Source organism: Streptomyces sp. NPDC043427 (assembly GCF_056436655.1).
Genome location: NZ_JBWKCC010000031.1, coordinates 55468 through 112989, shown reverse-complemented (window position 1 = coordinate 112989; position 57522 = coordinate 55468). Strand labels below are relative to the sequence as shown.

Annotated in this window: 58 protein-coding genes (2 of these 58 cut by a window edge); 30 read left to right on the top strand and 28 right to left on the bottom strand. The window is 68.8% G+C overall.

Annotated elements, in window-relative coordinates:
• Positions 1–3, top strand: partial view of a poly(A) polymerase gene (locus tag AC067M_RS36155; protein ID WP_478701267.1) — the 3' portion only. 2811 nt of this gene lie to the left of the window's left edge; the window shows 3 of its 2814 coding nt (coding positions 2812–2814); its start codon lies off the left edge, out of view; its stop codon occupies positions 1–3.
• A gap of 22 nt (positions 4–25) precedes the next feature.
• On the opposite strand, the gene AC067M_RS36150 is transcribed toward AC067M_RS36155, so the two are convergent.
• The 5 genes from AC067M_RS36150 to AC067M_RS36130 all read right to left on the bottom strand — a co-directional run bounded on the left by AC067M_RS36150 (position 26) and on the right by AC067M_RS36130 (position 3440).
• A complete protein-coding gene (locus AC067M_RS36150; protein WP_478701266.1) occupies positions 26–538 on the bottom strand; it encodes a hypothetical protein in 513 nt (170 codons plus the stop codon).
• A gap of 66 nt (positions 539–604) precedes the next feature.
• Positions 605–1102: a hypothetical protein gene (locus tag AC067M_RS36145; protein ID WP_478701265.1), complete on the bottom strand. Its 498-nt coding sequence runs from the start codon at positions 1100–1102 to the stop codon at positions 605–607.
• A 54-nt stretch (positions 1103–1156) separates the two neighbouring features.
• A complete protein-coding gene (locus tag AC067M_RS36140) occupies positions 1157–2449 on the bottom strand; it encodes a WXG100 family type VII secretion target (RefSeq protein ID WP_478701264.1) in 1293 nt (430 codons plus the stop codon).
• A 71-nt stretch (positions 2450–2520) separates the two neighbouring features.
• Positions 2521–2910 (bottom strand): hypothetical protein, encoded by a 390-nt coding sequence (locus AC067M_RS36135; protein WP_478701263.1) that lies wholly within the window; start codon positions 2908–2910, stop codon positions 2521–2523.
• A 179-nt stretch (positions 2911–3089) separates the two neighbouring features.
• Positions 3090–3440, bottom strand: coding sequence for a DUF4333 domain-containing protein (locus AC067M_RS36130; protein WP_478701262.1), 351 nt, complete (start codon positions 3438–3440; stop codon positions 3090–3092).
• A 1076-nt stretch (positions 3441–4516) separates the two neighbouring features.
• Between AC067M_RS36130 and AC067M_RS36125 the strand changes: the two genes are divergently transcribed.
• The 4 genes from AC067M_RS36125 to AC067M_RS36110 are packed head-to-tail and all read left to right on the top strand — an operon-like array spanning position 4517 to position 7849.
• Positions 4517–4843 carry a hypothetical protein gene (locus tag AC067M_RS36125; RefSeq protein WP_478701261.1) on the top strand — a complete coding sequence of 109 codons (327 nt, stop codon included), beginning with the start codon at positions 4517–4519 and terminating at the stop codon, positions 4841–4843.
• Between the two features lie 59 nt (positions 4844–4902).
• A complete protein-coding gene (locus AC067M_RS36120) occupies positions 4903–5598 on the top strand; it encodes a hypothetical protein (protein ID WP_478701260.1) in 696 nt (231 codons plus the stop codon).
• Between the two features lie 39 nt (positions 5599–5637).
• Positions 5638–7170 carry a putative T7SS-secreted protein gene (locus tag AC067M_RS36115; protein WP_478701259.1) on the top strand — a complete coding sequence of 511 codons (1533 nt, stop codon included), beginning with the start codon at positions 5638–5640 and terminating at the stop codon, positions 7168–7170.
• Positions 7171–7174: 4 nt separating this feature from the next.
• A complete protein-coding gene (locus tag AC067M_RS36110) occupies positions 7175–7849 on the top strand; it encodes a hypothetical protein (RefSeq protein ID WP_478701258.1) in 675 nt (224 codons plus the stop codon).
• A 79-nt stretch (positions 7850–7928) separates the two neighbouring features.
• On the opposite strand, the gene AC067M_RS36105 is transcribed toward AC067M_RS36110, so the two are convergent.
• The 3 genes from AC067M_RS36105 to AC067M_RS36095 all read right to left on the bottom strand — a co-directional run bounded on the left by AC067M_RS36105 (position 7929) and on the right by AC067M_RS36095 (position 10599).
• Positions 7929–9584, bottom strand: coding sequence for a multicopper oxidase family protein (locus tag AC067M_RS36105; RefSeq protein WP_478701257.1), 1656 nt, complete (start codon positions 9582–9584; stop codon positions 7929–7931).
• The gene (locus AC067M_RS36100; RefSeq protein ID WP_478701256.1) at positions 9577–9951 is read right to left on the bottom strand and encodes a hypothetical protein; all 375 of its coding nucleotides are present in this window, start codon (positions 9949–9951) and stop codon (positions 9577–9579) included. The genes AC067M_RS36105 and AC067M_RS36100 overlap by 8 nt, the downstream gene beginning before the upstream one ends.
• 207 nt (positions 9952–10158) lie before the next feature.
• The gene (locus tag AC067M_RS36095) at positions 10159–10599 is read right to left on the bottom strand and encodes a YybH family protein (RefSeq protein ID WP_478701255.1); all 441 of its coding nucleotides are present in this window, start codon (positions 10597–10599) and stop codon (positions 10159–10161) included.
• 117 nt (positions 10600–10716) lie between these two features.
• Here AC067M_RS36095 and AC067M_RS36090 point away from each other — a divergent pair, with 117 nt between their 5' ends.
• Entirely contained in the window at positions 10717–11616 is a 900-nt protein-coding gene (locus tag AC067M_RS36090; protein WP_478701254.1) for a LysR family transcriptional regulator, read from the top strand.
• Between the two features lie 220 nt (positions 11617–11836).
• Here the strand turns inward: AC067M_RS36090 and AC067M_RS36085 are convergent, their stop codons facing one another.
• A complete protein-coding gene (locus tag AC067M_RS36085; RefSeq protein ID WP_478701253.1) occupies positions 11837–12814 on the bottom strand; it encodes an NAD-dependent epimerase/dehydratase family protein in 978 nt (325 codons plus the stop codon).
• Between the two features lie 123 nt (positions 12815–12937).
• On the opposite strand from AC067M_RS36085, the gene AC067M_RS36080 reads away from it, so the two are divergent.
• Entirely contained in the window at positions 12938–14317 is a 1380-nt protein-coding gene (locus AC067M_RS36080) for a S41 family peptidase (RefSeq protein ID WP_478701279.1), read from the top strand.
• 29 nt (positions 14318–14346) lie between these two features.
• The gene (locus tag AC067M_RS36075) at positions 14347–15333 is read left to right on the top strand and encodes a hypothetical protein (protein WP_478701252.1); all 987 of its coding nucleotides are present in this window, start codon (positions 14347–14349) and stop codon (positions 15331–15333) included.
• Positions 15334–15378: 45 nt separating this feature from the next.
• On the opposite strand, the gene AC067M_RS36070 is transcribed toward AC067M_RS36075, so the two are convergent.
• From AC067M_RS36070 to AC067M_RS36055, 4 genes are all read right to left on the bottom strand, one after another.
• Positions 15379–15546, bottom strand: a complete 168-nt coding sequence (locus tag AC067M_RS36070; RefSeq protein WP_478701251.1) for a DUF397 domain-containing protein — start codon at positions 15544–15546, stop codon at positions 15379–15381.
• A 38-nt stretch (positions 15547–15584) separates the two neighbouring features.
• The gene (locus tag AC067M_RS36065) at positions 15585–18278 is read right to left on the bottom strand and encodes an RICIN domain-containing protein (RefSeq protein ID WP_478701250.1); all 2694 of its coding nucleotides are present in this window, start codon (positions 18276–18278) and stop codon (positions 15585–15587) included.
• A gap of 249 nt (positions 18279–18527) precedes the next feature.
• Positions 18528–19943 (bottom strand): RICIN domain-containing protein, encoded by a 1416-nt coding sequence (locus AC067M_RS36060; protein ID WP_478701249.1) that lies wholly within the window; start codon positions 19941–19943, stop codon positions 18528–18530.
• Between the two features lie 444 nt (positions 19944–20387).
• Positions 20388–21752 (bottom strand): poly(ethylene terephthalate) hydrolase family protein, encoded by a 1365-nt coding sequence (locus AC067M_RS36055; RefSeq protein WP_478701248.1) that lies wholly within the window; start codon positions 21750–21752, stop codon positions 20388–20390.
• Between the two features lie 682 nt (positions 21753–22434).
• Here AC067M_RS36055 and AC067M_RS36050 point away from each other — a divergent pair.
• Entirely contained in the window at positions 22435–22596 is a 162-nt protein-coding gene (locus tag AC067M_RS36050) for a hypothetical protein (protein ID WP_478701247.1), read from the top strand.
• 205 nt (positions 22597–22801) lie between these two features.
• Here AC067M_RS36050 and AC067M_RS36045 read toward each other — a convergent pair whose 3' ends face one another.
• Both AC067M_RS36045 and AC067M_RS36040 read right to left on the bottom strand, forming a co-directional pair.
• Positions 22802–23026: a hypothetical protein gene (locus tag AC067M_RS36045; protein ID WP_478701278.1), complete on the bottom strand. Its 225-nt coding sequence runs from the start codon at positions 23024–23026 to the stop codon at positions 22802–22804.
• 188 nt (positions 23027–23214) lie between these two features.
• On the bottom strand, positions 23215–23613 hold the full coding sequence (locus AC067M_RS36040; protein WP_164408749.1) for a VOC family protein: 399 nt from the start codon (positions 23611–23613) through the stop codon (positions 23215–23217).
• A 93-nt stretch (positions 23614–23706) separates the two neighbouring features.
• Here AC067M_RS36040 and AC067M_RS36035 point away from each other — a divergent pair, with 93 nt between their 5' ends.
• On the top strand, positions 23707–24696 hold the full coding sequence (locus tag AC067M_RS36035; RefSeq protein ID WP_478701246.1) for a helix-turn-helix transcriptional regulator: 990 nt from the start codon (positions 23707–23709) through the stop codon (positions 24694–24696).
• A gap of 152 nt (positions 24697–24848) precedes the next feature.
• Here AC067M_RS36035 and tuf read toward each other — a convergent pair whose 3' ends face one another.
• The 7 genes from tuf to AC067M_RS36000 form a co-directional block, all read right to left on the bottom strand.
• On the bottom strand, positions 24849–26042 hold the full coding sequence (gene tuf, locus AC067M_RS36030; RefSeq protein ID WP_037680438.1) for an elongation factor Tu: 1194 nt from the start codon (positions 26040–26042) through the stop codon (positions 24849–24851).
• A 155-nt stretch (positions 26043–26197) separates the two neighbouring features.
• A complete protein-coding gene (gene fusA / locus AC067M_RS36025; protein ID WP_478701245.1) occupies positions 26198–28324 on the bottom strand; it encodes an elongation factor G in 2127 nt (708 codons plus the stop codon).
• A gap of 39 nt (positions 28325–28363) precedes the next feature.
• Complete coding sequence (gene rpsG / locus AC067M_RS36020) at positions 28364–28834, bottom strand: 30S ribosomal protein S7 (RefSeq protein ID WP_003992340.1); 471 nt, start codon at positions 28832–28834, stop codon at positions 28364–28366.
• A 2-nt stretch (positions 28835–28836) separates the two neighbouring features.
• Positions 28837–29208 (bottom strand): 30S ribosomal protein S12, encoded by a 372-nt coding sequence (gene rpsL, locus AC067M_RS36015; RefSeq protein ID WP_003948652.1) that lies wholly within the window; start codon positions 29206–29208, stop codon positions 28837–28839.
• Between the two features lie 314 nt (positions 29209–29522).
• Complete coding sequence (locus AC067M_RS36010; protein WP_478701244.1) at positions 29523–29768, bottom strand: MerR family transcriptional regulator; 246 nt, start codon at positions 29766–29768, stop codon at positions 29523–29525.
• Positions 29765–30457, bottom strand: coding sequence for a hypothetical protein (locus tag AC067M_RS36005; protein WP_478701243.1), 693 nt, complete (start codon positions 30455–30457; stop codon positions 29765–29767). Before AC067M_RS36005 ends, AC067M_RS36010 begins: the two co-directional genes overlap by 4 nt.
• Positions 30450–30761 carry a WhiB family transcriptional regulator gene (locus AC067M_RS36000; RefSeq protein WP_478701242.1) on the bottom strand — a complete coding sequence of 104 codons (312 nt, stop codon included), beginning with the start codon at positions 30759–30761 and terminating at the stop codon, positions 30450–30452. The genes AC067M_RS36005 and AC067M_RS36000 overlap by 8 nt, the downstream gene beginning before the upstream one ends.
• 213 nt (positions 30762–30974) lie before the next feature.
• On the opposite strand from AC067M_RS36000, the gene AC067M_RS35995 reads away from it, so the two are divergent.
• From AC067M_RS35995 to AC067M_RS35975, 5 genes are all read left to right on the top strand, one after another.
• A complete protein-coding gene (locus AC067M_RS35995; protein WP_478701241.1) occupies positions 30975–31487 on the top strand; it encodes a helix-turn-helix domain-containing protein in 513 nt (170 codons plus the stop codon).
• 420 nt (positions 31488–31907) lie between these two features.
• Positions 31908–32321 (top strand): hypothetical protein, encoded by a 414-nt coding sequence (locus AC067M_RS35990; RefSeq protein ID WP_478701240.1) that lies wholly within the window; start codon positions 31908–31910, stop codon positions 32319–32321.
• Positions 32322–32470: 149 nt separating this feature from the next.
• Positions 32471–33070 carry a phage tail tube protein gene (locus tag AC067M_RS35985; protein WP_478701239.1) on the top strand — a complete coding sequence of 200 codons (600 nt, stop codon included), beginning with the start codon at positions 32471–32473 and terminating at the stop codon, positions 33068–33070.
• Between the two features lie 88 nt (positions 33071–33158).
• Positions 33159–33449 carry a hypothetical protein gene (locus AC067M_RS35980; protein WP_478701238.1) on the top strand — a complete coding sequence of 97 codons (291 nt, stop codon included), beginning with the start codon at positions 33159–33161 and terminating at the stop codon, positions 33447–33449.
• 65 nt (positions 33450–33514) lie between these two features.
• Positions 33515–33871: a hypothetical protein gene (locus AC067M_RS35975; RefSeq protein ID WP_478701277.1), complete on the top strand. Its 357-nt coding sequence runs from the start codon at positions 33515–33517 to the stop codon at positions 33869–33871.
• A gap of 72 nt (positions 33872–33943) precedes the next feature.
• Here AC067M_RS35975 and AC067M_RS35970 read toward each other — a convergent pair whose 3' ends face one another.
• Positions 33944–34981, bottom strand: a complete 1038-nt coding sequence (locus AC067M_RS35970) for a hypothetical protein (RefSeq protein ID WP_478701237.1) — start codon at positions 34979–34981, stop codon at positions 33944–33946.
• Positions 34982–35332: 351 nt separating this feature from the next.
• Here AC067M_RS35970 and AC067M_RS35965 point away from each other — a divergent pair, with 351 nt between their 5' ends.
• From AC067M_RS35965 to AC067M_RS35895, 15 genes are all read left to right on the top strand, one after another.
• Positions 35333–35527: a hypothetical protein gene (locus tag AC067M_RS35965; RefSeq protein WP_478701236.1), complete on the top strand. Its 195-nt coding sequence runs from the start codon at positions 35333–35335 to the stop codon at positions 35525–35527.
• Between the two features lie 122 nt (positions 35528–35649).
• Complete coding sequence (locus AC067M_RS35960) at positions 35650–36072, top strand: hypothetical protein (protein ID WP_478701235.1); 423 nt, start codon at positions 35650–35652, stop codon at positions 36070–36072.
• A gap of 101 nt (positions 36073–36173) precedes the next feature.
• A complete protein-coding gene (locus AC067M_RS35955) occupies positions 36174–36794 on the top strand; it encodes a hypothetical protein (RefSeq protein WP_478701234.1) in 621 nt (206 codons plus the stop codon).
• A gap of 66 nt (positions 36795–36860) precedes the next feature.
• A complete protein-coding gene (locus AC067M_RS35950; protein ID WP_478701233.1) occupies positions 36861–38057 on the top strand; it encodes a phage tail protein in 1197 nt (398 codons plus the stop codon).
• The gene (locus AC067M_RS35945) at positions 38054–39346 is read left to right on the top strand and encodes a phage tail family protein (protein ID WP_478701232.1); all 1293 of its coding nucleotides are present in this window, start codon (positions 38054–38056) and stop codon (positions 39344–39346) included. The genes AC067M_RS35950 and AC067M_RS35945 overlap by 4 nt, the downstream gene beginning before the upstream one ends.
• A 19-nt stretch (positions 39347–39365) precedes the next feature.
• On the top strand, positions 39366–40286 hold the full coding sequence (locus tag AC067M_RS35940) for a phage distal tail protein (RefSeq protein ID WP_478701231.1): 921 nt from the start codon (positions 39366–39368) through the stop codon (positions 40284–40286).
• A gap of 4 nt (positions 40287–40290) precedes the next feature.
• On the top strand, positions 40291–41364 hold the full coding sequence (locus AC067M_RS35935) for a hypothetical protein (protein WP_478701230.1): 1074 nt from the start codon (positions 40291–40293) through the stop codon (positions 41362–41364).
• Between the two features lie 48 nt (positions 41365–41412).
• Positions 41413–42630, top strand: coding sequence for a hypothetical protein (locus AC067M_RS35930; protein ID WP_478701229.1), 1218 nt, complete (start codon positions 41413–41415; stop codon positions 42628–42630).
• A gap of 60 nt (positions 42631–42690) precedes the next feature.
• The gene (locus AC067M_RS35925; RefSeq protein WP_478701228.1) at positions 42691–43713 is read left to right on the top strand and encodes a hypothetical protein; all 1023 of its coding nucleotides are present in this window, start codon (positions 42691–42693) and stop codon (positions 43711–43713) included.
• Positions 43714–43743: 30 nt separating this feature from the next.
• A complete protein-coding gene (locus tag AC067M_RS35920) occupies positions 43744–44847 on the top strand; it encodes a hypothetical protein (protein WP_478701227.1) in 1104 nt (367 codons plus the stop codon).
• The gene (locus AC067M_RS35915) at positions 44847–45569 is read left to right on the top strand and encodes a hypothetical protein (protein WP_478701226.1); all 723 of its coding nucleotides are present in this window, start codon (positions 44847–44849) and stop codon (positions 45567–45569) included. The genes AC067M_RS35920 and AC067M_RS35915 overlap by 1 nt, the downstream gene beginning before the upstream one ends.
• An 85-nt stretch (positions 45570–45654) precedes the next feature.
• Positions 45655–46068, top strand: a complete 414-nt coding sequence (locus AC067M_RS35910; RefSeq protein WP_478701225.1) for an ATP-binding protein — start codon at positions 45655–45657, stop codon at positions 46066–46068.
• 73 nt (positions 46069–46141) lie between these two features.
• Complete coding sequence (locus AC067M_RS35905) at positions 46142–47023, top strand: peptidoglycan-binding protein (protein ID WP_478701224.1); 882 nt, start codon at positions 46142–46144, stop codon at positions 47021–47023.
• 24 nt (positions 47024–47047) lie between these two features.
• On the top strand, positions 47048–47284 hold the full coding sequence (locus AC067M_RS35900; protein ID WP_478701223.1) for a hypothetical protein: 237 nt from the start codon (positions 47048–47050) through the stop codon (positions 47282–47284).
• The gene (locus AC067M_RS35895) at positions 47281–47535 is read left to right on the top strand and encodes a hypothetical protein (RefSeq protein ID WP_478701222.1); all 255 of its coding nucleotides are present in this window, start codon (positions 47281–47283) and stop codon (positions 47533–47535) included. Before AC067M_RS35900 ends, AC067M_RS35895 begins: the two co-directional genes overlap by 4 nt.
• 54 nt (positions 47536–47589) lie before the next feature.
• Here AC067M_RS35895 and AC067M_RS35890 read toward each other — a convergent pair whose 3' ends face one another.
• From AC067M_RS35890 to AC067M_RS35870, 5 genes are all read right to left on the bottom strand, one after another.
• Complete coding sequence (locus tag AC067M_RS35890) at positions 47590–51489, bottom strand: DNA-directed RNA polymerase subunit beta' (RefSeq protein ID WP_478701221.1); 3900 nt, start codon at positions 51487–51489, stop codon at positions 47590–47592.
• A 104-nt stretch (positions 51490–51593) separates the two neighbouring features.
• Positions 51594–55079, bottom strand: a complete 3486-nt coding sequence (gene rpoB, locus AC067M_RS35885) for a DNA-directed RNA polymerase subunit beta (RefSeq protein WP_478701220.1) — start codon at positions 55077–55079, stop codon at positions 51594–51596.
• Between the two features lie 540 nt (positions 55080–55619).
• Positions 55620–56000 (bottom strand): 50S ribosomal protein L7/L12, encoded by a 381-nt coding sequence (rplL, locus tag AC067M_RS35880; protein WP_478701276.1) that lies wholly within the window; start codon positions 55998–56000, stop codon positions 55620–55622.
• Between the two features lie 107 nt (positions 56001–56107).
• Entirely contained in the window at positions 56108–56638 is a 531-nt protein-coding gene (gene rplJ / locus AC067M_RS35875; protein WP_016434607.1) for a 50S ribosomal protein L10, read from the bottom strand.
• A gap of 294 nt (positions 56639–56932) precedes the next feature.
• Positions 56933–57522: the 3' portion of an SCO4651 family lipoprotein gene (locus AC067M_RS35870; protein WP_478701219.1), read on the bottom strand. 280 nt of this gene lie beyond the right edge of the window; 590 of the gene's 870 nt are visible here — the last part of the coding sequence; the start codon falls outside the window, past its right edge — the gene reads right to left on this strand; its stop codon occupies positions 56933–56935.

Here is a 57522-nt window from a genome sequence, read left to right as displayed (position 1 = left end):
TGATCATCGGGGCGTCGCCGCACCCTTACAGCTTGCCCAGGAGGAGCCCCCGCCAGGTCCAGCCGGAGTTGAGTACGGCGTTCCGCAGGGGATCGCGCAGGTCCGTGCCGTCGAAGCGGAAGGTCTCCGTCGCTTGGAGGCGGCCACTGCTTCCGCGTTCGATCGTCCAGGTGCGCGTGACGGTCCTGTCCGGCCCGCGTGAGTACTGCCTCGACATCGCCAGCCTCGGCGGATTTCCGACGCGGGTGACTTCCCACTGCTCCTCGACGGCGCGCACCTCATGGTCCTCCTGGACCAGACGCATCCGGATCCGCAGAGCATGGCTCAACTGGGACTGGACGAAGAAGTGCTGCCAGGTGGGCTCCGCCAACCGCCACTCCGCCACCAGGTCGGCGTCATCCGCACCGCCGTCGCGGATGACGTACGGAACATCCGGGCTGTTCAAGCTGAGCAGGGCTGCCCGCACCTCCTCGGCGGCGACTGGCACAACACCGTCTGCGGGGTGCTGAGTTCCCGTCAACTTGTCGAAGAGGCCCATGGGGCCAACCTACGAGCCGCCAGGACTTCCCTACAAGCTTCGCTGGGCTCCACAGCTCCGGACCTACTACGCCGACGCACCGCTGTCCAGGCGAACAGAACGGACGAAGTCCCGAAAGTCGTCCAGGACCGCGGAGTGCTGGGACGCGGTGGATGTGAGGACCAGGCGGATCACGACTCGCTTGCGCGGATCGGTGACGTCCTGCATGGCCAGGTACGCCTGCGACTGGACCAGGTCACGACTCACCCCGTCTACGACAGCCGGGAAAGCCAGGGTCTGCGTAAGGCCTGGCGCCTCCACGGAACCAACCTCGCGGCGCCCTCTGACCGTGACTGATGTGACGGATTGGTCCAGGCGCTGCACCGACTCGTCGGCAATCTGGGGCAGCGTCGCGTGGTCCGGACGGTACTCGCCGTCGATCGTGATGTTCGCGGTGAATCCGGCATCCGACGGCAGATGGATCGCGACGAACGCCGCGCCTGGCACTCCGACTTCGTCCGGTGGCGCGGCGCGCCAGCCTTCCGGCAGTTCGAACTCGATCGGGATCGGCAGGGTCGTGGCCATGTCGCTCCCTCCTTCCTGGAATAACCCAAGGCTGTGGATACGGGCGGGTTTGGATCAGAACAGGTCAGTGATGGCATCGCCGATGTCGCCAACGGTGTCGGCAACCTTCCCAGGGTCGACGGTGAACTCGAAGCCCACTTCTCCGCCGAGAGCGGGGGAGAGGCCCACTTTGGCGGTGACTCCCCATTTACCCTCGTTGTTCTTCCCGATGTCCCAACCTGCCTCGGCGCCAGGACCGGCCCACCCCTCGGCCGTGACGCCTGCCGAGATCCCTCCGATGTCGGCACCTACGGTACCGCCGCCCTTCGCGCCCGCGAATGCTCCAGCACCCAGGTTCACGCCCTCGCGGTTTACCCCAGCATTGGCACTCGCCTCGGCACCCGTCATGGCCTCGGCCCGCCCATAGACGCCGACCGGGCCCACATCGAAGCGGCCCTTGGCTGAGGCCTCGCCGCCGCCGAATGCACCCGCTTCGCCCTGGGGGCCCTCGTGGGTGATGCCGCCGCTGGCAGAGCCCTTGACACCCGCATACGCTTCAGCCTCGCCATCGAGCTTCATCGGCCCGTTGGTGAGCGAGCCCTCCGCGGTCGCGCGGCCGAGGTCGGCATGCGCCTCAGCCTCACCAAGCTTGCCGGCCCCTGTGTCGGGCCCCTTAGCCTCCGCCCCGACATCCGGGCCGGAAGCCTCGGCCTCGCCGTCGGAGACCCACCCGTCCTTCTTCTTGTCGCCCTTGTCGGCCTTCGCCGCGTCCACGTACGTCTTGATGTCGCCGTGCGCCTGCCCGTTGAAGCCGGTGAGCGTGCCGTCGTTGATGTCACCGTCGAGCACCACCCCCTGGAGGGCGGTCTCGATGCTGGTGTCGGCTTCACCGACATCCTTCACGAGTTGGTCGACGCGCGCCTGCCAGGAGGCGACAGCCGTACGCACGGACTGCTGATAGTCGGGGTCGTGGTGCAGGGCGGTGCGCTCGCCCTCGCTGAGCTTCGTGGTGTCGTACGAGACCACGCCACCCTCCGAGACCGCCATGCCGGCCTCGATGGCATCCGCCCGGGCCGATTCCAGCTTCTTGCGCAGATCGGTGAACTGCGTGTGCGCGTCCCGAAGCAGCGAGGCCACCGCCTTGGCCTCGACCTGGGCGTCCTGAAACTCCTTGAGCGTGACATCGAAGCGTCCACTGGCAGCGTCCGCGCTGAGCCCCGTCCAGGTATTGCCCATGGAGATGCCGTGCACATCCCGCTTGTAGCTCGTCTCCTGCTTGTGGAGTTCCTTCGCCATCCCGTCCCAGCGGTCCGCGGCCGTGGTGAGCGTGGACAGATCGGTAGTAATGATCTCGTGATACGTCGGCATAGGTTCCCCGTTGGCCGTATATGCCTGTCAGTCGGAACAGCGGGTCGCGGTGACCGGTCGCGACAGGCCGGTCAGTAACCGTCGATCACCGACACCGAGCGCGCACTCTGCCCAGCCTGGATGTCGGAGCTCTGCAACACGGTGTTGGCGCCCCGCAGCGCCGCCTTTTCCGACGCGAGACGGTTCATCAGGTTCTGCACCTGCTCGCCCCACGTCTCATGAGCCTTCTTCAAAGCCCCGGACGTCCGCCATCCGTCCCGGAACTCCTTGACGGCCGCGTTCGTCTCCGTGTCGGCCCAGTCGCCGGACTTGCGGGTATCGGGCTCGATGTGATCCTCGATGGCCTTTGCCGCAGCCTTCTTCTCAGCTGGCGAGGAGGCGAGATCTTTCTTCCCTCCGGCCAGGCCTGCGGTGCCAGACGTCCCTCCGACATCGGCGGGCAGCTGGTTCAGCCGCATCATGACGGGCTGTGCCGCTACGTCAGTTCCTGTATGTCTCGGATCCGGCACTGCCATGACTCCGCCTCTCCCCGTATGCCGCCCTGCGACACAGGCGTTCGCTGACCCAGTCGTACAGTAACGCCCAGCCCCATACGCCTCATGGCTTTCTGCTTCGACAGTCGCCTTGGCGACAGCGAAGGTCAGCTTGCCGGGGACGCCTTGTCGTCGGCCTGGAAGTCGAAGTTGATTTGACCACCCTTGACGGAAGTAACGGTGACCGTCACGCCCAAAGTGCTGCCGTCGTTCGCCGTGAGCGTGCAACGGGTGGTGGTACCGACCTTCCCGGCGAGGTCCTCGGGGCAGGTGATCTTCGGCTTGGGCTGGCCCGTCTGTGCGGCGAGCTTTTCGGAGAGCGTGGTGGCCAGCTTGTCCGCAGACAACTTCGGCGTGTCCTTCTCACCCTTGACCGAGGCCGAACAGCCGACGAGCAGCACGCCAACAGCCACAGCCGAGAGGCTCCAAGCCGCTACGGACGGGCGGGCTGTAGTCATGGTGAGCTCCACATTCGGCTGATCAGGACAGAGGGGGACGCCGAAAGAGCATACTGGCCGGGCCGCTTCTGGGAAGGGGAAGCGGTACCGGCACGGCCAACACCTTCGGCGCCCTGCTCATCCAGCCACGACCACGCACACTTCCAGGGCGGAGAAGGGCACCAGCTACATCGCGCTGATCACGATCCCGACCTTCCGCTGATCTTGTACGTCTACCGATGCCCCGAGCGGCCGGCGCTGGTGGACTGATGCCATGACGACGACGCAGGACCACGCGACTCGGCCACCCGCCCCTCACCAGACCTGGTGAAAGGGCGCCCCTCATGGCCTCCGCACCCGGCCTGCCGCTCCTCGCAGCGGAGTACAGCGTGGTTCGGGCTCATGACAGCATGGAACAGTGCGGAGCCCTGATCTACTGGGCCCTGACTCTGTTCACGCTCGCTGGGTCCTGCCGCACCACTGGTCCATGCGGACGTACCGCATCGTGGCGGCATCGCTGGCTCGGTTTGGTGCTCCTACCTGTGCTAACCCTCTCACTGTTGGGGTCGGCGCTGGCCTGAAGCTGAGGGCATCGGGCATGCGCCGACGGCCGTCGGGACCCTTCTCATACGTCCACCGCTTGGACACCGTGGCCGTCGGCCCACGGCCGTACCGCCTACCCGAGTGCTCACGAGAAGGCTCCCACCGCTCCTCGAGAACCCGCACCTCCCGTTTGTCCGGCACGAAGCGCATCCGCGTCTTGAGGATGATGTCCAACTCCCGCACCCGCCGCTCCACCACGAGGTCGGCCCTCTCCTTGGGAAGGGGGTTGGGAATACGGAATGGCACGGCGGGCCCGTTGAGGGCGAGCGCGGAGCTGGGCCGCGAGCAGCGCGAAGATGTCTCTGTCCGGGTATTTGGTGCCGATGTACTTGCCTCTTGGATGGCCCATCATCACCGGTGGTTCTACAACACCTCGTGGAGAGCTCGGGAAGCTTCCGTGCATACCTGTGCCGACAGGCGCAGGAGCCCCACGTGCCGGGCGTTCGCCGTGCGATGATCACGCCGATCAGCGACTTTGCGGGGACGCGACAGGTATGACCGGGTACTACAAGGTCGAGTTCGAGGCAATGGCCCGGCTCGTCGTCGATCTCGCCGAATGTGCGGACACCATGCGGTCGGCGATGAGACAGCTGAAGGACATCGGGCCCAAGGGCGCCGGCTCCAGCGAGCTCGAGGAGGCCTGCGACGACTTCCAGGAGAAGTGGGGTTACGGCATCGAGCTGATCGCCGACGCAACGAGCGGCATCACGGAGAAGGTCGCGCTGTCGGGCCGGCTCTTCCAGCAGTTGGAGGGCGACGTCCACGGACTCATGCAGTCCGTGAAGGTCGCCGACAAGTCCATGAAGGCTGCCGACCAGTGAGGCCCGGCTCCGGCTCCGACTCCACTGAACAGGACGCGCCCTCGGCGTTCCGTTTCCAGGTGCCGTCGGAGTTTCACGCCGTCCCGCTGGGCCTGGGCGCCGACGCGGACGCCTTCGACTCGCAGGTGCGGCAGTTCGCCCGCGACTACTGGGGCGAGCGCGAGGACCTGGAGCCCCTGCGCAAGCTGACCACGGCCATGTACGCGGCGAACGCGCAGAACCTGGTCGAGGGCGGCACCGTGTACAACGCGCTCGGCATCTTCCCGATCGGCGGCAGCGCGGACGGTTCCACGCCGCCCGAGCGCATCAGCCGCGCCACGCTCACCGTCAGCGTGCGCGAGCTGGACAACCCCGACCCGCACTTCACCGCCGCCGGCATCGCGGAGGCGCTGGACAAGGCGGGCCAGGGCGGCGAGGTCCAGCTCGTCTCCCTGCCCGTCGGCCCCGCGGTCGTACACGTCGCCGGGTCCCGCGCCGTATGGGAGTTGCCGGAGGGAGAAGCGGGCGAACCGGGTGAGCAGGAACGGTTCTTCGTACGGATCGAGGTCTGGGTGCCGTTCCCCGGCGAGGACCGGCTTCTGCTGCTCTGCCTGAGCACGGCCGATGTCGAGGACCTCTTCCACTATCAGGCGGTCCTCGCGGACATCGCCGACACCGTCACCTTCGCCGAGGCCGAGGCCGAGGGCGAAGCCGAAGCACCCGCGGCCGCGGTCGCGAAAGAGGCCGCCCCGCCCTCCCCCTTCGGCTCCTACTGATCGCGTCGAGGAGATCGTCCCCATGAACCAGCAGACGACATGAACCCGCAGACGACAGAGACATACGACGCCCTCGGCTTCAACCCCGCCCCCGGCATACCCGCCTCCGTGCACCAACTCGTCACCGTGCTCACCAGCGCAGGCAAGCAGCTCCACGACGCGCACGGAACCCTGACCCGGCTGGGGAAGGCGGACGGCGCATGGGTGGGCCAAGCCGCGTCCGCCTTCGCCGAGAAGACGGGCGTACTGCCGAAGTACCTGGACAACGGGCACGACTCACTGATCGACGCCGCGCACGCGCTGCGCACCTGGGAGTCGCAGCTGGCGGATTTCCAGACCAAGGCACGCCACTACGAGCACGACGCCGCGACGGCCAAGGAGACGCTGGCGCAGGCGCAGAGCAACCCGGACCTGAAGCTCGCGGGCCGGACGTTCGACACGGACGGGGAACTGCAGGACGCACAGCGGCGCCTGGACCACGCGACGAAGCGGGTGAACGAGGCTAGCGACGACCTGGACGCGATCATCAAGAAGGCGCGGGAGCTGCAGCACGATCACCAGGAAGCGGCCCGCCTCGCCGCCCAGTTGATCCGCAGGGCGGCCGAGGCCGCGCCGGTCGAGTCCCTCCTCGACAAGCTCGTCGACGCGATCGCGGGCCTGGGCGACCGGATCAAGGATCTCGCGGGCGACCTCTGGGGATGGATCAAGAAACACGCGGACACGATCTACGAGATCGGGGACTGGCTCGGCTACGCCAGTGCCGCCTGCGACGTCCTCGCGGTCGTCTTCTCCGAGACCATCATCGGCGCCGTAGTCTTCGAGGGCATCGGCATGGTGCTCAACGCCGGCGCCCTGCTCTTCCACGGCGTCGGCTGGGCGGCCGGGGCGAAGAAGGGCAACTGGCTGGACATCGGCCTGGACGTGGTGGGATTCGTCCCGTTCGGGGATCTCCTGCGGCTGGGGAAGGTCGGCAAGGGCATGTTCAAGGGCGTCAAGATCCCGATGAACGTCCTGGACTTCGGAGCGAAGGCCTCCGACGCCTGGAAACGCGCGGACGACATCATCGAGCACGTCGGCGGGACCGCGAAGCTGGGCGACGACGCCGAGGAATGGGTGATGCGCAACGTCAGCGCCCTCGGCAGCAAGGCACACGCGATCCACATCACCGCGGACACGATGGCGGACCGCTTCAAGGTGGCCGTTGCCAAGGAGTTCGGTGACTTCAACCTGTACAAGGCCGGCGCGGGGATCACGGACGTCGCCTTCCAGAGGGTGATGCCCCAGCTGATCGAGAACACCCCGCTGGGGCGTATCCCCGCGCTCGCGGACTCCGTCAAACCGATCGTCGACAACGCCGGCGAGACCGTCGGCCGCTACATCGACCCCCGTTCCTGGACGGCACGCGGCTACGAGGCGGCGCTCGGCGCGAAGAACCTCTACAAGGAAGGCGTACGGATCGCCACCGAGCCGGTCCAATACGGCTCGGAGAAGATCCACGAGGGCATCGACCGGGCCCGCGACACTGCAGGAGATGTCATCGGCCGCCTGGCCGACGCCAACCCGTTTGGATGACCCCGTGGACAACAGCCCGTACATGTTCCTGGTCTCCGGGAACAACCCCGTTCCGGTGTCCGATCCGCAGTCACTGGGACTGCCGCCCGACGCCGACGTGCGCTCGACGATCCGGTTGACGACCGCCCGCCGCCCGCAGGACACCCCGCTGGCCCGGGTCATCGCGCCCCGCTCCGCGGAACGGTGGACCCGCAAGGCGCCCACACCGTTCTCGATCCACGACGGACCGAGCGGCAGCCCCTGGTTCTCCGTCAACCCGACCACGCCCGACACCTACGACGTCCACGCCGCCGACGGCACCCCGCTGGCAAGGATCACCCGCCGCCCCGGCCGGCTCCTGCCCTGGCCCCGCCGCGTCCGCTGGTCCGCGCAGGTCACCGGCGCACCGCGACCGGTCACTGGCAAGCAGGGCACCTGGTACGCCTGGCTCCTCTACGTGGTGACGGCGCCCGTCTGGTTCCTGTTCGCGCTCTGCGCGCTCCTGTACGCCTTCTTCGACGGAACCACGGACGACTACACGTTCGGCAGACCGATCCGCACCCGCTGGCGGACCCAGGGCCCCGGCACGGCCCTGGACTACCGGGGCGTCAACAAGGTCTACCGCTTCGATCCCCAGCGCCTGGACATCCGGGTCGCCTACGCCCTGGCCGTCCTCCAGACCTGGCAGCGCCGGAGCTGAACCGTCCGAGCCGGTCAGCGCACCCGCGGCCGGTACCACTCGGCGGCCTCGGCGAGGCGGTGTTGTCGCCGACGAGAGGTCAGATGATGTCGAGGTTGGCCATCATCCCCATGTCCTCGTGCTCGGCGTTGTGGCAGTGGAAGAGGTAGCGGCCGCGGTAGCCGTCGAACCGGGTGATGATCTCCGCCGCTTCGCCCGGGCGGAGCGAGACGGTGTCCTTGAGGCCCGCGTCGTGGGGGAGCGGCTTCTTTCCGCTGCGCGACAGCACCCGGAAACCGACCAGGTGAAGGTGGACGGGGTGGTGGACGTCCGCGATCAGCCGCCACACCTCGACGTCACCGAGCCGGGTGGTGACGTCGGAGCGGGCCGGGTCGAACGGGAGTCCGCCGATCAGCCAGCCGTGGCCGCCGTGCATGCGTCCGGCGCGGAAGGAGAAGTCGCGGGTTCGCGTGGCGTCCGACCGGCGCCAGGTCGGCAGGTCGTGGGAGAGGACGCGGGGGATGCGGCTGTGGTCGGCGGCCTTGCGTGCGACCCGGAAGGCCATGACGTCCCGGGTGCGGCCGGAGCCCAGCCGGTTGACGATCCGGACGCGGCCGCCGACCGGGGCCTTCGCGAAGTCGACGACCACGTCGTAGCGTTCGGCCGGGGCGATCGGCAGGGTGCGGTGGGTGACTGGCGCGGCAAGCAGGCCCTGGTCGGCGCCGACCTGGACGAGGTCGAGGCGGCGTCCGTCGACGGTGACCGCTTCGAGGTCGTAGTGACGGGCGTTGGAGGCGTTCAGGATGCGCAGCCGGTAGCGGGCGGCGTCGACCTCGTGCACGGGCCAGGGAGCGCCGTTGACCAGGATCACATCGCCGAGGACTCCGGCGAGGTAGGCCTCCTCGACACCTGGCTGTTTGCGCAGGGTCGGATCGAGGGAGGGGTAGTGCAGGTTGCCGTGGTCGTCGAACGCGCGGTCGGCGATCATGAGCGGCAGTTCACGCGGCCCGGAGGGCAGGCCGAGCGAGTCCTCGGCGTCGTCGCGGATGATGTGCAGCCCGGCAAGGCCGCGCCAGATCGCGGGGGCGGTGAAGTCCATCCGGTGGTCGTGGTACCAGAGCAGCGTCGGCCGCTGGTCCATCGGGAACGTGTAGTCCCGCGTCAGCCTGGTCACCACGGCCTTCGGATCCTGCATGCCCGGCATGCTCTGCACGCCCTCCATGTCCTCCATGTCGCCAATGCCGTCCATGTCATCCATGTCCTGCGCGCCGGGCATCATGTGGGACGCGGGCTCCCGCCAGTTCTTCGGCAGGACGAGGTCGGTCGGGTAGCCGTCGGAAGCGGCTGGGGTCCGTCCGCCATGCAGGTGCACGACCGTCGGCACGGGCAGCTCGTTGTGATGCGTCACAGTGACCGGGCGGCCGCGGCGCGCCTCGATCGTCGGACCTGGGAACGTTCCACCGTAGGTCCACATCGGCGTCTTGACGCCGGGCAGGACCTCCAGGGTCGCCTCGCGCTGGGTGATCTCGTAGCGGTCGACGCCGCCCGAGGTGCTGACCGGCTTCAGGACGGACGGCAGCGGCAACGGCACCTGGAACGCGGGCGGCAGCGGCACACCGCTGCGTAACTGGTCGCCGGTGGAGGCCGGGTGGCGCGCCAAGCCCGCCGCGGCGGTCAGCCCGGTGACGCCCATCAGCCCGAGCGCCCCGCCGATGCCGAGGAGCTGGCGCCTGCCGATTCCACGAGTTTCAGCCACTGGCTTCCTCCTTGCGCGGGGCCGATGCCGTGCACGGAGCCGGCCGCGGGACAGGCTGCCGCCATACGGCGATGAACAGCACGGCGAGCCCGACGATGGTCAGCACGCCCAGGGGAAGGTGCAGCCACAGCGCGCCGTCCATCCCGGCGAAGTACTGCACCGTCTCCGCCGCCACCAACACCAGCGTGGCGACGAACGGCCAAGCCTGACGCAGCCGCACCCAGACCACGATGGCCACGATCAACTGCACGTAGCCGATGGAGGTGACGATGTCGGCGCCGGCCGTGTGCCAGCGCAGTGCGTCGTAGTCGCCGCTCAGATAGACGCCGGCGAACACGGGCTGACCGAAGATCGCAACGGTGTGCACGCTGACGACCGCCCGTATGCCCCACCCACAGGACCACCTCCGATGCGCGGCATCGGATCGAGCCGACACGGCCCGACGGAATCTGTCGATTGTGACCATGAGTCGCCCTTCTCACGTGCCGCAAGCGACCTGTACGCCGACGACCTCGACGAACCGGCGCCTGCCAGGGGGAAGTCGGAATGTGCCACGCGATGACGCGGCGGGGGATCAGGGCTCGAGGTCCACCACTCCGGTGCCGCTCAGGATGTCGAGCGGCACCGAGACCTGGTCGTGCACGATCAACCAAGTGCCGTCGGTCTTCCTGAGGCCGTACGTGACCCTGACCCACATACCGCTGATCGCCCTCTCGTCCCTGAGCGTGCCGCTGAGACGAGCGAAGGCGTGCCCGAACGCCACGTCGTCGCCCACGGTGAGCGTCAGGTCGCGAACCTCGTACGTGACAGTCTCGAAGGACGTGAAGACGGGCGCCCAGTTCTTGAGTTTGGCCTCGACCCCCACATGCTGGAGCGGCGGCTGGACGTCGAAGGACACGATGTCCGTTGCGTAGAGCCGCCTCAGGCCATCGAGATCCTTGCTCTGGAGTGCTTCGACGAGCTTGTGGATGTGCTGGCGGATCTTGGCTTCGTCTACCTCGTGTTGTGTAGTCATCGCTCCCCCGACTCGTCCCTTCGCGGTGGAATCTTGGCTTCTCGCGAATCCGACGTTATGACTCGGGAGTTATCTTGTCCAAGAGGAATATTGCTATGGCGTTATGTATCCGGAGGCATGATGGAGCTGAACTCGCTCAGGCAGTTCCTGGTGGTGGCGCGGCTGGAGCACCTCAGCCGGGCCGCCGACGAGCTGCACATCGCGCAACCGTCCCTGAGCCGGACCATCGCCCGTTTGGAGAGCGAACTAGGCGTACCGCTGTTCGATCGGGGCGGCCGGCTCCGGCTGAACGACAGCGGCAAGCTCTTCCGCGATCACGTCGAACGTGCCCTCGGCGAGCTCGACGCGGGACGGCGCGCTGTCGCCGAGGCCACCAGCGAGGGCCTGGGCACCGTGAGACTGGCGTCGGAAACCTTCCTCACCCTCACGGGGCCGCTGGCGGCCTACAAGCGCGCGCATCCCGCCGCTGAGATCGAGCTCCACTGGTCGCCGCCCGAGGACATGGCCCGCCGCCTGCGCGCCCAAGAGATCGATCTGTGCGTCGCCTCGCAGCCGATCCACGCCGAGAGCCTGGAGTCTGCGCAGCTGTTCGACGAGGCGGTGGGGGTGGGCACGCCACTCGATCATCCGCTGGCGGGCCGCACGTCTGTGACCATCGACGAACTGGCCGACCAGCCCCTCGTCACCGCCCGACAGGGACACTGGCTACGCCGGCTGCTCGACCGGCTCTTCGCCGCACGAGGCCTCACCCCGAAGATCGTCTGCGAAAGCGACGAACACAGCGCCATCGCCGACCTGATCAGCGCGGGACTGGGCATCGGTCTCGCCCCCGCCTTCGCCCGCCGCAGCGTCACGCGCGCCCCCGTTGCCTGGATCCCCGTCGACAGCCCCGACTGCCGTCGCACGGTCACCCTCTATTGGGGCGCCGACAACCGCCTGTCAACCGCCGCCCGGCTGATGCGCACCACGATCACCAACTGGGACTGGATCACAGGGGAGCCCAAAGCCAAACCCTGACGATCACACTCACCGTGAAGCTCACCACCACGCCCCGCACCGCGCGGGTTCAGCCCGTGAGCTTGCTTCGCTTTGACGGCTCCAAGCCGCCACGGACAGGCGGGCTGCAGTCATGGCCGCCCGTGCCGAGCCGGCCCGGGCGATCGCAGTCACCCGGGACGCCTACGCCCTGGCCGGCCTCCAGACCTGGCAGCGCCGGAGCTGAACCGGCCGACGCCGGTCAGCGCACCCGCGGCCGGTACCACTCGGCGGCCTCGGCGAGGCGGTGCAGGGTTCCCGGACCGGGTGGGCAGTCGGCCGACCGCCAGATGTCCTCGCTCGCGTACCAGTGATCGAGGGCGACGAGGGAGAGCTGCCGTTCACCGGCCCGTCCCTCGGTCCCGCGCAACGCCTCCAGGCAGCGCTCCCAGGGCCATGGCTCGGTGACCCGGGGCAGTACGTCCAGGTCGGCGAGGGTTTGCAGCAGGGCTCCGCTGGTGACGGGCTCGGGGTGGCTGGCGTGGTGGATGCCGGGCTCGACCTCCTTCCCGTCCAGGGCGAGGGTGACGATGAGGCGCGCGAGGTCCTCCACGGCCACCGTGGAGAGTCGAGCCCTCCCCCCGTTCCACCGTGCCGGAACGCGCCGGACCAGCTCAGCCAGCGCGGGCACGACCCACCGGTCGCCCTCCCCCAGCACCAGCCCGGGACGCAGTACGACGGCCCCCGCGGCCAGTGCGAACGCCTCTGCCTCCAGCCGGGACGCGCTGGCGGCCGAGACCGGGGCCGGTTCCACCTCGTCGACGTCGATGCCGCGGTGCGGGCCTCGCCCGTAGACGGCGGCCGTGGAGAGGTGGACCGTCCGTCCGACGCCCGCGGCCCGTGCCTCCTCCATGAGCGCGGCGGTGCCCAGCACGTTCACGGTGTGGCAGTCCTCCGGGGTCGGTCCCAGGACCCCGCCGAGGTGCAGCAGTACGTCGGCGTCGTCGCAGACCCCGCGCAGTGAGCCGATGTCGGCCAGGTCGGCGTACCGCCACTCGTCCGCGTGCGCGCGGATCTTCTCGGTGGTCCGGCGGGCGAGGGCCCTGACCACCGGCGCGTCCGTCTGCCGCCGCCTCGCCAGCTCCCGCAGGACTGCGGAGCCGATGAATCCGGTCGGTCCGGTCAGGACGATCCGTACGGGGGGACTCAACTCCCAGACCTCCAAACCCTTTTGCCTCATCCAGCCCACAGGGTAGGGCTGCCCCCAGCCCCGATCCACCGGTTCGCCGGATGGTCCGCGCCCCGCTCCCTCCGGCACGGTAAGGGCGAGCCGAGTCCACACGGGGAGAACAAGATCGTGCGCATCGCCACCGCCACCGCCACCGCCGTCGCCCTGGCCCTCGCCGCCGGGGTCGCGCCGAACGCCAGTGCCTCCGGGGGCACCGGGGGCACCACCACCGACGGCCTGTGGCGCATGGACGGCTACGGCACCGTCCTCGACCTCCGCGACGGCACGTACCAGGAGTACCAGACCACCGCCGTGAGCTGCCTCAAGGGCGATTCCGCACGGCGGACCGGCCCCGGCACGTACACCACGGACGGCGTCGTCCTGACCGTACGCCCCGGCCCGGGCCCCGACCGTGCCTCACTCGCCGCGGACGCCTCGGTGAGCCACCGCGGCCTGCGGCGCATCCCGGCACTGCCCGCCGCCTGCACCCGCCCGACGCCCCAGGACCCCCGCACCGCCTTCGACGTCTTCTGGCAGTCCTTCGAGGAGAACTACCCGTTCTTCGCCGCCAAGGGCGTCGACTGGCACGCCGTGCGGGACCGCTACCGGCCGCAGGTGCACGCGGACACCTCCCGCGACGAGCTGTTCGCCCTCTTCCGCCGCATGGTGAAGCCGCTGTACGACGCCCATGTCGTCGTGCAGGACGGCGACCGCTTCGAGGGCGACGTCCGTCCCGGCACGACCGCGCCGAGCGAGGAACTGGACGCCAAGGTCAAGCAGTTCGTCGTGGAACGCGACCTCGCCCACGCGACGTACCGCCAGGACTTCGCGAGCGGCCGGATCACCTACGCCGATCTGCCCGGCGGCCGCGGCTACCTGCGGATGTCCGCCTTCTCCGGGTACGACACGAAAGACCGGTCCCACGCGGCCCAGCTCGCCGAACTGGACCGCACGCTGAACACGGTCTTCACCGCCCCCCGCATCCAGCGCCTGCACGGCCTGATCATCGACCTCCGCATCAACGGCGGCGGCTCCGACGCCCTCGGCATCCACCTCGCCGGACGCCTCACCGACACGCCGTACGTCGCCTACGCCAAGCGCGCCCGCAACGACCCCTCCGACCCGACCCGGCACACCCGCCCCGAGCCGATCCGCGTCACCCCGGCCGCCCACGCACCCCGCTACACCGGCCCCCTCGCGATCCTGACCGGCGGCTCCACGGTGAGCGCCGGCGAGACATTCACCCAGGCCCTCATCGATCGCCCCGGCCGCACGGTACGCATCGGCCAGCCCACCCAGGGCGTCTTCTCCGACGTCATGTCCCGCAACCTCCCCAACGGCATGGCCGCCTGGCTGCCCAACGAGGAGTTCCTGACCCGCACCGGCCGCACCTTCGACGGCACCGGCATCCCCCCGCACCTGACGGAACCGGTCTTCACGGAGGAGGAGTTCGCCGAGGGTCGCGACTCGGCGTTCGACCGCGCGATGCGCCTGCTCAGTGGGCGGAAGCAATAGCGGCCGGGCCGCCCCGTACCCTCTCGGCCATGACTCGCACCACACCCCCGCGCCCCGTCGACGCAGCGGCCCACTTCCCCGAGCTGGCACCGCTGGCCCGGACCACCGTGCGCCTGCACCCGCGCTCCGGGAACCCCACGGCCGCGGACAGCTCGATCGGCGGTCCGCTGCTGTGGCCGGCGGACGAGCCGTGGCCGACCTGCCCGGAGCACGCCGACCCCTGGTACGTCGGGTACGCGCCGGACGACGTCCACGTGAGCCGCCGCATCCTGGCGGCTGCCTGGGCCCGGCCCCGTGCGGAGGGCGAGGACCTGCTGACCCCCGAGGAGCGGGCCGTCGTCGACCGCGCGAACGAGCGGCGGATACCCCAGGACGGCCCCGTCCCTCTGATCCCGGTGGCCCAGCTCTACGCGGCCGACGTACCGGCGCTGCCCTGCCCGGAGGGCGCCGATCTGCTCCAGGTGCTGTGGTGCGCGTACGACCACGACGAGGACTACCTACCCCGCACCGAACTCCGCTGGCGGACGTCCACCGAGATCACGGACCCCCTCCCCACCCCACCCCGCCCGGCCGTCATAGGCGACGACTCCTACCTGCCCGAGCCGTGCGTCCTGCACCCCGAGCCGGTCACGGAGTACCCGGCCCCGCACGAGCTGCCGGAGGAACTGGTCGAGCGGGTCGAGGAGGAGTGGTCCGACGCGATCGAGTACCAGTACGACCTCGGTGTGGCCCCCGGCTGCAAGGTCGGCGGTTACGGCCCCTGGAGCTTCTCCGACCCGTTCCCCATGTCCTGCGCGGAGTGCGGATCCGACGTACGGCCCCTTCTCACCCTCGACGGCTGCGAGTGGGACGGCGGCAGCGGCAGCTGGCGCCCCCTTGAGGACGCCGACTACACCGGCTACCACTCCGACGGCCCCGCCTGCGCGACCAAGCTCAACATCGGCCGCGGCTACAGCATGCAGCTCTACGTCTGCACGGCGTCGTACGACCATCCGCACATCCGGAACATGCAATAACCGTTGTCACGCACATGGCCATCGGCCCCCAGCCGGCCCCCGCCGCTACGTGAGCGCGTGCAGAAAGTCGGTCCAGGCGGCGGGGGTGAGGGCCAGGCGGGGACCGGAGAGATGCTTGGAGTCGCGGACGTGGACGGTGCGGGGCGCTATCGCGATCTCGACGCAGGAGTCGCCGTCGGGGCCGCTGTCCGCACGCCCCGGATGTGCCGCCACGGGGAGGTGGCGGCACATCCGACAGGCGGGCCGCCGGCTCAGGCCGGTGTCAGCTGCCATTGCTGGTTGGCGCCGTTGTTGGCGGTCCACTGCACGACGGCGGCTCCGTCGTTCTTCGACTGGCCGTTCACATCGGCCGCCAGGCCGCTGTCGTGGCTGACGATGGTGAAGTACCCGTCGCCGGTGGTCCGCAGGTACCACTGCTGGTTGGTGCCGCCGGTGGCGGTCCACTGCTGGAGCTGGAGCCCGGCGGTCGAGGAGAAGCCGTTGACGTCGAGCACCTTGCCGGTGGGGTTGTAGCGCAGGGTGAAGGCGCTGCCCGAGGCGCTGAGGGTCCAGGTCCCGCCGCCGGTCTGCTGGACGGCCTTGGCGCCGTCGGCGGTGGAGTTGCCGACGATGGCCAGCGGCTTGCCGCTGTTGCGGTTGACGATCCGGTAGGTGCCCGGCGCGGGGCTCGTGGAGCTGCCCAGGGTGAAGTACTCGACCGCGTCGCTGAACACGGTCGTCCCGGCTTTGCTGGTGGACAGGACGAGGTAGACCCGAGAGCCGCTGGACGGCGCGGTGAACGACACGGTCTGCGTCGCCTTCGAGCCGAGCGGGACGGTGAGGGTGGTGTTCCCGGAGGCGATCACCGGGCCGGTGGCGCTGTCGAGGTGGGCGCTCCAGGCGAAGCCCACGGCGGTGCCGGTGAAGTCGTCGTTGAACACCGAGATCGTACGGTTCACGGTGCTGTTGGCGGCGTATCCGGGGACCGCTTGCGGGAGCGGGAAGGTGCCGTTGGAGTCCGACGCGCCCGAGGCCGACCAGTAGGGCAGGTCGATCGCGGCCACGGGGTTGAACGCGGCCTGGATGCGCTGGATCTGCGGATTGCTCCACGGGTCGGAGAGGTTGTCGGCGCCGTAGATGGGATGGCCGCCCTCTTCGGGGGTGAAGTCGGTGGTGCGGACGCCGGGTATGACGCCCGCCCAGGCGGACAGCAGGGTGTAGGGGCGCAAGTCGCTGGCGTCCTTGCCGCGCTTGGCCACCATCGTGGTGGCGAACCACTCGAAGCCCTGCTTGGTGTTGCACTTCGGCCAGATGTACTCGCCCTCGCCGTCGGGCCGGCCGGGCACCGACACGACCTTCTCGCCGTAGGCGCCGAAGCCGTCCAAGTAGTGCCCGAAGACATCGAAGTTGGCGTACGTCATGGTGGGGTAGGGGTTGGCCGGAGCGCCGACCCACGCGTCGACGCTGACCGGCCGGGTGCCGTCGTTGCCGTTCATCGCCGCGTACAGGTCCTTCTCGAACTGCTCCGAGTCCATACCGCTGCTGCCGGGCTCGTTGCTCTGGCTCCAGCGGATGATCGCCGGGTGGTTGCGGTCGCGCAGGGTCAGCGCGCGGGCGTGGTCGACCATGTTGTCGTGCCCGGCGACGAAGTCCTGAAGGCTGTTGGAGCCTCGGATGCCGGTCTCGTCGATGATCATCAGGCCCATCTCGTCGGCCACGTCGAGCATGTAGGGGCTGGCCGGCTCCTGATGAATGCGGACCACGTTGTAGTTCAGCCGCTGGTAGTTGTCGACCGCCTGCGGCCAGCCGCCGTTGCCCGAGGAGGGCGCGAGGAAGCCGGGCAGGGTGTCGTAGGCGTCGCCCTTGCCGCCGTTGTTGATGCGGTCGAAGTCCGCGCCCTGGAGGTTGTCGCCGCGGAAGTTCACCCGCACGCCGTTGAGGTAGTAGTACTCGCCGTTCTGGCTGCTCTCCCGGAATCCGAAGCGGTAGGTCGCGTCGCTGGTGCGGCCGTCGTCGGTCGCCGCGTGGACCGTCAGGCGGTGCAGTTGGGCGCGATACCCCTGCCGGTAGGGGACGTTGGGCCACCAGTACGAGGAGGAGCCCAGGTTCCACGCCACCGGCCCGACCGTCACCTTGACGGTCGAGTGGGCGGCCACGGTCACCGTGCTGCTCGGCAGCGCCGGGTAGTTGAACGACGTGGCGTTGTCCGATGCGAGCGAACCGGTCAGCGTCACCGTCCGCGCGGCGCCGGAGGTGTTGGTCACCGACGCGTCGTAGGTGAGGGTCTGATTGGCCACGGACGTACGGACGAACGTGTCGCTGACGTACACCGCCGGATACACGCGCAGGAACGCCGAACGGAAGATGCCCTGCGGTACGGCCTCGGCCCAGTCGGCCGCGTCGGGCACCAGATACCTGCCGTTCGCGGGGTTCTTCAGGGCGCCCCTGCCCTTCACATCGACCGTGATGGTGTGCGTGGTACCCGGTGCCGCGTACGCGCTGATGTCGAAGTTCGACGGTGTGAAGGCGGTGGTCCTGGTCGCCACCTTCCGCCCGTCGACCGACAGGGTCGCCTGGTGGTTCACCGCGCCGAACTCGATCCACGTGGACTGCGGCTGCCCGGAGTCCGGCACGGTGATGGTGCGGGAGTACACCGCCTCGTTCACATCGGTGAAGCCCTGCTTGTACCAGCCGCCGCCCGGCACCGTGATCGACGTCGCCGACCGGCCCGCCGGGGTGAAGCCCCACGTGCCGGACAGGTCGGCCGAGGCGATCGCGGCGTTGCCCGCGGTGACGCCGTTGACGTCCGGCGCCGACGCGGTGGGAACGGCCGCCGTGGACGCCGTGGGTCGCGCACCTGCCGCGGTGGCCGGGTGCGTTGCCACCACAGCGGTGAGCAGCACCGCGGTGGTCGCCATCACCGGAGTGAAGCGTCGACGGCGCCACAGCCGAATGTGTTGTCGCATGACGCGAGCTCCTTCGTTGACGGGGTGGGGGGAGACCGCACTGCCTGCTTCGTGCTGTGCGCGGTGCGACCCGGCCGAGGTGCGCGCCCGAGGTGGATGAGGTGTTGTCGCAGTGCGGGACGTCGCACGGCTACCGGTCGGTGAACGAGTTCCGGCTCGCCACCACGATCCGGTTCTGCCGGGGCAGCCTCCGGCGCGGGAGGCTTCGTTGTTCTCCGAGCACACGCGGCAGGCGATGCGGGGTGAAGGTCAACCGGCGGCTACGATCCGCCACTGCTGGTTCGTGCTGTTGCTGTCACTCCACTGGCCCAGATCAGATCCATTGCCGGTGCGGCCCATGCCGTCGATGTACTTGCCGGTGGTGCGGTTCTTGATGCGCACGTTGTCGGCGTCGGTCAGCACCGACCACTGCTGGCTCGTGCTGTTGCTGTCACCGTACTGGGTGACCGCGGATCCGTCCGAAGTACGGCCTGCCCCGTCCAGGTACAGGCCGGTTGCCCGGTTCTTGATGCGCACGTAGTGCCCATCGTTCTCGACGGTCCACTGCTGCTCGTACCGGTTGCTGCTGCCGCTGGCTTCGCCGACGGTGGCCCCACTGGTCGTGCGGCCCTCTCCGTCGATGTACAGGCCGGTGGCGGCGTTGGTGATCCGCACATATGTGCCGCCGCCGTTGCCGATCCCCCAGGCGTACTGCAGGCGGGTCAGTCCCGAGGCGTTCACCAGAGACAGCTTGATGCCCGAGCCGGTGCCGCTCTTGCTGGTCATGCTGTACCAGTCGCCGTCGCGCAGACCCGGCCAGTAGACGCTCCCCATGCCGAGCGTGCGCAGTTCGCTGCTGACACCCCGGACGTAGTCGGCGAAGAACGAGCCACTGGGAATGCTGTAGTCGATGGTGTTGTAGTGGACGCCGTTCTTGCTGCCCGGGCCCATCGGGCCGCCCCACTCGGTGGCGATCGTGCGGGCGGCGTATCCGCCGATGTAGCCGGCGAGGTGGTTCGCCCACTCGGTCTCGTCCTCGTATCCCGCGAAGAACGAGTAGTCGTGCACCGCCAGGAAAGTGCCGTCCAGGCGGCTGTCGCGACCGACTGCGGCGACGTCCTGGGCCAGCCCGGCACCGTCGAGGATCACCCTGGAGCGCGGCACGGAGGGGTACCTTGCCAACCAGCCGCTGTACATGTCGTCCAGGCTGGTCGTGCTGTAACCGTACGGCTCGTTGATGACCTCGAAGTAGGCGTTGGGATTGGAGCCGTACTTCTGTACGACCTTGTCCCACATCTGGTTGAACCCGGCAGTGCTCGCCGGCTTGCCACCGGTGTACGCCCAGTAGGCGAGGATCACGTTTCCCTTGGTGAGGGCCGTGTCGATCGCCCCGGTGTAGGTGTTCCAGTAGCCGGCGACAGTGGGCTCGTTGATAGGCATGCGCACTGTGTTGGCGCCCGTCGTCGCGTACATCTGGCCAACAACCTGGTCCGCCACGGCGGAAGCCGATGAGTAGGTGTCCGACGCACCGAGCCCGGACGGGTGCAGTACGCCGTTGACGAAGTTGTCTCTCTGGTCGGCCCAGTTCACTCCTCTGAACTGCGATGTGGAAGCGTGTGCCGGGTTCGGACCGGCCGCCAGAATTCCTGCGGCGAGTGCGAACACCGCCAGCAGTCTGGTCATCATGGCCGGCTTTCCACGTGTGTTGGCGATCGGGTTTCCCATCGGGTTGTCCCTTCTGTGCGTGCAGTCTTCTCGGAGGCTCGCCGCCGGCTCACGGGGCGGATTCGTGTCTCCTGCGGTCCGCCCGAGGGGCCACATCTGGTTGGTCCGTTGCAGTCCCAGGTGGGCCAGCAGCGTGCCCGCGGTGGTGCCGCACCTGATACGGCCAGGCCTCTTTCCGCACCGAACGCGCACACCTCACCCCCTGCACCGCGGCGGAGTCGACGGCCCGTGTCTGCGCCGGGCTGATCGCCGCGGCCACCAAGGAGGCCGGCCCGGCGACGATCGACCCGTCGGGACCGTCGTGGTGTTGGCCGCCGGGACGTCACTCAGGCGGAACCCGCTAGAGCGCGCGCTGGTTGTCGAAGTACGGCCGTGGGCCCCTGCCGGTCGTCGGTCGTGATGCCTTCAGGGAACTTGCCCCAGCCATTGGGTTGCCTGGGTGAAGCGGCGCCGCTTATCGGGCTGTCCGAGTGTCCAGTGCTGGTTGGCCCCGCCGTTGCAGGTCCACAGTTCGACCAAGGCGCCGTTCGCGGTGGCCCCACCGGTCACGTCCAGGCACAGCCCGGACTGTGCCCCGGTGATCGTGCCGTTCGCGTTCACATTCCACTGCTGGTTCGACCCGCCGTTGCACGGCCAGATCTGCACCTTCGTACCCGGACTGGCGCCCCGCGCGTCGGCGTCCAAGCACATGGTCGAGCTACCGCTGTACACCGTCAGCCGACCGGAGGAAGTACGCGTCCACAACTGGTTGGCCCCGCCGCCGCAGGTGTGAATCTCCACCTGCGTGCCCGCTGTCGTGCGCTGATCCGGTACGTCCAGGCACTTGCCCGCACCCACCGCGTGGACAGGCTCACCGCCGGCAGGCGTCGGCGGCGGCGTCGGGCCGCTCGGGGGCACGTAGGGGCACTTCGGCTGGTAGACCGAGACGTTGGAGGGGTCCGGCAGAGCGGGGCAGAGGAACTGCGTGTAGCGGGTGTCGTTGTCCACGAACACCTTCAGCCACGGGATCAGCAGCTTCATCTCCACGTTGTTCGGACGGGTGTAGTACACGTGGTCCGCTCCGGCGATCTGGGCGAAACCGCTCTGCGTGGTGCCCGGCAGCGTGGCGTACAGACCGCTGAGATACGACGGGGTGACGACCGTGTCGTTCTGGCCGCCGATGACCAGAGTGGGCACCCTGTCGGTGGCCATGCTCAGGCCGTTGCCGGGGAACCCCGGAGCAAGGCCGATCACCGCCTTCAGCGACGGCTGGCGTTCCGCCGCGATGATCGCTCCGGCACCGCCCGCGGAGTGCCCCAGTACGGACAGCCGATTCGGGTCGATCTCCGCCTTGACCGGGCTCTGCGTGGTCAGCCACTTCAGCCCCGCCAGCAGTTCGGCGGCCCGGGCATCGGCCCCGTCGGTCCGGCTGTTGGTCTCGATGCAGATCACCACGAACCCGAATGAGGAGAGCCACGGCCCCATCCACGCCTCCTCGTCGGCGCACCGCGCCGTGTACCCCGGCACGATCGCCAACGCTCCCCACGTGCCCAGGCTGGTGTCCGTCGGGTAGTAGACCACCCCGCCGTTGAACCCGTTGCCCGGCGCCACACCCATCTGCGCCGTGGCGAACGGACCGCGCGACGCCTCAATACCGGTCACGGTGGGATCAGGGCCGCGCTGGTACGGATTGCTCTGGGCGGCCCGCGGCGCGGCGGTGCCTGACGCCGGCAGGGCGGACGCCGGTGCCACCACGAACATCGCAGCGACGACCGCCGCGACGGCTGCCACCGCCGCCATCCACGACCGCCACCGCCTCGTTCCCGCCCTCCCCGCTTCGGCGCCTCCCGGCGTTGATCTCGACAACGGCATGGTGACCCCCCGACGGGAATAGCGAGAGTGCCTGAAATTTTGGGCGTGCACAATGAAGTGAGATCAGACCAAGCACTTCAGTGATGGGATGTATAGCGCGCCGTGTCCACTGCGGGGTGAAGATGCCATAGCAATGCGTCGACTTCAATGGACTGTTCACACTCGCAGTGAAACGAGGAAGGCGATCAGGACAGTCGATCTGCCCCACAGAGATCCCATGTCATGACCGAGAGTGCCCCTGAGAGCACCGTCACTGAGCCGCTGCCGCAGCACCGCCCTTGCGTGCGTGCCGAACGGCTCGATGTGAGCGTCAGGCGGGCGACGTGAGACGCCGCAGGTCAGCATCGCCCCGAACCGCAACGTGGTGTTCCGGCACCCCCATCGAGAACAGCCTGGCCGGACCGCAACCGGCTGCCGCCAATAAATCGGCCGAAACCCCGCACTCCAACGTCACGGCCAAAGGTGACCGTCTGCGCAGGGAACTCGCGAAGATCAGGTTCGACACCACGGCCGACCTCGATTACCTCAACACATGCGATCTGCGGAACGAGCCGCATGCGGTGCCAAGGCAGTCGCGTAGCTCGTATTCGCCGACACCCTGATGAGCACCTCACCCGATGAGGGCTACGTGTGCCTGACACGGCTGGACGAGTACTACCGCTTCATCACCTCCGACTACGAGGCGCTGCGGCTCGAGACGTACGAGTCCAACGTTGCGTCGTTCGTGGCGGCCGAGGTGATGGCCACATCCGTGATGACGTAGACGGGGCCGGAGGCGCACGGCTGGTGACATGCGCGGCGAATCCCTTCCAGCGGATGTGCCCGTGGCGGGCGTAGCGCGCCGTGATGCCCTAGGGAGAGACGAGCGCCGAGGAGGACGGCGGCAGCCCGCTGTCGACGGAGGTGCGCCAGCACAGACGCAGCGTCGCGGTACTAGGACGTCATCATGTGCCCGTCAGGATGACTGTTCAGGGCATATACGCCCCTCCGCTTCGCCGTGAGCACGGAGCGGATATCCCCATTTCATTCTGGCGGCCTGGTGGCGGGCGGGCCGTCGCAGCGCCTCCGCCAGGTCGGCGATGTCCTCGGGTGCGGGCGGGGCTGGTAGCGGGGCGGGAGGAGTGGTCGAGCAGTCCGTTCTCGCCGTGCGCCCGCCAGCGGGCGTACAACTTGGCCAGGCAGTGGCGGGAGATCCCCGGCTTCCGCAGCGACGTCCGCGATCGGACGTCCGGCGTCGATCCGCAGGCACGAGCGCGGACGTCCTTCGGGGGTCAGCGGTGCGTTCCCGTGCCCCCTGCTGGTGGCGCTCCTGGACTCGGCGGCCGCGTTCACCGGGAGCCCTGGGATCTCAGGGCTCCCGCGCGAGCGGCTGTGCGTGGTGTCAGCGTGCGAACTTTTCGATGGCCGCCGGGGTGACGGGGGTGAAGAAGTTGACGAGGTTGCCGTCGGGGTCGCGGAACAGCAGCGACCGGTTGCCCCAGGGCATCGTGGTGGGCTCGTTGACGAAGTCGGTGACGAAGCCGGTCAGGTTCTGGTGAACGCGATCCACGTCGTCGACGAGGAACTCAGTGATCACGCTGTGGTTGTCCGCCGGGCGGGCAGAGCCCGGGGCGAACAGCGGGACGGTGCGGGTGCCGGCGATCGCGAGGGTGGCGCCCGGGGTCTTGAGCTCGGCGAAGTCCTCGGTGGCCCACGTCGCCCGCACTCCTGTGGCCCGCTCGTAGAACTCGACGAGGCGCGCTACGTCGCTGGTGATGATGCGGATCGAGACGAAGTCCATGGGGATCTCCTTGGCTGTGCTGAAGGCGTGCATTGCGCAGGCTAGGAGAAATAGGGGACAGGATCGGTCCGGTATTCGCGTTAGGTTGTGCCCATGCCTCGACCCACTGGCCGCGTGCTGACACTCCTGGAGTTGCTGCAGTCGGGCGGCACCCGGACGGTGGCCGAACTCGCCGACCGGCTCGGCGTCGAAGGGCGCACCGTGCGGCGGTATGTGGACCAGCTGATCGACCTCGACGTGCCCGTGGAATCGGTGCGCGGCCGCTACGGCGGGTACCGGCTCGCCCCCGGGTACCGCTTGCCTCCGCTCATGCTCAGCGACGACGAGGCGCTGGCCGTGCTGCTCGGCCTGGTCGCCGGCCGCCGCGCAGGGCTGATGACGACGCAGCACACAGCAAACGAGACGGCATCGGCGAAGATCCGGAGGGTGCTGCCCAAGCACATCGCCCGCCGGCTCGACACACTCCTGGAATCCCTCGCCTTCACCGACCAGCCCGGCGAGTTCGACACCCCGGACGCCGGGGTCCTGCTCACCATCGCCGATGCGGTGCGCCACCGCCGACCGGTCTCGATCCGCTACACCGACCGCGACGGACGGCGCAGCGAACGCACGCTGCACGCGTACGGGATCGTCGCCCATGCGGGCCGGTGGTACGTCATGGGCAAGGACGCCCGGATCGGCGAGGACCGAACCTTCCGGCTCGATCGCATCGCAGACGCGCGGACCCTGCCCGGCTCATTCGAAGCGCCGGCGGGTCCCGGTCCGGCACAGCGCGTGTTGTCAGGCTTCGCCACGGCTGAGTACCAGCATGAGGTGACCTTGCGCATCCACGGGACGGTCGAGCAGATCCGCGCCCACCTTCCCGCCGGCGTCGCGAGCCTGGAGGAGCACGAGCCAGCGGCAGGCGAGGACCGGGCGACCGAGCGATGGCTGCGCGTCGAGCTGCGGGCGGAGCGGCTCGACTGGTTGCCTCCAGTACTCGCCTCACTCGACCGGCCGTTCGTCATCGAGCGCCCCGATGAACTGCGCGAACTCGTCACCGCGCTCGCCGATCGCCTCGCGTCCTACGCCTGCCAAGCCTGACAGCGAGGAACCAATGTCATGAGCCGACTACCCGACTGGCACACCTAGGGCCTCTGGAAGGGACCCGTAACGCGAAGAGGCCCGTACGACCGAAGTCGTACGGGCCCCTTCAGGAGCTCAGCTCAGGCTGTGCTACCGGGTCAGGCTCAAGATCACTTGTTGATCTTGGTGACCTGGCCGGCGCCGACCGTCCGGCCACCCTCACGGATGGCGAACTTCAGGCCCTCTTCCATGGCGACGGGCTGGATGAGCTCCACCTTCATCTCGGTGTTGTCACCCGGCATGACCATCTCGGTGCCCTCGGGGAGGGTCACGACGCCGGTCACGTCCGTCGTACGGAAGTAGAACTGCGGACGGTAGTTGTTGAAGAAGGGGGTGTGACGACCACCCTCGTCCTTCGACAGGATGTAGGCCTGGGCCTCGAACTCGGTGTGCGGGGTGACCGAGCCCGGCTTGATGATGACCTGGCCGCGCTCGACGTCCTCGCGCTTGATGCCGCGGAGCAGCAGACCGACGTTCTCACCGGCCTGGCCCTCGTCGAGCAGCTTGCGGAACATCTCGATGCCGGTGACCGTGGTGGTGGTCTTCTCCTGCTTGATGCCCACGATGTCAACGGTCTCGTTGACCTTGAGGACACCACGCTCGATACGACCGGTGACGACGGTGCCACGACCGGTGATCGTGAAGACGTCCTCGATCGGCATCAGGAACGGCTTGTCGACGTCACGCTCGGGCTGCGGGATGTTCTCGTCCACAGCCTTCATCAGCTCGAGGACGGACTGGGTCCACTCGGCGTCGCCCTCCAGCGCCTTCAGCGCGGAGACCTTGACGACCGGCAGGTCGTCGCCCGGGAACTCGTACTCGGAGAGGAGCTCACGGACCTCGAGCTCGACGAGCTCCAGGATCTCCTCGTCGTCCACCATGTCGGCCTTGTTCAGGGCGACGACGATGTACGGAACGCCGACCTGGCGGGCCAGGAGCACGTGCTCCTTGGTCTGCGGCATCGGGCCGTCGGTGGCGGCGACCACCAGGATCGCGCCGTCCATCTGCGCGGCACCGGTGATCATGTTCTTGATGTAGTCCGCGTGACCCGGGCAGTCGACGTGGGCGTAGTGACGCGCCTCGGTCTGGTACTCGACGTGCGCGATGGAGATGGTGATACCGCGCTGGCGCTCCTCGGGCGCCTTGTCGATGTTGTCGAACGCGGTCGCCTCGTTCAGGTCCGGGTACGCGTCGTGCAGCACCTTGGTAATGGCGGCCGTGAGGGTCGTCTTACCGTGGTCGATGTGACCGATGGTGCCGATGTTGACGTGCGGCTTAGTCCGCTCGAACTTCGCCTTCGCCACTGGGGTCCTCCTGGGAGTGGTTCTGGTACGCCTTACTTCAACGGCGCCAGGTGATCTTTGCTGTTAAAGCCCGGGCCCGGGGGCATTCTCCACGAATGTGGGTGAATGCCCCTGGAGGCTCCGGAGTCAAGCCTACGGCGTGTAAACGGAGAGTGTTACTCGCCCTTGGCCTTCGCGATGATCTCCTCGGCGACGTTCCGCGGAACCTCGGCGTAGGAGTCGAACTGCATCGAGTAGCTTGCGCGACCCGACGTCTTGCTGCGGAGGTCGCCGACGTAGCCGAACATCTCCGACAGGGGCACGAGACCCTTGACGACGCGGGCACCGGCCCGCTCCTCCATGGCCTGGATCTGACCACGGCGGGAGTTGATGTCGCCGATGACCTCACCCATGTAGTCCTCGGGCGTGGTGACCTCGACGGCCATCATCGGCTCGAGCAGCACGGGGCTGGCCTTGCGCGCGGCCTCCTTGAAGGCCTGCGAACCGGCGATCTTGAAGGCGAGCTCGGAGGAGTCGACCTCGTGGTAGCCACCGTCGATGAGCGTGACGCGGACGCCCGTCATCTCGTAGCCGGCGAGGATGCCGAACTGCATGGCCTCCTGCGCACCGGCGTCCACCGAAGGGATGTACTCCTTCGGGATACGGCCACCGGTGACCTTGTTCACGAACTCGTACGAGGCGTCGCCGCCCTCGATCGGCTCGATCGCGATCTGCACCTTGGCGAACTGGCCGGTACCACCAGTCTGCTTCTTGTGCGTGTAGTCGACGCGCTCGACGGCCTTGCGGATCGTCTCGCGGTAGGCGACCTGCGGCTTGCCGACGTTGGCCTCGACCTTGAACTCACGGCGCATACGGTCGACCAGCACCTCGAGGTGCAGCTCGCCCATACCACCGATGATGGTCTGGCCGGTCTCCTCGTCCGAGTGGACCTGGAAGGACGGGTCCTCCTCGGCCAGGCGCTGGATGGCGACACCCAGCTTCTCCTGGTCGCCCTTGGACTTGGGCTCGATGGCGACCTGGATGACCGGCGCCGGGAAGTCCATGGACTCCAGGATCACCGGGTTCTTGTCGTCGGACAGCGTCTCACCGGTGGTGGTCTGCTTCAGGCCCATGACGGCGACGATGTCACCGGCGCCCACCGACTCGATCTCCTCACGCTTGTTCGCGTGCATGCGGTAGATCTTGCCGATGCGCTCCTTCTTGCCCTTGACGGAGTTCAGCACGGCGGTGCCGGACTCCAGGCGGCCCGAGTAGACCCGGACGAAGGTGAGCTTGCCGAGGTGCGGGTCGCTCATGATCTTGAACGCGAGCGCGGACAGCGGCTCGTCCTCGGACGGCTTGCGCTTGATCACGACCTCGGGGTCCTTCACGTCGTGGCCCTCGATGGCCTCGACGTCAAGCGGGGTCGGGAGGTAGCGCACGACCGCGTCGAGCAGGGGCTGGACGCCCTTGTTCTTGAACGCGGTGCCACAGAACACCGGGGTGACCGTGGTGTCGCTGGACTTGCCGGACGCGATGGTGATGCGACGGATCGCGGCGTACAGCTGCTCCTCGGTGGGCTCCTGGCCCTCCAGGAACAGCTCCATGATCTCTTCGTCGTTCTCCGCGACGGCCTCGACGAGCTTGTTGTGCCACTCCTCGGCTGCCTCGGTGTGCGTGGCCGGGATGTCGACGACGTCGTACATCTCGCCCTTCGCGGCCTCGGCGGACCACACGAGCGCCTTCATGCGGACCAGGTCCACGACGCCCTTGAAGTCGGCCTCGGCACCGATCGGCAGCTGCATGACGAGCGGCTGGGCGCCCAGGCGGTCCGAGATCATGTCCACGCAGCGGTGGAACTCGGCGCCGGTACGGTCCAGCTTGTTGACGAAGCAGATGCGGGGCACGCCGTAACGGTCGGCCTGACGCCACACCGTCTCGGACTGCGGCTCGACACCGGCGACACCGTCGAACACCGTCACGGCACCGTCGAGCACGCGCAGGGAGCGCTCCACCTCGACGGTGAAGTCGACGTGACCCGGGGTGTCGATGATGTTGATGGTGTAGTCGTTGTCCTCGAGCGGCCAGTGACAGGTGGTCGCAGCAGACGTGATCGTGATGCCACGCTCCTGCTCCTGCTCCATCCAGTCCATCGTGGCGGCGCCGTCGTGGACCTCACCGATCTTGTACGACACACCGGTGTAGAACAGGATCCGCTCGGTGGTGGTCGTCTTGCCCGCGTCGATGTGGGCCATGATCCCGATGTTGCGGACCCTGGCCAGGTCAAGTGAAGTGGTAGCCATAAGGCTTCAGTCTTCTCTCGGTCTCGATGTGGGTAGCGACTACCAGCGGTAGTGCGCGAAGGCCTTGTTGGACTCGGCCATCTTGTGCGTGTCCTCGCGCTTCTTCACAGCGGCACCAAGGCCGTTGGAGGCGTCGAGAAGCTCGTTGAGCAGACGCTCGGTCATGGTCTTCTCGCGACGGGCGCGGGAGTAACCGACGAGCCAGCGCAGCGCGAGCGTGTTGGCGCGACCGGGCTTGACCTCGATCGGAACCTGGTACGTCGCACCACCGACACGGCGGGACTTGACCTCGAGGGTCGGCTTGATGTTCTCCAGCGCGCGCTTCAGCGTGATGATCGGGTCGTTGCCCGTCTTCTCACGCAGACCCTCCATGGCGCCGTAGACGATGCGCTCGGCGGTGGAGCGCTTGCCGTTCAGCAGCACCTTGTTGATGAGGGAGGTCACCAGAGGAGAACCGTAGACCGGGTCGATGATGACCGGGCGCTTCGGGGCGGGGCCCTTACGAGGCATTCTTACTTCTCCTTCTTGGCGCCGTAGCGGCTGCGGGCCTGCTTGCGGTTCTTGACACCCTGGGTGTCGAGCGAGCCGCGGATGATCTTGTAGCGAACACCCGGCAGGTCCTTCACACGGCCGCCGCGCACGAGCACGATGGAGTGCTCCTGCAGGTTGTGTCCCTCACCCGGAATGTAAGCGGTGACCTCGATCCCGCTGGTCAGACGCACACGCGCGACCTTACGCAGGGCCGAGTTCGGCTTCTTCGGGGTGGTCGTGAACACACGCGTGCAGACGCCGCGACGCTGAGGGGAACCCTCGAGTGCGGGCGTCTTGTTCTTCTCGACCTTGTCCTGCCGGCCCTTGCGGACCAGCTGCTGGATCGTAGGCACTACTTCTCCGGTTTCTGTGTGCCGAATGGTGAAGCTAACCTGGAACGTCGCCGACCCACGCGGTCGGGTGTGTCGAATCCCGCAGCAATCCCGCCGCAAGGCGAAAGGGCGCAGATTACGGTGGCCGGTCACGGCCCCGATGCGGTTTACAGGCACGCACGAGGGCCAGGGCACACCCCAGGCACAAGGTCTGAGCGTACCTACCTCATTCGCTGTGGTCAAAACAAATGGGCGGGCCCGGCAGAGCCACAGCAATCATCCCAAATTGCCCGGCCTGCCGGGTGCCCGCATCCGGGGACCTCACTCCTGGGTTCTCAGCCCTCCGTCCCGACCCGGCTTCGATCGTGTGTGCGACGGGCCGCCGCGCGCGTGGCGCGCTCCGCGGCGAAGACGTCCTCCAGGCGGAACAGCAGCGCCCGGCCGGCCCGGCCCGCGGCGGTGAGGCGGCCCAGCTGGACCCACTTGCGGATGGTGGCCGGCGCGACCCCGACCTCACGGGCGGCGAGATCGCCGGGGATGAGGGCGGGGGCGGCGCCCTGCCGGTCGTACGAGGTGCTCATCGGACGCCCCCCGCGTGGTGGGCCCGCGCGGTGTCGGCGGTACGGCACTCCCACTCCCCCTCGGTCCAGGTGTGGCGGTAGGCGGGGTCGTCGCGGCAGCCGCAGTGCGGGTCCGTGCAGCGACACGCCGGGTTGACGCAGAGGACGGCGCCGCGGTCGGGGAACGCCCGCAGCGACACCGAGTCGCACCAGGGGCAGCGGCCGGACATCCGCACGACGGTTTCGGTGTCACCCAGGGCGCGGGCACAGCGGCGGGCCATCCGGCGGGCCTCGTCGCGCACGTGTGCGGCGAGGACGGGGTCGGCGGCGACGTCGCCGAGGAGCGCGGCGATGCGGCGCAGCCGCTCGGGGACGGTGGCGCGGCGCGGCCGCGGCAGACCGAGCCGGTCGCGGACCGCTTCCTCCAGCTCCACCACGCCGTCGGTGATGTCGCGCATGGTGTCGGAGATGTGCAGACGCAGCGGGGCCGCGCTGTGGCCCGGGACCGCCAGCCCGTGGCGCTGCTGGAGGAGGAGCGCCTCCTCGCGCTCCTCCCGCAGCCGGGCACCGAGGTCGGCCGGTGGCGCGGAGGCCGGGCGGGTGGTGGCCGAGGCGCGGCCGGGGACGAGTTCGATGGCGAGTTCGGGGAACTGCTGGACGAGCTGGCCGATCCAGAGAGCGGCATGCGCGATCGGCTGATCCTCAGCCAAGGGTGTCTCCCGAGAGGGTGGAGAAGGACATGGAGGAAGGGGTGGAGGCAGGGGTCGGGACCGGGCGCCCGGAGCGCCGGAGCCGGCCCGCACAGACGCCGTCGAACCAGCTGTCGGCCGGGGCCACCGCCTCCTCGCAGGGTCGGCGCACGGTACAGACGGCACAGGCGCGCAGCGCGGGGGCGGCCTCGGCGGGGCGTCGCGAGAAGACGACGCGCGGCGAGAGGCCGACGCAGGCCGCGGCGGAGCGCCAGTGACTCGGGTCGGGCGGATCGGACTGTCCTCGTGGGCCGGTGGTCGGCATGAGGTCCCCCTGTTGGTTCGGGTGTTGGTTCGGTTCGAGCCGAACACACTCAACCGTGCCAGATTGCGTGCGCGCCCGCAACGTACTGTGGATCACTCGCCTCCGCGAAACCTCCTCAAGTTGCACTTATTTTCCTAAGTGCTTGCCCGAGAGCACGTAATTCCGCGCGCGCAAGCAAGCTAAACTTGCCTCCTCCAAGGGAAGCGAGCAGAGATGACCAGCCAGGATCTGGACGCGTTCGCGGCATGGGTCGAGGACCTCATGCGGGAGCGCGGCTACGACATCGACAGCCCTCGCGGTGGCGGCAAGTCCCGGATCGCGGACGAGGCGGGCGTGCACCGCGCCGCCGTCACACGCCTGCTCCAGCGGCAGAGCATGCCGGACCTGGAGACCACCCGCCGGCTCGCGCGCGTGCTCGGCGTTCCGGTACGAGACATGCTGATTCGCTCCGGTCGGCTCACCGCCGAGGAACTTGCCGATCCCCAAGCGTACTTGAGCACACCACATGCGCCCGGCGCGGACATCGCCCGCCGCCCCACGCTCGAGGAGGTGGCCGACCTGCTGGGGGTGCCCGCCGACCGGCGCGAGATGTTCGTCAGGGTCGTGGAGCAGTTCCTGCCGAGTGACACGGAGCCGGCGCCGCAGGTGCCCGAAGGGCCGCGGATCTCGATAGGAGCGGCTTCGACGGCGTCCCCCTCGGGACCCTTCTCGGCGTCATCCGACTGATTCGCAGCACGCTCACGACGTACGGCCCACTTCGCCGCAAGGCCGCCGAGGCAGTGGCATTCGCCCACTGACGGGGAAGGCGGCCCGCGTTGCACCCCCCTCCCTCACCGCTCCATGCGCCCAGCCCCACGGCTCCCGCTCCACGTCCGGCAGCACACTGGCATCGCCGCCCTGACCAGCATCTCTGCCCCCCTCTCGCCGCATCTCCGGGAAGTCATTCACCCAATAAGTTGCGTGCGCGCACGATCTCTGTCACAGTTGGTGCAGCGGCGGAGCTGTGCCCGCGAGTCGGGCGGCGCCCGCCCTTCCCACGCGTACCGCGTCTCTCCGTACGCCGGTACCGGGCGTCTTCCCTTCCGCACTCACGCCCCCGTCCGTTACTCCGCGCCCCGCGCGCCCAGCAGCCCGAGGTGACCCGGCATGACCACGCCCACCCCACCGAGCGCCTTCCCCGACGTCGAGGCCCTGGTCGTCGACATCCTGGAGGCCGACTCCGCACTCTCCACGGCCCTCGTCCGCGTCGACGCGCCGGACGGATTCGACGGCAGGGCCGCCGCCGTGCTCGTCAACCGGCGCGGCGGTGCCTGGATCGGCGAACTCCACGTCGACCAGCCGCTGATCGAGCTGGAGGTGTACGGCCCCACCAAGGAGGCCGCGCACACCCTGGCGAACGCGGCCCGCCGCGCGCTGCTCGCCGCGGCCGGCAACCGCTACGGCAGGAACCAGATCACCGAGGTCGAGGAACAGGACGGCCCACGCTGGCTGCCCGACTACCTCTACACCGCGGCCAATCGCTACGTATGCGTGCTCAAGGTGTTCCTGAACGTCTACTGAGCACCCCGTGGCGCACTCGCGCCGCCCCACAGACCGAAGGCCCCGTCACCCGGCGGGGCCTTCGTCGTACCCGGAGCACCGCTCCAGGTGCGCCCCCCGAAGGCGCGTGCGTCCGCGCGCTGCCCTTTCACACAAGGAGAACCCCAACCATGGCAGGCACCAACTCCTCCGAGATCCGCATCGCCGGCGTCGGCCGCCTCTTCGTCGCGAAGGCCGACACCAAGGTCCCGACGGCCTTCTCCGGCAACTCCGCCACCGACTGGGGCGCCGACTGGACGGACCTCGGCTACACCTCCGGCGACGGCGTCACCTTCAGCAAGAAGGACAAGCTGGAGCCGGTCGACGTGTGGCAGGCCGTCAGCCCGGTGCATTTCGTCTACTCCGACCGGGACCTGACCCTGAAGTTCTCGCTGCTGCAGTTCAACGAGGACACGCTGCCCTTCTTCATGGGCGGCTCCAAGGTCAGCCCGGTGGCCGGCTCCACGGACGTCTTCCAGTACGAGATCGCGGACCGTCCGTACGCCGACGTCCGCGCGCTCGGCCTGGAGTTCACCGACGTCCAGGCGAGCGACGGCTCCGCGGTGACCTACCGCTTCGGCATCCCGCGCGGCCAGGTCACGGCGGCGGACGACATCAAGCTGGCCCGCAAGTCCGCGGCCCAGCTCGGCATCACCTTCACGGCCATGGCAGGCGCCGACGGTTCGGCGCTGGCGAGCTTCGTCATGAAGGACGACTCGTACGCGGCCTGATCCACCGGGCGGGGCGGGTTCGTCCGCCCCGCCCGCCCCTCTCCCCGCTTCTTCGCTGCTTCCACAACCCCGAGGAGTACGTATCCCCATGGCCCGTTTCGACGTCAACGCCGCCCGCGCCCAGCGCCTCGAAGCCCTCGGCCGTACCTGGTCGTTCGAGCTCGACGGCGAGTCCTTCACGCTTCCCACCGAACTGACCCGGGCCACCGCCCGCGCCCTGCGGGACCTCGACGACAACGACGTCGACGGGCTGCTCGGACTGCTCATGGGCGAGGAGCAGTTCGCCCGCTTCGCGCGGCACGATGTCACCATGCAGGACATCGCCGCCATCCTGGAGGCCTACGGCAAGGAGACCGGGCTCGGCCTGGGGGAAGGCTGAGCCTCGTCGGGTTCGTCGACGAACACGCCGAGGCACTCGAGGCGGATCTGCTCCGCTACTACGGCATCGACCTGCTCGACTGGCACCGCGACCACCTCTCCGCCCGGCGGCTCGCGGTGCTCATCAAGCATCTGCCGCGGGACAGTGCGGTCAACCGGGACCTGCACGGGGAGGCCGCGGAGTGGTCGGTGACCGATCATCTGCTGGCCGCGGCGGTGGACCACCTGGCGGCGGCCAACTGGATGTTCGCCACCGTCAACACGGCCGAGGACGGTGAAGGTCCCGAACCCCCGGTACCGGTTCCGCGCCCGGACGACCCGCCGGAGGAGGAGCGGGACGGTCCGGACGGCGCCCCCCGGTCGTCGTCCGCCCAGGACACCTCCGCCCCGACACCGGTCCAACTCGCCCGCTTCTTCGGGTGAGGGGCGGGGATTCAACGGGGCGCGATCGCCGCGGGCGGGGGCAACGGGGGCGGGGGCAACAGGGGCGGGGATTCAACGGGGGCGTCTCGTCCCCGGTCGCGGGTCGCGCTCGTCCGCGCGGTCCTGCGGGGCGTGGTTCTCACGTCCGTCGCGGCGATCGGGACGGTCACGCCGGTCCCGCTCCCCGCGCCCGTCCGGCCGGTCCCGCTCTCCACGTCCCTCCGGCCGGTCCCGCTCCCCGCGCCCGTCCGGCCGGTTCCGCTCTGCGGGACGGTCGGGGGCGTCGTCCTCGTCCCGGTGCCGGCCCTTCGCCCTGCCTTCCAGTTCGTCGGCGAGTGCCCGGGCCTTTTCGGAGAGCCGTGGGCGGTCCTCGGGCCGGGCGTCGGGCTTTTCGGGCGGCTCCTGGTGGCGTTCCGGCGTCTCCGGTCGGCGGCCCTTCTCCCGTCCGGCGGGGTGGTCGCCCGGTCTCGTCAGCGGAGGGACACTGGGACGCCCGTTGCGCCGGACCACCGGACGCCGGTCGGAGGCTGCCGAACGCTCGCGCACCTCGCGGGCGGAGAGCAGTATGTCGTCCCCGTCCCTGCTCTCGTCCGGGACACGCTCCTCGTCCTCCTCCTCAGCGGGCGCACCCTCGTCCGCAATCTCCGGAGTCGGTGCCGGCCCGCTGTCCGCCACCGACCGCTCGCGTTCCCCGCGCTCCTCGACCCGCGTCACCTCCGGTGGAGGCCGCAGGAGTTGGAGGTAGGGCAGAGGGATGACCTCGCCGTCCTGTGCGTCCTGCGGCCCACGGGCTCGACGGGGCCTCCGACCGGTGCGGGCGTCCTCCTGGCCCTGGACGTACGCGGCGGTGATCCGCTCCTCGTACGCGCGCCGGATGGCGGGCAGCTGCTCGGCGACGACGTCGGCCCAGCCGGCGCTGTAGGCGGCGAGTTCACGCCGTTCGAGTTCCGCTCGGGGCAGGACGAGGAGGTCCTCGGGGGCGTGTCCGAGCCGGTGGACCAGCTCGGACAGGCGGGCGATGAGGTGCGGGAGGTCAGGGGACTGTTCAAGCCAGTCGATCGCCCGGTCGTCCCGCGCGTTGCTCGCGTCGCCGTCCACCCCGTCAGGCACCCCGTAGGCCTTGCTCTCGTCCGCTGCTCCTTCGCGCGCCCCCCGCGCGAGGACGGCTGCCCGCCGTCCACCGTCGCACACCGGGCCCTTTGACTTCCGCGGGGGGCCTGGCCGTTCACATCTCGTTCACCGACGGAATAACGGCCGGATCCTGACCCACGAACCTGACGGACCGTTCACCGCGTCCCCCGTATCACCGCAGGTCCGCGCGAGGGTGAAGGGGAGGCTCCGCGTCAAACACCGCCCGAACCACAGGATTACTCGTACACTAGTTCGAACACGCGTCTCGAACGCCTCCGTAGGCGCCACGTGTACCACCAGCCCAGCGGACACAAGGGAAAGCAGGCCGACATGGCGACTGGCACGAGCAACCACCCGCAGCAGCCGATCGACACCTACACCCGCCTCGCCCATCTCCTGCGCGTGCCCGCCGCCAGTCGCGAGGCCCTGCTCGACCGGGTGTACGAAGAGCTGCTGGACCGGGAGTCACGCGCCTACGCCGCCGGCTGGTCGGACGCCCTGACGGAGGCGCGCCGGGCCCGCTGACACCGCGTGCGGGCACACTGCCCGGCAGAAGCGCGGCACAGGCGGAACCTCACCCCCGTACGCACAGTCGCTTGTATGCTGCGGCACCTCTCGCATCGCGGCCACCAGGGGGAGGAGCGGACTTGTCCACAACGCTCGCGAGCGCAACGAACTACGGCATTCCATTCATGATCATTTCGGTGCCCTTCGGCCTCGTCTCACTCCTGTTCATCCCCAAACAGCTGCGCGAGCGACGGCTCAAGAGGAGTGGAGTGGAAACCGTCGCCGTCTGCCAGGAGCGCATCCGACGCGGCGGCACAGCGGTGGAACTCCTGAACTGTTCCTTCCGCACAGCCGACGGTGACGAGACCTGGGCGCTCGTCAGCCCTCCGAAGCCGGCGCCGCACGTCGGTGAGGAGTTCCCGGTCGTCTTCGACGCAAGGAAACCCTCCGTGGTCGAGAGCAGCTACTACCTCGCATCGCGCGGTACATGGGTCGGTTACGTGATCCAGTCGCTCTTCGGCCTGTTGCTCGTGACAGGCGTCGTGATCGGCGCCATGTCCTGACCCTGGCGCCGCCCGTACCCACCAAATCCGATGCCCTCTTCCGCACTTGCGGGAGGGGGCATCTGCATGTCCGGACCACGCGCCGCACCGAGAGGACGCACATGACCGAGTACGTCAGCCAAGAGGAGATGGGGCAGACCCGAACCGCCATTTCCAAGGAGATCAAGGGCGCGATAGTCGCGTACGACAAGCAGAAGGCGGCCGAGGGGGCGGCCGAGGACCACAAGTGGGTCGCCGACTGGAAGACCCGGCTCCCCACGGAGCTCAACGGCATCAAGTCGGAATTCACCCTTTTCAAGGCGGAGTGGGTTCCGATCCTCGCCACCCTGCCGGGGCTCTGGAGCTTCGAGGAACTGATCAAGAAGCAGCTCCGCCTGGACTACAACCAGTACGGCTTCCTCACCCGGCAGACCGCCGAGGCCGGCGGAACGGGGGGCGCTGCTGGACCGCGAGGGGAGCCGGGTCCTCGCGGCCCCGAGGGCTCGCAGGGCCGTGAGGGCAGGCGCGGACAGCGCGGCGCCCCCGGGCGCCGAGGCCGACCGGGCCCGCGCGGCGAACAGGGCCGCCAGGGCAGGCCGGGCCCGCGCGGCCCGGCCGGTCCCCCGCCGTCGACCGAGGCGCTGCGCAACGCCACTCAGGACGCCCGCGGCGCGGAGCAGGCACTCCGCGGCGTGGTGGACCGGGCGGAACAACTGCGCACGACCATCGACGGCGGCCAGTGAGCAGCCGCGAACCGACCGTCTCGCGAACCGTCGAGGCAGGTCACCGGTGACACATCTGGAGTGTGAATGTCTCTCGTACGATCACTTGGCCGAGCCTCCGGCGCACTGCAGGACTTCAGGACGAAGGCCTCCGGAGCGGGGGCCGCGGCCCAGGGCATGGCAAGCGCGGGCCAGAAGGGCGCGAACCAGCTCAAGACGCTGAAGTCGGCCGCCCAGGGCGCCGAGAAGGAACTGAAGGACCTCAAGACCGCCTCCGATCAGGCGGAGAAGTCGCTGTCCAAGGCCGGCAAGACCGGTTCCACCGCCGGGAAGAACCTCGGCAAGTACGAGGCGGGGGCGAGCAAGGCGGCCAAGGGCCAGGACAAGATGAACAAGTCGATGAAGGGCAACTTCTTCGGCATGCTCATGAGCCTGCTTCAGCCGTTGATCGAGAAGGTCATCGACATGGCGACCAGGTCGAAGACCATGCAGAAGGTCCTCAAGACGGCCTTCGACGCCATCAAGTCGGTGATCAGCAAGGTCATGAAGGCCATCGGGCCGATCATGAAGAACGCCGCGAAGCTGATCAAGTCGGTCTGGAACGGCATCAAGTCGGCCGTCTCGTCCGTCGTCAAGGCGATCGCCACGGTCATCAAGACCTACGTCAACATCTGGAAGAAGGTCATCAGCACCGCGCTGAAGGCGATCAAGACGGTCGTCAGCAGCGTCTGGAAGGGCATCAAGTCCGTCGTCTCGCCCGTCGTGAGCTGGATCAAGTCGGCGATCCCGAACGCCTTCCGGGCCGTCAAGGACAAGCTGTCCAGCATCTGGGGCGGCCTGAAGGGCATCGCGAGCCGCGCCTTCAACGGCATCAAGGGCGCGGTGAAGGGGCCGATCAACGCGGTCATCGGCATCATCAACTCCGCGATCGGCAAGCTCAACGGCATCAAGGTCTCGATCCCGGGCTGGGTGCCGAAGGTCGGCGGCAAGTCCTTCGGCGTAAATCTGCCCAGAATCCCCGCGCTCGCCACCGGCGGTGTCGTCATGCCCCGCTCGGGCGGTGTCCCGGCGCTCCTCGCCGAGGCGGGCGAGGCGGAGGCCGTGCTGCCGCTGAGCAAGCTCGACCGGCTGCTGAAGCGGGCGGCCGCGCAGGGGCCGGCGTACGCCGGTGCGTCCGGGGCGGCGGGCGGCGCGCTGCACATCGAGCACTACTACGCGGCCGAGACGAGCAGCCCGCAGCGGACCGCGGACGCCCTGATGTTCCTGGCGAAGGCACGCGGATGAGTGGCGTCGCGCGAACAGCCGGCGGCTGGACCGCCGACCCGCTCGTCGGTGTGGGGCCTGCGCTGCGCACCTTCCGCTCGCGGATCGAACAGGGGGGCAGCACCCTGCGGTCGGTCACCGCCCGGGTCAAGAGTGCCGCCACCACCACCGACCGCGTCCGTTCCGCCGTCGCCCAGGCCACCACCGCCGTACGGCAGACCAAGGCCAGGGCCGAGACGGCCGCCCGCTCGGTCTCCAGGACAGGTCGGACCGCCACCACCGCCGGGTTGGGCCTGAGGTCCCTGCGCAGCCAGGGCAAGGGCTCCACCAGGCGGCTCGGCACACTCATGTCGGGGCTCGGCGGCGTCGTGGCGCTGGTCGGCGGCCTGCTGAGTGCCGCCGGCGTCCTCGGCGACCTCATGGGCACCTTCGGCACTGCCATGACCATCGGCTCCGGCGTCATGCTGGTCATCAACGCCCTCACGCGCGCCAACCCCATCGGCTTCGTCACCGGCCTCCTCCTCCCGGTCGCCGGCTGGCTGATCGACCTGGCACTGAACTCCGAGGCCGGTCAACGGTTCATGGAACAGCTCAGCACGCTCGTACTGAAGTACGTCGAGCTGTACGTGACGATCATCGGCCCCCTGATGAAGGCGGTCGGGTCGGCGGTGAGCACCTACGTCACCGGCTACCTCGCCGTCGTCAGGGGCGCCGTCTCCGGCATCGCCACCCTCATCGGCACCGGCTTCGCCGTCCTCAAGGCCCTCACCACCGGGGACACCCGCGCCCTCAGCGGCAAGGTGTCCGCGGTGTGGCGGGGGTTCAAGGACGCCGTCAGGCCGGCGCTGAGGTGGATCAGTCAGGACATCCCCCGGATGTTCACCCGGATCAAGGAGGCCCTGTCCGGGACGATGCGCGGACTCGGGCAGTTCGTGGAGACCGGCGCGCAGACCGTCGCGGGTGTGATCAAGGGCCCGGTCAACGGCCTGATCGCGTTCGCCAACTGGATCGTCGACGGGCTCAACAGCCTCAGCTTCAGCCTGCTCGGCAAGAAGTTCGGCGTCGACCTGGACAAGATCCCGATGCTCGCCGAGGGCGGTATCGCGGTCCCGGGCGCCACCCGGCGGGCGGGCAAGGTGCTGCCGCTCACCGCCCTGCGCCGGCAGCAGGCGCTCGCCCTGCGCAACCGCCACCGGCCCCAACCCCCGCACCGGGTCACGGAGTTCCACGAGAGCCGGGGCGCCGGTGCCCACGGCACGGCCGAGGACCTGCTCTTCCTCGCGGCGGCCCACGCACGCACCCCAGCCTGAGAAGTGAGGTGACGGCCCCATGGCCGAGACGACCACAACCGCATACACCGAGGACACCGCACCCGGCTCACTCATCACCCGCGACGGGCAGATGCAGTGGGCCGGACTTCTGTTGGGTCCCGGCACCCCCTACGAGATCGACCGCGGCGGACTGAGCGGCTGGGAGGACCTGCCCGAGTACGACACCTCGGACGCCGACCACCCCACCGCGCACGGCGCCTGGCCGGGCGCCCGCTACGCCCGGCCCCGCAAGATCGGCGGCACGGTGTGGACCGTACCGTCGGAGGACAGCACCGAGTCCTCGCTGTCCGCGATGCGCGCCCTGCGCCAGGCGCTGCTGCTCGGCGACGCGGAGCGCTGGCTGGCGGTGCGGCTGCACGGCGAGACCCTGGCCGTGCGGGCCCGGGTCAGCCAGCGCGTCCTGGCCGCGGACCGCACGTACACCACGCAGGGCGTGGCCAGGGCGTCCGTGCAGTGGTACGCCACCGACCCGCGCCGCTACTCGGTCACCGAGCAGAGCGCGGTCACCGGCGCCCCGCAGCCGGAGAGCGGTCTGACCTGGCCGCTGACCTGGCCGCTGTACTGGGGCCAGTCGGCCTCCACCGGGGACGTGCTCGCCGCCAACTCCGGCTCCGCGCCCACGCATCCGGTGATCACCTTCACCGGCCCGTGCGCCAACCCGACGGTGACCGACCGCACCTCCGGCCGCCGGCTGCGCTACGAGATCACCCTCGCCGACGGCGACGAGCTCGTGGTCGACACCGCCGCCGGCACGGTCACCCTCAACAGCACCGCCTCCCGGCGTGACACGGCCGCGGCGGACAGCAACCCCGAGGAACTGTTCGCCTTCGAACCCGGCCGCGCCCAGCTGGCGTTCCGTCCGGACACCTTCGACACCGGCGCCCGGATGACGGTCCGCTGGCGCGACGCGGAGTGGTGATCACATGACTGTACGAACCGCCTGGCTCACCGAGACCGGCCAGACCCGGGAAGACACCCGCGTCACCCTGTCCGGCCTGCTCACCCCGAACGCCCTGGTCGCGGAGAACATCCCGCTCAAGGCGCGCGGCGGCATCGTCCCCGGTGGCTTCGCGCTCACCGGCACCACCGGGAGCATGACCTTCACCATCGGCACCGGCCGTGCCTTCGTCCAGGGCGGCCGGACCGGCCAGGGCGTCTACCCGGTGGCGGTGACCGAGCCGGAGACCCTGACCGTGCCCGACGGCGACTCCCTGTACAGCCGGATCGACCTGGTCGAACTGGTCGTCCTGGACAGCGTCTACGACGGCACCCTGGACACCGCGGCACAGGTCCGTCTGGTCAAGGGCACCCCCGCGGCCACGCCCGTGGCGCCCACCAGCCCCGACGGCAGCTCCCTGCCGCTGTACCGGATCACGGTGCCCGCCAAGGCGTCGGCCGGCTCCAACAGCCTGGTCTGGGACACCGCGGTCGTCAGCCTGCGCTACCCGACCGTGGCGCTCGGCGGCATCGTCCCGGCCGAGGGCTTCAGCGGCGCCTACGTGGGTCAGTACCGCGAGGACTCCGCCGGTCTGCTCCAGCGCTGGAACGGCACCGCCTGGCAGTACGCCGAGGGCCGTTCGACCGTCCTGCTCAGCGTCTCGCAGACCACGGCACAGTCCGTGCCCACCGGCCCGTGGACGCAGATCACCATGCAGTCCACTGACGCGGACGACGCGGCCGGCTGGGCCGGGTCCAACACCTACACCGTGCCGAGGGCCGGCTGGTGGCGGGTGACCTGCGCGATCACCTGGTTCACCGAGTCCACCACCGGATCGCGCGGCGCGCGCGTGTACGTCAACGGCTCCGGTGTCCCGCGCGGCACCTGGCTCGTCGGCGCGGGACCGGGCGCGACCAGCGTCGGCGGCAGCTGCCTGCTGAAGCTGGCGGCCGGCGACAAGCTCGCGCTCTACGGGCTGCAGAACTCCGGCGCCACACTCACCACCCTCGGCGGCTCCGGCTACGCCACCAACCTCACAGCGGAGTGGCTCAGGTCCTGACCGCTCTCGCCACCCCCGTACCTTCCGGAGATCACAGGAGACCAGCAGATGAACCTGCGCAGCTCATGGCTGGCCGAGACCGGTCAGACCCGCGAGGACACCCGCCTGACCCAGCTCGGCGCGACCACCCCGACCAACCCCCTGGAGGTCCGCTCCGGCATCCTCCCCGGTTCCTACGACGGCCAGTACCGCCTCTCCGGCTTCTGGATGGAGGGCGGCGGGGGCACCATGACGGCCAAGGTCCACGAGGGCCGGGCCGTCGTCCAGGCCGACAGCAACCAGGGCGCCTACCCCGTCACCCTCCCCGAACCGCAGTCCCTCACCTTCGCCGACGGCGAGGCCAACGACCGCATCGACCTCGTCGTCGTGAAGATCTCCGACAAGCTCTACGACGGCTCCACGCAGTCCACGGCCTCCCTGGAGATCATCAAGGGCCAGGCGAACGCCAACCCGACCCCGCCGCCGCTCCCGGACATCGCCCTGCCGATCTACCGGGTCACCGTCCGGGCCGGGATCAGCGCCGGCAAGGGCGGCATCAACTGGAACAACGACGTGACGGACCTGCGCTCCACCACCGTAGCGATCGGCGGCATCCTCCCGGCTTACGGCGACACCGGCAACGGCGCCTACCCGGGCCAGTACCGCGACTCCGGCGGCGCCCTCCAGCGCTGGGACGGTTCCGCCTGGGTCTCCTACCCGAGCGCCCTGGGCGGCATCGCTCCGGCCGGCGCGGTCACCACCGCCAGCTACACCGGCCAGTACCGCGACAGCTCCTCCGGAGTGCTCCAGCGCTGGAACGGCTCGGCCTGGGTGTCGTACCAGCCGGTCGCCAACTGGACCGACTACACCCCGGTCTGGCGCTGCGAGAACGGCACGGCGCCCGGCATCGGCAACGGCACGCTGGCCGGGTCGTACGTGAAGACCGGCAACGTCATCCATGTGCGGATCTATCTCAAGATCGGCTCGACGACCAACCTGAGCGCCCAGGACGCCAACGGCGACTGGATGTTCTCCCTGCCGGTCGCGCCGGTGTCCACCGCCTGGAAGCTGGACGGACGGTTCATGACCGCGGAGGCGCACGACGTCTCGGCGCTCCTCACGTACCAGGGCGCCGGACAGCTGTCGACGGCGAACGGCGGCATGGTCTGGCGGGTGCGCGACGCCCTCAAGACCAACGGGGTCGTGTGGGACAAGGCGGCGCCGTTCACCTGGGGCGCAGGCGACGTGCTGACCATCCACGGCAGCTACGAGGCCGCCTCCTCCTGACCCCGGGCGAGCGATCGCCTGCATCCACCCGAACTTCCGCTCTTCCGAAAGGAGTCGACCATGCCCGTACGTTCCGGCTGGCTCTCCCCCGACGGCCAGTCCCTGGAGGACACCCGGGTCGTCCCGCTCGGCACGCTCACCCCGACCTCGCCCGTCGCCACCCGCTCCGGCATCCTGCCGGGATCCTCCGACGGCCAGTCCCGCATCTCCGGGTTCACAGTGACCGGCACCACTGGCACCATGAGCGCCACCGTCAGTCCGGGCCGTGCCGTCCTCCAGGGCCCGGACGCCCGGGGCGCCTACCCGGTCGCGCTGACCGAGTACCTGACCCTCACCTTCGACGACGGCGACGCCCAGTACGGCCGCATCGACCTGGTCGTCCTGCGCGTGTACGACGACCCCTACGACGGCTCCGGCCGCACCGAGGCCGCCGTCGAGATCGTCAAGGGCACCCCGGCCGCCACCCCGACCGCCCCCGCCACACCCGCGCTCGCCCTCCCGCTGTACGAGGTCGCGGTACCGAAGGGGGCGAGCGCGGGCACCAACCCCATCGTCTGGACCTCCGCGCTCACCGGCCGCCGTACCGCCACGGTCTCCGTCGGCGGCATCCTGCCCGTCACCACGGACACCGCCACCGGCGCCTACCCGGGCCAGTACCGCGACAACAACGGGGTCCTGCAGCGCTGGACCGGCTCCGCGTGGGCGGACTACCAGGCGCCGGTCGCCGTGGAGACCACCACCACGGGGGTCACCGCGTCCGGCAACTGGGCGCTGAGCTCGTACAGCGCCCGCCGCACCCGCGGTGTGTGCTCCTTCTCCGTCAGCCTCGTCCGCACCACCAGCAGCCTCACCGCCACGGCGGCCGGCACCCCCAGCCCGGGCAACGTGCCCGACGAGCTGGTCTGCACCCTGCCCGCCGGCTGGCGGCCCGCCAGCGACACCTACACCTCCGCCACCGACGGGTACGCCGACGGCGGCATCCGGATCAACACCGACGGCACGGTGTACCTGCTCACCTGGTCCACGAGCGGTGTCATCCAGGTCGGCAACACCCTGCGGCTCTCCGCCTGCTTCGTGCTGTGACCGCCGTCCCGACCAGGAGCTGACCGCCGTATGACCACCAACACCCCGTACCGCGCGATCTTCTGCGATCTGCGCGAGGACACCACCATCGACATCCTGCCGCTGCGGGACGTCACCGTCGACGACTACATCGGCAAACCCGGATCCCTCTCCGGCACCATCCCCGTGCCCGACGCGGCGATGGCCGCCCGGGTCCGCCGCATCGAGGAGGGCCGCACCGCGGTCTACCTCCAGCGCGGCAACGACCTGTGGTGGGGCGGCATCGTCTGGACCAGCACCCTCCAGAGCGACGACCGGGGCGTGCTCACCCTCGGCATCCAGGCGGCCACCTTCGAGTCGTACGCGGCCCGCCGCCGCATCCGCGAGAACCTCTACTACAAGAACCAGGACCCGCTGGCCGTGGTCCGCGCCGTGTGGACCTACATGCAGACCGCCCTGCCCGGCAGCGACATCGGCGTCACCTACGGCGACGAGACCTCGAAGGAGGTCCGCTCGGGCAACTGGCGCAACGGCGACGAGACGATCTACCTGGAGGCGATCGACGCGATGGCCGCCGTGGAGCCCGGATTCGAGCACCACATCGCCGTCTACCGCGACCCGTCCACCGGCCAACGGGTGCGCCGGCTGCGCCTGGGCAGCCCGAAGATCAACACCGGGACCACCGACCTGGTCATGGACCGGCCGGGCAACATCCTGGCGTACTCCTTCCCGCGCGACGCCACCCGCGGCGGCACCACCGCCCGGGCGCGCGGCGCCACGGACAACTCCAACCAGGCCGCCGAGTCCCGCCCGCTCTTCGCCGACGCCCCCGAGGCCACGGAGCTGATCAACGCGGGCTACCCGCGCATCGACCTGTCCTCGGACCACAACGAGGTGTCCGACATCCCCACCCTGCTGTCCCTGGCCAAGGCCGAACTGGCCGAGGCCACCGGGGCGGTGGTGATCCCCGAGATCACCGTCCGCCTCGACGACCTGGTGCCGCCCGCCCTGCTCGGCCGGTCCGTCCGCATCCGCATCACCGACGAGTGGTTCACCGAGGGACTGAACCACCGCTACCGGATCATCGGCGTCAAGGTCAGCCCGTCGCAGCGCGGCCGCCCCGACACCGCCGAGCTCTACCTGGAGGAGGCCTGATGCCCCAGCTCCCCGAGGACATCATCGACCGGCTGACCGCGATGGAACGCCGGATCCAGCAGCTGTCCACCGCCGTCAACACCCGGCCCGCCCTCAACAAGGTGTCCAAGGGCGGAGTGGAGATCAGCGACGGCGGCTATCTCACCGTATGGCCGCCGGAGGGCGGTCCGGCCGTGTTCGCGGTCGGCGCCTGGTCCGGCGAGGAGTACGGCCTGGCCATCCGCCGCCAGACCGGCTCCATGGCCCTGAGCCTGCACAACGGCGACGGCACCGCCACCTCGCAGCAACCGCTGCGCATCTGGGACCGCAACGGCAAGGAGATCTTCGCCGACGACGTCGACACCGGCGGCCTGGCCCGCCCGTGGCTGTCGATGACGATGCCGACCGACACGGCCCTGGAGCGCTGGCCGCGTACCACGTCCTCCGGCTGGTCGACCGTCGCCCGGTCCTGGAACCCGCTGTGGCAGCCGAAGATGCGGATGTACATCTCCACCTCGGTGTCCTCCGGCGCCACCGGAGAGGTCCGGGTCATGGTCAACGACACCCAGTGGGGTGGCACCGTCACGGCTCCTGAGGCGTTCGACTACACCGGCTTCGTCGTGACCAACTTCAACGCCTCCTTCGGCAACCTGCTCAAGTTCGAGATCCAGGCCCGCGTCGCCTCGGGCACCGGCACGGTCTACGCCCAGCCGCGGATCATGTACGGCCTCCAGACCACCTAGGCCTCTCGTTTGGATCATGCCGGGCTCGCGGGGTCCGGCCTGATCCGAACGAAAGACCCTAGTGCCCACAGCATCGGAGGAACCCATGGACATCGACCCCACCCAGCCCTGGGGCATCGCGATCGACTACGCCGGCCGCGCCACCCTCACCGAGGACGGCCACACCGTCTACATCAATGTCACCGACACCAGCCTCAGCAGCATCATCACGCCCGACCCGCTCACCGGCCGCCACGCGCCCGTCAGCGTCACCGCCCAGTTCACCGAGACCGGCACCAACGGCGCCGTGCTGCGCGGCTACGGACGGATCGGCGTCGAGCCCGTCGGCACCGACCCGGTCGCTCCCGACCCGACGGCCGTACCGCGTGCCGTCGCCGCCGCGATCGCCGACTTCCAGGCCAACACGGAGGCGTACGTCAACCTGTGCGCCCGGTGGACGGCGGACGGCGAGCCGGAGCCGGAACCGGAACCGGAGGGCGGCACCGCCTCCGCCGTCTGACCCCTTCGCTTCACACCCGCACCCCGAGCCGCCCGACCGGCCGGGGTTTTCTCATGCCCGGGAGGCACCACTCATGGCCAGACCCCTGTCCGCCGACGCCCTCGTGTCCGCCCTGCGGGCCGAGGGCGTCACCGTCGTCGAACACGCCGGATGGCGCACCCACAACCGCAACCACAAGGGAAGTTGGGGCCCGCTCAACGGCGTGATGATCCATCACACCGTCACCTCCGGCACCGCGTCCAGCGTCAGCCTCTGCTTCAACGGCCACTCCGCCCTGCCCGGCCCTCTCTGCCACGGCGTGATCGCCAAGGACGGCACGGTCCACCTCGTCGGCAACGGCCGCGCCAACCACGCCGGCGTCGGCGACCCCGACGTCCTCGCCGCGGTCACCGCCGAGCGCGCCGTACTGCCCGCCCCGAACCGGTCCACCACCGACGGCAATGCCCACTTCTACGGCTTCGAGTGCGTCAACCTCGGCGACGGCAAGGACCCGTGGCCCGAGGCCCAGCTCGACGCCATCGCGCGGACCTCCGCCGCCCTGTGCCGGGCGCACGGCTGGAGCGCCAACTCCGTGATCGGCCACAAGGAGTGGACCAGCGCCAAGATCGACCCGCGCGGCTTCGCCATGTCCGACCTGCGCGCCCGCATCGCCGCGCGCCTGACCGCGAAGCCGACCGGCCCGGCCCCGGGGCCCACCGGCCCGCGGTACCAGCCCTTCCCCGGCGCCGAGTGGTTCAGGAAGAACCCCCGCTCAGAGATCGTCACCGCCATGGGCAGACGCCTGGTCGCCGTCGGCTGCTCCGCCTACACCTCGGGCCCAGGCCCCCAGTGGACCGACGCCGACCGGCGCAGCTACGCCAAGTGGCAGCGCAGGCTCGGCTACACCGGCGCCTCCGCCGACGGCTGGCCCGGCGCCAAGTCCTGGGCGGCGCTGAAGGTCCCGTACAGCTCCTGATCACCGAACCCTGCGAGGTACCCCATGTCAGAGGCCACGAAGCGGACCCTCCGCACCGTCCTGCAAACCGCTGTCGGCCTGTGCGTCCTGCTGCCGGCGGTCGTCGACGCCGTGGGCCTCCCGGAGACCCTGCCCTGGGTCGCCGGGGCCCTGGCGGCGGCCGGCGCCCTGACCCGCGTCATGGCCCTGTCCGGCGTACAGGCCCTGCTGCCCGCGTGGCTGCGCACGGACACACCGCACAGCGAAAAGAGCAACGCGTGAACGAATCCGACCCGGCCGTCGTCGCCGTCGAACTCGAACGCCTGCGCGGCACCGTCGAGGCCGGCTTCGCCCGCGCCGACGGACAGCTCGCGCTGCTGGTCCAGCGCAGCGACCAGACCGACAAGCAGCTCGCCGACCACGAACAGCGCCTCGACGCGCTGGAACGCTCCCGCTGGCCGGTCACCAGCATCGGCGCCCTGGCCGCCATGGCGACGGCGGCCGTGGCGATGTGGGAACTGACCGGCCGCTGACACGCCGAAGGGCGGCCACCCCTGCGGGTGGCCGCCCTTCGAGCGATCGCTCGCTTACTGGTTGTACGGACCGTAGTCGTAGTCCTCCAGCGGAACGGCCTGGCCGGAGCCCGTGCCGAACGGCGAGTAGTCGATGTCGTCGTAGCCGACGGCCGAGTACATCGCGGCCTTGGCTTCCTCGGTCGGCTCGACCCGGATGTTGCGGTAGCGGGACAGACCCGTACCGGCCGGGATGAGCTTACCGATGATGACGTTCTCCTTGAGGCCGATCAGGGAGTCGGACTTGGCGTTGATCGCCGCGTCCGTGAGGACCCTGGTCGTCTCCTGGAAGGACGCCGCCGACAGCCACGACTCGGTCGCCAGCGAGGCCTTGGTGATACCCATCAGCTGCGGACGGCCGGAGGCCGGGTGGCCGCCTTCCTGGACCACACGACGGTTCTCGGTCTCGAACTTCGAGCGCTCGACCAGCTCGCCGGGCAGCAGCTCCGCGTCGCCCGACTCGATGATCGTCACACGGCGCAGCATCTGGCGGATGATGATCTCGATGTGCTTGTCGTGGATCGACACACCCTGCGAGTTGTAGACCTTCTGGACCTCGCCGACCAGGTGGACCTGGACCGCGCGCTGACCGAGGATCCGCAGCACGTCGTGCGGGTTGGTGGCACCCACGGTGAGCTTCTGGCCCACCTCGACGTGCTCGCCCTCGCTGACCAGGAGTCGGGCACGCTTCGAGATCGGGAACGCCGTCTCGTCGCTGCCGTCGTCCGGGGTGACGACGATCTTCTTGGTCTTCTCGGTCTCCTCGATCCGGATGCGGCCCTGGGCCTCGGAGATCGGGGCGACACCCTTCGGGGTACGGGCCTCGAAGAGCTCGACGACACGCGGCAGACCCTGGGTGATGTCGTCACCGGCCACACCACCGGTGTGGAAGGTACGCATCGTCAGCTGGGTACCGGGCTCACCGATGGACTGGGCGGCGATGATGCCGACCGCCTCACCGATGTCGACCAGCTTGCCGGTGGCCAGCGAACGGCCGTAGCACATGGCGCAGGTGCCGACGGCGGACTCGCAGGTCAGGACCGAGCGGGTCTTGACCTCCGAGACGCCGTTCTTGACCAGCTCGTCGATGAGCACGTCACCGAGGTCGGTGCCGGCCGGGGCCAGCACCTTGCCGTCGACGACGATGTCCTCGGCGAGGCAGCGCGCGTACACGGACGTCTCGACGTCGTCCGCCTTGCGCAGGACGCCGTCGGCGCCGCGCTCGGCGATGGAGAGCCGCAGACCGCGCTCGGTGCCGCAGTCCTCCTCGCGGATGATGACGTCCTGCGACACGTCCACCAGACGACGGGTGAGGTAACCCGAGTCGGCGGTACGCAGGGCGGTGTCCGCGAGACCCTTACGGGCACCGTGCGTGGAGATGAAGTACTCCAGCACGGAGAGACCCTCACGGAACGACGCCTTGATGGGCCGCGGGATCGTCTCGTTCTTCGCGTTCGACACAAGACCACGCATACCGGCGATCTGACGCATCTGCATCATGTTGCCTCGTGCACCCGAGTTCACCATCATGAAGATCGGGTTGGTCTTCGGGAAGTTGTCGTTCATCGCCTCGGCGACCTCGTTGGTCGCCTTGGTCCAGATCGCGATGAGCTCCTGCGTGCGCTCGTCCTTGGTGATCAGACCGCGCTCGTACTGCTTCTGGACCTTCTCGTCCTGCGCCTCGTAGCCGCGGACGATCTCCTTCTTCGCCTCGGGAACGACGACGTCGGAGATGGCCACGGTGACGCCGGAACGGGTGGCCCAGTAGAAGCCGGACGCCTTCAGGTTGTCGAGCGTCGCCGCCACGATGACCTTGGGGTACCGCTCGGCGAGGTCGTTGACGATCTCGGAGAGCTGCTTCTTGCCGACCTCGTAGTCGACGAACGGGTAGTCCTCGGGCAGCAGCTCGTTGAAGAGCGCACGGCCCAGGGTCGTCCGCAGACGGAACGAGTCACCCTGCGTCCACTCGGGCTCGCCCTCCTCCTGCGCCGGCGGGGTCCAGCCGCGCGGCGGGATGGTGCCCACCGGGAAGCGGATGTCCACGCGCGACTGCAGCGAGAGCTCACCGGCGTCGAACGCCATGATCGCCTCGGCGACGGAGGAGAAGGAACGCTCCTCGCCCTTCACCTCGCGCATCTCGCCGTCGGTGGTGAGGAAGAACAGACCGAGGACCATGTCCTGGGTCGGCATCGTCACCGGACGGCCGTCGGCCGGCTTGAGGATGTTGTTCGAGGACAGCATCAGGATGCGGGCCTCGGCCTGCGCCTCCGCGGACAGCGGCAGGTGCACGGCCATCTGGTCACCGTCGAAGTCCGCGTTGAACGCGGTGCAGACGAGCGGGTGGATCTGGATGGCCTTGCCCTCGACCAGCTGCGGCTCGAAGGCCTGGATGCCGAGGCGGTGCAGGGTGGGAGCACGGTTCAGCAGAACCGGGTGCTCGGCGATGACCTCTTCGAGGACGTCGTACACGACCGTGCGGCCGCGCTCCACCATGCGCTTGGCGCTCTTGATGTTCTGCGCGTGGTTCAGGTCGACCAGACGCTTCATCACGAACGGCTTGAACAGCTCCAGCGCCATCGCCTTCGGCAGACCGCACTGGTGCAGCTTCAGCTGCGGACCGACGACGATCACGGAACGCGCGGAGTAGTCCACACGCTTACCGAGCAGGTTCTGACGGAATCGACCCTGCTTGCCCTTCAGCATGTCGCTGAGGGACTTCAGCGGGCGGTTACCGGGACCGGTGACCGGGCGACCACGACGACCGTTGTCGAACAGCGCGTCGACGGCCTCTTGGAGCATGCGCTTCTCGTTGTTCACGATGATCTCGGGCGCACCGAGGTCGAGAAGGCGCTTCAGTCGGTTGTTCCGGTTGATCACACGGCGGTACAGGTCGTTCAGGTCGGAGGTCGCGAAGCGGCCACCGTCCAGCTGCACCATCGGGCGAAGGTCCGGCGGGATGACCGGGACGCAGTCGAGGACCATGCCCTTGGGGCTGTTGGAGGTCTGCAGGAAGGCAGACACGACCTTCAGCCGCTTCAGCGCACGGGTCTTCTTCTGGCCCTTGCCGGTACGGATGATCTCGCGGAGGCGCTCGGCCTCCTCGTCGAGGTCGAAGGACTCCAGGCGCTTCTGCAGCGCCGCGGCACCCATCGAACCGTCGAAGTACGTGCCGAAGCGGTCACGCAGCTCGCGGTAGAGGAGCTCGTCGCCCTCGAGGTCCTGGACCTTGAGGTTCTTGAAGCGGGTCCACACCTCGTCGAGACGGTCGATCTCGCGCTGGGCGCGGTCGCGCAGCTGCTTCATCTCGCGCTCGGCACCCTCGCGCACCTTGCGGCGCACGTCGGCCTTGGCACCCTCGGCCTCGAGCTCGGCCAGGTCGGTCTCGAGCTTCTTGGCACGGCCTTCGAGGTCCGCGTCGCGGCGGTTCTCGATCTGCTGCCGCTCGACGGAGACGTGCGCCTCCAGGGAGGGCAGGTCGCGGGTACGGCGCTCCTCGTCGACGTACGTGATCATGTACGCCGCGAAGTAGATGACCTTCTCGAGGTCCTTGGGAGCCAGGTCGAGCAGGTAGCCCAGACGGCTCGGGACGCCCTTGAAGTACCAGATGTGCGTGACGGGGGCGGCCAGCTCGATGTGGCCCATCCGCTCACGGCGCACCTTGGCGCGAGTGACCTCGACGCCGCAGCGCTCACAGATGATGCCCTTGAAGCGGACGCGCTTGTACTTGCCGCAGTAGCACTCCCAGTCCCGGGTCGGACCGAAGATCTTCTCGCAGAAGAGTCCGTCCTTTTCGGGCTTGAGGGTGCGGTAGTTGATGGTCTCGGGCTTCTTGACCTCGCCGTGGCTCCACTGACGGATGTCGTCAGCGGTGGCCAGACCGATCCGGAGCTCGTCGAAGAAGTTGACGTCGAGCACTATGCGTCAATCCCTCTCAGGGTTGTAAGTCTTGGGGTCTGAAACGGGGGTCCCGGGGCCGGCGGGCCTTTGCCTTTGTGGGTCAAAGGCCCGCCGAACTCCCGTCAGACCTCTTCGACGCTGCTCGGCTCGCGCCGGGACAGGTCGATGCCGAGCTCCTCCGCAGCGCGGAAGACGTCCTCGTCGGTGTCGCGCATCTCGATGGACATACCGTCGCTGGACAGCACCTCCACGTTCAGGCACAGGGACTGCATCTCCTTGATGAGCACCTTGAAGGACTCGGGGATGCCGGGTTCGGGGATGTTCTCGCCCTTGACGATGGCCTCGTAGACCTTCACGCGGCCGGTGACGTCGTCGGACTTGATGGTCAGCAGCTCCTGAAGGGCGTAAGCGGCGCCGTAAGCCTCCAGCGCCCACACCTCCATCTCGCCGAACCGCTGGCCACCGAACTGGGCCTTACCACCCAGCGGCTGCTGGGTGATCATCGAGTACGGACCGGTCGAACGGGCGTGCAGCTTGTCGTCGACCAGGTGGTGGAGCTTGAGGATGTACATGTACCCGATGGAGATCGGGTCCGGGAACGGCTCGCCGGAGCGGCCGTCGAACAGCCTCGCCTTGCCGGTCGGCTGCACCATGCGCTCGCCGTCGCGGTTCGGGATGGTGTGCTGGAGCAGACCGGCGAGCTCGTCCTCGCGGGCACCGTCGAAGACCGGGGTCGCGACGTTGGTGCCGGGGGCGACGGAGTCGGCGCCGATGACCTGCAGACGCTGCGCCCAGTCGTCGGCGAGACCGGAGACGTCCCAGCCACGGCTGGCGAGCCAGCCGAGGTGGATCTCCAGAACCTGTCCCGGGTTCATTCGGGACGGCACACCGAGCGGGTTGAGGATGATGTCGACCGGGGTCCCGTCCTCGAGGAACGGCATGTCCTCGATGGGCAGGATCTTGGAGATGACACCCTTGTTGCCGTGACGGCCGGCGAGCTTGTCACCGTCGGTGATCTTGCGCTTCTGCGCCACGTACACGCGCACCAGCTGGTTCACACCGGGGGGAAGCTCGTCGCCCTCCTCGCGGTCGAAGACGCGCACACCGATGACCTTGCCGGTCTCGCCGTGCGGCACCTTCAGCGAGGTGTCACGGACCTCACGGGCCTTCTCACCGAAGATCGCGCGCAGCAGGCGCTCCTCCGGCGTCAGCTCGGTCTCACCCTTCGGGGTCACCTTGCCGACGAGGATGTCACCGGCGATGACCTCGGCACCGATACGGATGATGCCGCGCTCGTCGAGGTCTGCGAGGACCTCCTCGGAGACGTTCGGGATGTCCCGGGTGATCTCCTCGGGGCCGAGCTTGGTGTCACGGGCGTCGACCTCGTGCTCCTCGATGTGGATCGAGGAGAGGACGTCGTCCTGCACGAGGCGCTGCGACAGGATGATCGCGTCCTCGTAGTTGTGACCCTCCCACGGCATGAACGCGACCAGCAGGTTCTTGCCGAGCGCCATCTCGCCGTTCTGGGTGGCCGGACCGTCGGCGAGGACCTGGCCCTCGATGATCCGGTCGCCCTCGTTGACGATGACCTTCTGGTTGACCGAGGTGCCCTGGTTGGAGCGGGCGAACTTGGCCAGCCGGTACGTGATGTACGTGCCGTCGTCGTTGGCGGTGGTGATGTAGTCCGCGGAGACCTCCTGGACCACACCCGCCTTCTCGGCCTTGACCACGTCGCCGGCGTCGACGGCGGAGCGGTACTCCATGCCGGTGCCGACGAGCGGGGACTCGGACTTGATGAGCGGCACGGCCTGACGCATCATGTTCGCGCCCATGAGGGCACGGTTGGCGTCGTCGTGCTCGAGGAACGGGATCATGGCGGTCGCGACCGACACCATCTGGCGCGGCGAGACGTCCATGTAGTCCACGTCGTCACCGGCGACGTAGTCGACCTCACCGCCACGGCGGCGGACCAGGACGCGGTTCTCGGCGAAGCGCATGTCGTCGTTGAGCGTGGCGTTGGCCTGCGCGATGACGAAGCGGTCCTCCTCGTCGGCCGTCAGGTAGTCGACCTCGTCGGTGACGACACCGTCGGTGACCCGGCGGTACGGCGTCTCCACGAAACCGAACGCGTTGACGCGGCCGTAGGAGGCGAGCGAACCGATCAGACCGATGTTGGGGCCTTCGGGCGTCTCGATCGGGCACATGCGGCCGTAGTGAGACGGGTGCACGTCACGGACCTCGAAGCCGGCCCGCTCACGGGAGAGACCACCCGGGCCAAGAGCCGACAGACGGCGCTTGTGGGTGAGACCCGACAGCGGGTTGTTCTGGTCCATGAACTGCGACAGCTGGCTGGTGCCGAAGAACTCCTTGATGGAGGCGACGACCGGCCGGATGTTGATCAGCGTCTGCGGCGTGATCGCCTCGACGTCCTGAGTCGTCATGCGCTCGCGGACGACGCGCTCCATACGCGCCAGACCCGTACGGACCTGGTTCTGGATGAGCTCGCCGACGCTGCGCAGACGACGGTTGCCGAAGTGGTCGATGTCGTCGGTCTCGACGACGATCGTCTGACCGCTGTCGGCGGTCGTCTCGGTCTCACCCGCGTGCAGCTTCACCAGGTACTTGATCGTCGAGATGACGTCCTCGACGGTCAGGACGCCCGCGTCGAGCGGAGCCTCCGCACCCAGCTTCTTGTTGACCTTGTAGCGGCCGACCTTGGCCAGGTCGTATCGCTTGGGGTTGAAGTACAGGTTCTCCAAAAGCGTCTGCGCGGCCTCACGCGTGGGGGGCTCGCCCGGACGCAGCTTGCGGTAGATGTCGAGCAGCGCGTCGTCCTGCCCCTGGGTGTGGTCCTTCTCCAGGGTGGCGCGCATGGACTCGTACTCGCCGAACTCCTCGAGGATCTGCTCGGTGGTCCAGCCGAGCGCCTTCAGGAGGACGGTGACGGACTGCTTGCGCTTGCGGTCGATGCGGACACCGACCATGTCGCGCTTGTCGATCTCCAGCTCCAGCCAGGCACCCCGGGACGGGATGACCTTGGCCGAGAAGATGTCCTTGTCGGACGTCTTGTCGATGCTGGAATCGAAGTAGACACCCGGCGAACGAACCAGCTGCGACACCACGACACGCTCGGTGCCGTTGATGACGAAGGTGCCCTTGTTGGTCATGAGCGGGAAGTCGCCCATGAAGACCGTCTGGGACTTGATCTCGCCGGTCTCGTTGTTGGTGAACTCGGCCGTCACGAAGAGCGGGGCGGCGTACGTGAAGTCGCGCTCCTTGCACTCGTCGATGCTGTTCTTCGGCGGCTCGAAACGGTGGTCGCGGAACGTCAGCGACATCGACCCGGAGAAGTCCTCGATCGGAGAGATCTCCTCGAAGATCTCCTCCAGACCGGACTTGGTGGGGACGTCCTGACCGGACTCCAGAGCCGCCTCGACCCGACTCTGCCAGGCGGTGTTTCCGAGCAGCCAGTCAAAGCTCTCGGTCTGCAGCGCGAGCAGGTTGGGAACCTCGAGGGGCTCCTTGATCTTTGCAAAGGAGATGCGCAGCGGGGCGGTGCTGGCAGCGTTGTTCGTATTCGCGATCGAGGCGTTGCGCGAGGCGGCCAAGAGGGGGTCCTTCCGAGGGCTCGGACTCACTACGCGCGTACCGGCCCCTCTCTTGCGCACAGAGACAGAGATCCCAGGTGAGGGGTCTTCTGATCGTCCGGACTCAAGTGAGGGCATGCCCCTGGTGACGGGCAGGGGACAGCTAACAGGCAGCGCAAAGGGTCAGTGTAGCCACTTGGCACACTGATGTCCAGTGCGGGTTTTTCGAGACCCTCGTTGTTCTCAACGCCCTCGGTCTGCTTGCCCTCAACGCACGGTGATACTGCCCTCTTCGCCGTCGATCCATGCCTCGGAACCCGGATCGTTGTGACGACGCGTCCTGAGAATTGCGCGCTGCGTGCGGTTCGTCAAGGCCCCCCAGCCCGAACCCGGGGCACCCGGAGACACAACGAAGATCACCATACCCCTCGGCAACCGAGGTGCAAGGTAACCGTGGCCGACCCCCGAGAAACGCCGAAGAGCGACCACCCGGATGGATGATCGCTCTTCAGTGCGTGAGCGTTACAGCCCTAGAGGGCTGTTTCTGCCTTCGCGAAGGTCTTACTTGACCTCGACGGAGGCGCCGGCGCCCTTGAGGGACTCGGCGGCCTTCTCGGCGGCGTCCTTGGCGACCTTCTCGAGAACGGGCTTCGGGGCGCCGTCCACGAGGTCCTTGGCCTCCTTCAGACCCAGGGAGGTCAGCTCGCGCACGACCTTGATGACCTGGATCTTCTTGTCGCCGGCACCGGTGAGGATGACGTCGAACTCGTCCTTCTCCTCCGGGGCCTCGACGGCGGCGGCCGGGCCGGCCGGAGCGGCGGCGACCGCGGCGGCGGCGGTGACGTCGAACTTCTCCTCGAAGGCCTTCACGAACTCGGAGAGCTGGATGAGGGTCATGCCCTCGAACTCGGCGAGCAGTTCGTCCTGGGTGAGAGCCACGATGGCTTTCCTTCCACTAATTCGGCTGGTGCCGGATGTACATGTCTGGCGGGCGTACGTTCGGCCCGCTGTGACCGTCGCCTCAGGCGGCGGTCATTGCGCGAGCCGAATTACTCGGCACCGCCCTGCTCGTCCTGCTTGGCGCGAAGCGCGTCCACGGTGCGGACGAGCTTCGACGGGAGCGCCTGGAAGACCTGAGCAGCCTGCGTCTGCTTGCCCTTCAGGGCGCCCGCCAGCTTGGCGAGCAGAACCTCGCGGGACTCGAGGTCCGCGAGCTTCTTGATCTCGTCGGCGGACAGCGCCTTGCCGTCAAGGACACCGCCCTTGATGACGAGGTTCGGGTTGTCCTTGGCGAAGTCACGAAGACCCTTCGCCGACTCCACCGGGTCACCGGTGACGAAGGCGACCGCCGTCGGACCGTTGAACAGGTCGTCGAGCGTCGAGATCCCGGCCTCGTTGGCCGCAATCTTGGTCAGCGTGTTCTTCACCACGGCGTACTGGGCGTTCTCACCGAGCGAACGGCGCAGCGTCTTGAGCTGCGCCACGGTGAGACCCCGGTACTCGGTCAGCACGGCGGCGTTCGAGCTGCGGAACTGCTCCGTCAGCTCGGCCACCGCGGCAGCCTTGTCGGGCCTTGCCATGAGCGTCGGCCTCCTTCCGGGTGAATGACGACCGCTCGGAAGGGGCTGGGGTAAACGAAACGCCCCGGCGCAGGCGCACGGGGCGTAGCTCGACCGGGCGGTCGCACGCACATGGGCGGCGATCTCCGGGAGCGACTTCCACTGTCACCTGCGCGGGTCGTCCGCTGTTCAGCGGATCCTTCGGCCACCGGGCCCTCTCACGAGCGCACGGCAACGACCAGCGGTCTTTGGCTTCTGTAGGAGAGTACGTGAACGGGTCCCCGTCGAGCAAATCCGCCCGTACGGGGCCCGGGCTCAGGCCTTGTCGAGGTCCTTCATCATCTCGGCCAGGTCCATGGTGTCCTTCGCGGGCGGCGCCGTGATGGTGACCGGCTTGTTGAGGTCGAGGAAGGTGAGCGTCATGTCGAGCTTGCCCTTGTCGGCGTCGCCGCGCATGCGGAACCGCTTGGTGTGATCGTCACCGTCGACCCACATGTCCATGACGAAGCTGTCGACGCCCATGTCCTCGTACTGCTTCATGCTCTTCTCGCGGCGCTCGCGAGTGGCCTTGTCCTTGCCCTTGAAGGTGTCGCGTATGTCATCGAGGGTGACGGTGCCCTTGTAGTGGGTGGTCTTCACCCCGTCGATCGTCTCGGCGCCGACCTTCTCGACGTCCTTGGCGCCGCTGAGGAAGGCAACCTCCGAGGTCGGGTTGCGGTCGGCCTGGGCGAGGCCCTTGGCGTCGGACTTCATACCCTTGTCGGCGCCGCCCAGCTCGGAGGCGCCGAGCTTCATCCAGCTCTTGCCGTCCATCTCACCGGCGACCGCGTCGCCGCCGATGTAGAGCGCCTTGCCGATGATCCGCATCTCCACCGTGCCCTTGACCTCGGGGTCGTCGGGCATGC

Coding starts and splice junctions, on each gene's coding strand:
- AC067M_RS36075 (WP_478701252.1), top strand. CDS start 14,347: ATGACTCGCACCACACCCCCGCGCCCCGTCGACGCAGCGGCCCACTTC.
- fusA (WP_478701245.1), bottom strand. CDS start 28,324: ATGGCTACCACTTCACTTGACCTGGCCAGGGTCCGCAACATCGGGATC.
- AC067M_RS36050 (WP_478701247.1), top strand. CDS start 22,435: ATGAGCACCTCACCCGATGAGGGCTACGTGTGCCTGACACGGCTGGAC.
- AC067M_RS36000 (WP_478701242.1), bottom strand. CDS start 30,761: ATGCCGACCACCGGCCCACGAGGACAGTCCGATCCGCCCGACCCGAGT.
- AC067M_RS36115 (WP_478701259.1), top strand. CDS start 5,638: ATGAACCCGCAGACGACAGAGACATACGACGCCCTCGGCTTCAACCCC.
- AC067M_RS35900 (WP_478701223.1), top strand. CDS start 47,048: ATGTCAGAGGCCACGAAGCGGACCCTCCGCACCGTCCTGCAAACCGCT.
- AC067M_RS35905 (WP_478701224.1), top strand. CDS start 46,142: ATGGCCAGACCCCTGTCCGCCGACGCCCTCGTGTCCGCCCTGCGGGCC.
- AC067M_RS35955 (WP_478701234.1), top strand. CDS start 36,174: ATGACCGAGTACGTCAGCCAAGAGGAGATGGGGCAGACCCGAACCGCC.
- AC067M_RS36125 (WP_478701261.1), top strand. CDS start 4,517: ATGACCGGGTACTACAAGGTCGAGTTCGAGGCAATGGCCCGGCTCGTC.
- AC067M_RS36010 (WP_478701244.1), bottom strand. CDS start 29,768: ATGAGCACCTCGTACGACCGGCAGGGCGCCGCCCCCGCCCTCATCCCC.
- AC067M_RS36060 (WP_478701249.1), bottom strand. CDS start 19,943: ATGATGACCAGACTGCTGGCGGTGTTCGCACTCGCCGCAGGAATTCTG.
- AC067M_RS36140 (WP_478701264.1), bottom strand. CDS start 2,449: ATGCCGACGTATCACGAGATCATTACTACCGATCTGTCCACGCTCACC.
- AC067M_RS35910 (WP_478701225.1), top strand. CDS start 45,655: ATGGACATCGACCCCACCCAGCCCTGGGGCATCGCGATCGACTACGCC.
- AC067M_RS35925 (WP_478701228.1), top strand. CDS start 42,691: ATGCCCGTACGTTCCGGCTGGCTCTCCCCCGACGGCCAGTCCCTGGAG.
- AC067M_RS36150 (WP_478701266.1), bottom strand. CDS start 538: ATGGGCCTCTTCGACAAGTTGACGGGAACTCAGCACCCCGCAGACGGT.
- AC067M_RS35915 (WP_478701226.1), top strand. CDS start 44,847: ATGCCCCAGCTCCCCGAGGACATCATCGACCGGCTGACCGCGATGGAA.
- AC067M_RS35980 (WP_478701238.1), top strand. CDS start 33,159: ATGGCCCGTTTCGACGTCAACGCCGCCCGCGCCCAGCGCCTCGAAGCC.
- AC067M_RS35920 (WP_478701227.1), top strand. CDS start 43,744: ATGACCACCAACACCCCGTACCGCGCGATCTTCTGCGATCTGCGCGAG.
- AC067M_RS35935 (WP_478701230.1), top strand. CDS start 40,291: ATGACTGTACGAACCGCCTGGCTCACCGAGACCGGCCAGACCCGGGAA.
- AC067M_RS36090 (WP_478701254.1), top strand. CDS start 10,717: ATGATGGAGCTGAACTCGCTCAGGCAGTTCCTGGTGGTGGCGCGGCTG.
- AC067M_RS35985 (WP_478701239.1), top strand. CDS start 32,471: ATGGCAGGCACCAACTCCTCCGAGATCCGCATCGCCGGCGTCGGCCGC.
- rpsG (WP_003992340.1), bottom strand. CDS start 28,834: ATGCCTCGTAAGGGCCCCGCCCCGAAGCGCCCGGTCATCATCGACCCG.
- AC067M_RS35940 (WP_478701231.1), top strand. CDS start 39,366: ATGGCCGAGACGACCACAACCGCATACACCGAGGACACCGCACCCGGC.
- AC067M_RS36065 (WP_478701250.1), bottom strand. CDS start 18,278: ATGCGACAACACATTCGGCTGTGGCGCCGTCGACGCTTCACTCCGGTG.
- AC067M_RS36040 (WP_164408749.1), bottom strand. CDS start 23,613: ATGGACTTCGTCTCGATCCGCATCATCACCAGCGACGTAGCGCGCCTC.
- AC067M_RS35950 (WP_478701233.1), top strand. CDS start 36,861: ATGTCTCTCGTACGATCACTTGGCCGAGCCTCCGGCGCACTGCAGGAC.
- AC067M_RS35945 (WP_478701232.1), top strand. CDS start 38,054: ATGAGTGGCGTCGCGCGAACAGCCGGCGGCTGGACCGCCGACCCGCTC.
- AC067M_RS35965 (WP_478701236.1), top strand. CDS start 35,333: ATGGCGACTGGCACGAGCAACCACCCGCAGCAGCCGATCGACACCTAC.
- AC067M_RS36095 (WP_478701255.1), bottom strand. CDS start 10,599: ATGACTACACAACACGAGGTAGACGAAGCCAAGATCCGCCAGCACATC.
- AC067M_RS36085 (WP_478701253.1), bottom strand. CDS start 12,814: ATGAGGCAAAAGGGTTTGGAGGTCTGGGAGTTGAGTCCCCCCGTACGG.
- AC067M_RS35995 (WP_478701241.1), top strand. CDS start 30,975: ATGACCAGCCAGGATCTGGACGCGTTCGCGGCATGGGTCGAGGACCTC.
- AC067M_RS36145 (WP_478701265.1), bottom strand. CDS start 1,102: ATGGCCACGACCCTGCCGATCCCGATCGAGTTCGAACTGCCGGAAGGC.
- AC067M_RS36035 (WP_478701246.1), top strand. CDS start 23,707: ATGCCTCGACCCACTGGCCGCGTGCTGACACTCCTGGAGTTGCTGCAG.
- AC067M_RS36135 (WP_478701263.1), bottom strand. CDS start 2,910: ATGATGCGGCTGAACCAGCTGCCCGCCGATGTCGGAGGGACGTCTGGC.
- AC067M_RS35990 (WP_478701240.1), top strand. CDS start 31,908: ATGACCACGCCCACCCCACCGAGCGCCTTCCCCGACGTCGAGGCCCTG.
- AC067M_RS36130 (WP_478701262.1), bottom strand. CDS start 3,440: ATGACTACAGCCCGCCCGTCCGTAGCGGCTTGGAGCCTCTCGGCTGTG.
- rplJ (WP_016434607.1), bottom strand. CDS start 56,638: ATGGCAAGGCCCGACAAGGCTGCCGCGGTGGCCGAGCTGACGGAGCAG.
- AC067M_RS35930 (WP_478701229.1), top strand. CDS start 41,413: ATGAACCTGCGCAGCTCATGGCTGGCCGAGACCGGTCAGACCCGCGAG.